At 60.8% G+C, this 57,671-nt stretch carries 48 protein-coding genes (2 of these 48 running past the window's edge); 36 read left to right on the top strand and 12 right to left on the bottom strand.

Going from position 1 to position 57,671, the window contains the following annotated elements; genetic code table 11:
* Together PH605_RS15695 and PH605_RS15690 are read left to right on the top strand one after the other, a co-directional pair.
* Positions 1-1,037, top strand: the 3' portion of a protein-coding gene (locus PH605_RS15695) for a sugar phosphate isomerase/epimerase family protein (protein ID WP_142845384.1). Its footprint begins 94 nt before the window's first position; the window shows 1,037 of its 1,131 coding nt (coding positions 95-1,131); its start codon lies beyond the left edge, outside the window; it ends in the stop codon at positions 1,035-1,037.
* 154 nt (positions 1,038-1,191) lie between these two features.
* Positions 1,192-1,941, top strand: a complete 750-nt coding sequence (locus PH605_RS15690) for a GntR family transcriptional regulator (RefSeq protein WP_065656697.1) — start codon at positions 1,192-1,194, stop codon at positions 1,939-1,941.
* A gap of 271 nt (positions 1,942-2,212) precedes the next feature.
* On the opposite strand, the gene soxG is transcribed toward PH605_RS15690, so the two are convergent.
* The 4 genes from soxG to PH605_RS15670 all read right to left on the bottom strand — a co-directional run bounded on the left by soxG (position 2,213) and on the right by PH605_RS15670 (position 7,317).
* Positions 2,213-2,761: a sarcosine oxidase subunit gamma family protein gene (gene soxG / locus PH605_RS15685; protein ID WP_078052090.1), complete on the bottom strand. Its 549-nt coding sequence runs from the start codon at positions 2,759-2,761 to the stop codon at positions 2,213-2,215.
* A complete protein-coding gene (locus PH605_RS15680) occupies positions 2,754-5,717 on the bottom strand; it encodes a sarcosine oxidase subunit alpha (RefSeq protein ID WP_142845383.1) in 2,964 nt (987 codons plus the stop codon). The genes soxG and PH605_RS15680 overlap by 8 nt, the downstream gene beginning before the upstream one ends.
* Positions 5,714-5,989 carry a sarcosine oxidase subunit delta gene (locus PH605_RS15675; RefSeq protein ID WP_142845382.1) on the bottom strand — a complete coding sequence of 92 codons (276 nt, stop codon included), beginning with the start codon at positions 5,987-5,989 and terminating at the stop codon, positions 5,714-5,716. The genes PH605_RS15680 and PH605_RS15675 overlap by 4 nt, the downstream gene beginning before the upstream one ends.
* Before the next feature lie 77 nt (positions 5,990-6,066).
* Positions 6,067-7,317, bottom strand: a complete 1,251-nt coding sequence (locus PH605_RS15670; RefSeq protein ID WP_065656563.1) for a sarcosine oxidase subunit beta family protein — start codon at positions 7,315-7,317, stop codon at positions 6,067-6,069.
* 89 nt (positions 7,318-7,406) lie between these two features.
* Between PH605_RS15670 and PH605_RS15665 the strand changes: the two genes are divergently transcribed.
* The 8 genes from PH605_RS15665 (at position 7,407) to PH605_RS15630 (ending at position 15,476) form a co-directional block, all read left to right on the top strand.
* Positions 7,407-8,381, top strand: a complete 975-nt coding sequence (locus PH605_RS15665; RefSeq protein WP_104679762.1) for a GlxA family transcriptional regulator — start codon at positions 7,407-7,409, stop codon at positions 8,379-8,381.
* A 34-nt stretch (positions 8,382-8,415) separates the two neighbouring features.
* Positions 8,416-9,096 carry a helix-turn-helix domain-containing protein gene (locus tag PH605_RS15660; RefSeq protein ID WP_161987914.1) on the top strand — a complete coding sequence of 227 codons (681 nt, stop codon included), beginning with the start codon at positions 8,416-8,418 and terminating at the stop codon, positions 9,094-9,096.
* Between the two features lie 96 nt (positions 9,097-9,192).
* Positions 9,193-10,098: a class II glutamine amidotransferase gene (locus tag PH605_RS15655; protein ID WP_142845381.1), complete on the top strand. Its 906-nt coding sequence runs from the start codon at positions 9,193-9,195 to the stop codon at positions 10,096-10,098.
* Positions 10,099-10,134: 36 nt separating this feature from the next.
* Positions 10,135-10,821, top strand: a complete 687-nt coding sequence (locus PH605_RS15650) for a GXGXG domain-containing protein (protein ID WP_142845380.1) — start codon at positions 10,135-10,137, stop codon at positions 10,819-10,821.
* A 16-nt stretch (positions 10,822-10,837) separates the two neighbouring features.
* Entirely contained in the window at positions 10,838-12,166 is a 1,329-nt protein-coding gene (locus tag PH605_RS15645; RefSeq protein WP_078052083.1) for an FMN-binding glutamate synthase family protein, read from the top strand.
* An 86-nt stretch (positions 12,167-12,252) separates the two neighbouring features.
* On the top strand, positions 12,253-13,560 hold the full coding sequence (glnT, locus tag PH605_RS15640; RefSeq protein ID WP_078052224.1) for a type III glutamate--ammonia ligase: 1,308 nt from the start codon (positions 12,253-12,255) through the stop codon (positions 13,558-13,560).
* Between the two features lie 189 nt (positions 13,561-13,749).
* Positions 13,750-14,634 (top strand): formyltetrahydrofolate deformylase, encoded by an 885-nt coding sequence (gene purU, locus PH605_RS15635; protein WP_142845379.1) that lies wholly within the window; start codon positions 13,750-13,752, stop codon positions 14,632-14,634.
* Positions 14,635-14,777: 143 nt separating this feature from the next.
* Positions 14,778-15,476 carry a GntR family transcriptional regulator gene (locus tag PH605_RS15630; RefSeq protein ID WP_059757796.1) on the top strand — a complete coding sequence of 233 codons (699 nt, stop codon included), beginning with the start codon at positions 14,778-14,780 and terminating at the stop codon, positions 15,474-15,476.
* A gap of 42 nt (positions 15,477-15,518) precedes the next feature.
* On the opposite strand, the gene PH605_RS15625 is transcribed toward PH605_RS15630, so the two are convergent.
* From PH605_RS15625 to PH605_RS15605, 5 genes are all read right to left on the bottom strand, one after another.
* Entirely contained in the window at positions 15,519-17,027 is a 1,509-nt protein-coding gene (locus tag PH605_RS15625; protein ID WP_142845378.1) for an HAL/PAL/TAL family ammonia-lyase, read from the bottom strand.
* Positions 17,020-17,850, bottom strand: coding sequence for a quaternary amine ABC transporter ATP-binding protein (locus PH605_RS15620; RefSeq protein WP_003519594.1), 831 nt, complete (start codon positions 17,848-17,850; stop codon positions 17,020-17,022). Before PH605_RS15620 ends, PH605_RS15625 begins: the two co-directional genes overlap by 8 nt.
* On the bottom strand, positions 17,843-18,700 hold the full coding sequence (locus PH605_RS15615) for an ABC transporter permease (RefSeq protein ID WP_137453595.1): 858 nt from the start codon (positions 18,698-18,700) through the stop codon (positions 17,843-17,845). Before PH605_RS15615 ends, PH605_RS15620 begins: the two co-directional genes overlap by 8 nt.
* A 95-nt stretch (positions 18,701-18,795) precedes the next feature.
* Positions 18,796-19,833 carry an ABC transporter substrate-binding protein gene (locus tag PH605_RS15610; protein WP_142845377.1) on the bottom strand — a complete coding sequence of 346 codons (1,038 nt, stop codon included), beginning with the start codon at positions 19,831-19,833 and terminating at the stop codon, positions 18,796-18,798.
* 101 nt (positions 19,834-19,934) lie between these two features.
* Positions 19,935-20,276 (bottom strand): hypothetical protein, encoded by a 342-nt coding sequence (locus tag PH605_RS15605; RefSeq protein ID WP_142845400.1) that lies wholly within the window; start codon positions 20,274-20,276, stop codon positions 19,935-19,937.
* Between the two features lie 130 nt (positions 20,277-20,406).
* On the opposite strand from PH605_RS15605, the gene hutC reads away from it, so the two are divergent.
* The 12 genes from hutC to PH605_RS15545 all read left to right on the top strand — a co-directional run bounded on the left by hutC (position 20,407) and on the right by PH605_RS15545 (position 31,998).
* Complete coding sequence (gene hutC, locus PH605_RS15600) at positions 20,407-21,147, top strand: histidine utilization repressor (RefSeq protein ID WP_065656553.1); 741 nt, start codon at positions 20,407-20,409, stop codon at positions 21,145-21,147.
* 278 nt (positions 21,148-21,425) lie between these two features.
* Positions 21,426-22,028: an amino acid synthesis family protein gene (locus tag PH605_RS15595; RefSeq protein WP_080857506.1), complete on the top strand. Its 603-nt coding sequence runs from the start codon at positions 21,426-21,428 to the stop codon at positions 22,026-22,028.
* An 11-nt stretch (positions 22,029-22,039) separates the two neighbouring features.
* Positions 22,040-22,885, top strand: coding sequence for an alpha/beta fold hydrolase (locus PH605_RS15590; RefSeq protein WP_142845376.1), 846 nt, complete (start codon positions 22,040-22,042; stop codon positions 22,883-22,885).
* Positions 22,882-23,820: a flavin reductase family protein gene (locus tag PH605_RS15585; RefSeq protein ID WP_142845375.1), complete on the top strand. Its 939-nt coding sequence runs from the start codon at positions 22,882-22,884 to the stop codon at positions 23,818-23,820. The genes PH605_RS15590 and PH605_RS15585 overlap by 4 nt, the downstream gene beginning before the upstream one ends.
* The gene (locus PH605_RS15580; protein ID WP_142845374.1) at positions 23,817-24,857 is read left to right on the top strand and encodes an LLM class flavin-dependent oxidoreductase; all 1,041 of its coding nucleotides are present in this window, start codon (positions 23,817-23,819) and stop codon (positions 24,855-24,857) included. Before PH605_RS15585 ends, PH605_RS15580 begins: the two co-directional genes overlap by 4 nt.
* Positions 24,858-24,861: 4 nt before the next feature.
* Entirely contained in the window at positions 24,862-26,328 is a 1,467-nt protein-coding gene (locus PH605_RS15575) for an aldehyde dehydrogenase (protein WP_142845373.1), read from the top strand.
* 5 nt (positions 26,329-26,333) lie between these two features.
* Positions 26,334-26,648: an NIPSNAP family protein gene (locus tag PH605_RS15570; RefSeq protein WP_020813480.1), complete on the top strand. Its 315-nt coding sequence runs from the start codon at positions 26,334-26,336 to the stop codon at positions 26,646-26,648.
* A 57-nt stretch (positions 26,649-26,705) separates the two neighbouring features.
* On the top strand, positions 26,706-27,716 hold the full coding sequence (locus tag PH605_RS15565) for an ABC transporter substrate-binding protein (protein WP_078052073.1): 1,011 nt from the start codon (positions 26,706-26,708) through the stop codon (positions 27,714-27,716).
* Positions 27,717-27,824: 108 nt separating this feature from the next.
* Positions 27,825-28,652, top strand: a complete 828-nt coding sequence (locus PH605_RS15560; protein WP_425292602.1) for an ABC transporter permease — start codon at positions 27,825-27,827, stop codon at positions 28,650-28,652.
* Position 28,653: 1 nt separating this feature from the next.
* Positions 28,654-29,454, top strand: a complete 801-nt coding sequence (locus tag PH605_RS15555) for an ABC transporter permease (RefSeq protein ID WP_080857499.1) — start codon at positions 28,654-28,656, stop codon at positions 29,452-29,454.
* Positions 29,451-30,533 carry an ABC transporter ATP-binding protein gene (locus tag PH605_RS15550; protein WP_065656543.1) on the top strand — a complete coding sequence of 361 codons (1,083 nt, stop codon included), beginning with the start codon at positions 29,451-29,453 and terminating at the stop codon, positions 30,531-30,533. The genes PH605_RS15555 and PH605_RS15550 overlap by 4 nt, the downstream gene beginning before the upstream one ends.
* Positions 30,534-30,543: 10 nt before the next feature.
* Complete coding sequence (locus tag PH605_RS15545) at positions 30,544-31,998, top strand: NAD-dependent succinate-semialdehyde dehydrogenase (RefSeq protein WP_142845371.1); 1,455 nt, start codon at positions 30,544-30,546, stop codon at positions 31,996-31,998.
* A gap of 23 nt (positions 31,999-32,021) precedes the next feature.
* Here the strand turns inward: PH605_RS15545 and PH605_RS15540 are convergent, their stop codons facing one another.
* Positions 32,022-32,636, bottom strand: a complete 615-nt coding sequence (locus PH605_RS15540) for a TetR/AcrR family transcriptional regulator (RefSeq protein ID WP_078052068.1) — start codon at positions 32,634-32,636, stop codon at positions 32,022-32,024.
* Between the two features lie 303 nt (positions 32,637-32,939).
* On the opposite strand from PH605_RS15540, the gene PH605_RS15535 reads away from it, so the two are divergent.
* From PH605_RS15535 to PH605_RS15520, 4 genes are all read left to right on the top strand, one after another.
* On the top strand, positions 32,940-34,016 hold the full coding sequence (locus tag PH605_RS15535; protein WP_125144977.1) for an efflux RND transporter periplasmic adaptor subunit: 1,077 nt from the start codon (positions 32,940-32,942) through the stop codon (positions 34,014-34,016).
* Complete coding sequence (locus tag PH605_RS15530) at positions 34,016-35,101, top strand: efflux RND transporter periplasmic adaptor subunit (RefSeq protein WP_142845370.1); 1,086 nt, start codon at positions 34,016-34,018, stop codon at positions 35,099-35,101. The genes PH605_RS15535 and PH605_RS15530 overlap by 1 nt, the downstream gene beginning before the upstream one ends.
* On the top strand, positions 35,098-38,169 hold the full coding sequence (locus PH605_RS15525) for an efflux RND transporter permease subunit (RefSeq protein ID WP_142845369.1): 3,072 nt from the start codon (positions 35,098-35,100) through the stop codon (positions 38,167-38,169). The genes PH605_RS15530 and PH605_RS15525 overlap by 4 nt, the downstream gene beginning before the upstream one ends.
* 198 nt (positions 38,170-38,367) lie before the next feature.
* Complete coding sequence (locus tag PH605_RS15520) at positions 38,368-39,084, top strand: FadR/GntR family transcriptional regulator (RefSeq protein ID WP_065656538.1); 717 nt, start codon at positions 38,368-38,370, stop codon at positions 39,082-39,084.
* Here PH605_RS15520 and PH605_RS15515 read toward each other — a convergent pair.
* Positions 39,053-40,480, bottom strand: a complete 1,428-nt coding sequence (locus PH605_RS15515; protein WP_237680927.1) for an aspartate ammonia-lyase — start codon at positions 40,478-40,480, stop codon at positions 39,053-39,055. The genes PH605_RS15520 and PH605_RS15515 overlap by 32 nt on opposite strands.
* Before the next feature lie 272 nt (positions 40,481-40,752).
* Here PH605_RS15515 and PH605_RS15510 point away from each other — a divergent pair, with 272 nt between their 5' ends.
* The 9 genes from PH605_RS15510 (at position 40,753) to PH605_RS15470 (ending at position 51,833) form a co-directional block, all read left to right on the top strand.
* A complete protein-coding gene (locus PH605_RS15510; protein ID WP_078052064.1) occupies positions 40,753-42,204 on the top strand; it encodes an amino acid permease in 1,452 nt (483 codons plus the stop codon).
* A complete protein-coding gene (locus PH605_RS15505; RefSeq protein ID WP_142845367.1) occupies positions 42,201-43,154 on the top strand; it encodes an asparaginase in 954 nt (317 codons plus the stop codon). Before PH605_RS15510 ends, PH605_RS15505 begins: the two co-directional genes overlap by 4 nt.
* A 375-nt stretch (positions 43,155-43,529) precedes the next feature.
* Positions 43,530-43,619: a K(+)-transporting ATPase subunit F gene (kdpF, locus tag PH605_RS15500; RefSeq protein WP_003506089.1), complete on the top strand. Its 90-nt coding sequence runs from the start codon at positions 43,530-43,532 to the stop codon at positions 43,617-43,619.
* Between the two features lie 135 nt (positions 43,620-43,754).
* Complete coding sequence (gene kdpA, locus PH605_RS15495) at positions 43,755-45,458, top strand: potassium-transporting ATPase subunit KdpA (RefSeq protein WP_142845366.1); 1,704 nt, start codon at positions 43,755-43,757, stop codon at positions 45,456-45,458.
* A gap of 9 nt (positions 45,459-45,467) precedes the next feature.
* Positions 45,468-45,629, top strand: coding sequence for a hypothetical protein (locus PH605_RS15490; protein WP_162856846.1), 162 nt, complete (start codon positions 45,468-45,470; stop codon positions 45,627-45,629).
* Positions 45,630-45,673: 44 nt separating this feature from the next.
* Positions 45,674-47,758 (top strand): potassium-transporting ATPase subunit KdpB, encoded by a 2,085-nt coding sequence (gene kdpB, locus PH605_RS15485; RefSeq protein WP_142845365.1) that lies wholly within the window; start codon positions 45,674-45,676, stop codon positions 47,756-47,758.
* 12 nt (positions 47,759-47,770) lie between these two features.
* Positions 47,771-48,337 (top strand): potassium-transporting ATPase subunit KdpC, encoded by a 567-nt coding sequence (kdpC, locus tag PH605_RS15480; protein ID WP_142845364.1) that lies wholly within the window; start codon positions 47,771-47,773, stop codon positions 48,335-48,337.
* Positions 48,338-48,392: 55 nt separating this feature from the next.
* Positions 48,393-51,095: a sensor histidine kinase gene (locus tag PH605_RS15475; RefSeq protein WP_142845363.1), complete on the top strand. Its 2,703-nt coding sequence runs from the start codon at positions 48,393-48,395 to the stop codon at positions 51,093-51,095.
* Between the two features lie 48 nt (positions 51,096-51,143).
* Positions 51,144-51,833: a response regulator transcription factor gene (locus PH605_RS15470; protein ID WP_078052059.1), complete on the top strand. Its 690-nt coding sequence runs from the start codon at positions 51,144-51,146 to the stop codon at positions 51,831-51,833.
* Positions 51,834-51,863: 30 nt separating this feature from the next.
* Here the strand turns inward: PH605_RS15470 and PH605_RS15465 are convergent, their stop codons facing one another.
* Positions 51,864-52,916 carry a threonine aldolase family protein gene (locus PH605_RS15465; protein WP_142845362.1) on the bottom strand — a complete coding sequence of 351 codons (1,053 nt, stop codon included), beginning with the start codon at positions 52,914-52,916 and terminating at the stop codon, positions 51,864-51,866.
* 373 nt (positions 52,917-53,289) lie between these two features.
* Between PH605_RS15465 and gltB the strand changes: the two genes are divergently transcribed.
* A protein-coding gene (gene gltB, locus PH605_RS15460; RefSeq protein ID WP_142845361.1) for a glutamate synthase large subunit crosses the window boundary here: on the top strand, positions 53,290-57,671 show its 5' portion. It continues 364 nt past the right edge of the window; the window shows 4,382 of its 4,746 coding nt (coding positions 1-4,382); the start codon lies at positions 53,290-53,292; its stop codon lies off the right edge, out of view.

Here is a 57,671-nt window from a genome sequence, read left to right as displayed (position 1 = left end):
GCCTGTTCTTCCCGACAGTTCTCGACATGAGCCCGACGCTCGACAAGGGAGCACTTCGCGACATCCGCGAGAAAGCCGATGAACTGGGGCTCTACCTCGAAAGTGGCGTCGGCAAGATCAATCCCTATTGCAGCGCCGAGGCTCCGGAGTTCCGGGCGATCGGCGATGGCGACGTCATTCTGGGCTTTACCCGAATGATCGAGGCAAGTGCTTCCATCGGCTGCCGCGAACTATGGATCTCGCCGGGCAATTTCAAATCGGAGTATCGTGGCAGGCTGGCAAATGACCGCTTCCGCACCGACGTCACCTGGGAAGAGCAGTTGCTGGCAATCGAGAAGGTCTTGCTGAAGCTTGCTCCCGTAGCGCGCGCCAATGGTGTCCATCTCAATATGGAAACCCATGACGAGATTACGTCCTTCGAAATCCTCAGGCTGATCGAAAAGGTCGGTGAGGATTGCATGGGCGTTGTCTTCGACACGGCGAACGGCCTGCAGCGCGGGGAACATCCGGTTTACGCCGCAAAACGTGTCGCGCCATACGTTCGCCAGACCCATATCAAGGACGCCTATGTGGGCCGCGCAACCGGCGGCCTCGATTTCCAGACCCGCCCCGTCGGTTGGGGGATCGTGGATTTTGCCACGATCATTCCAATCCTGGCAGCGGCGAACCCGAATCTCAATCTCTCATTGGAAGTTGCCGCCTCCGTTGAAGACAAGCCGCGCAAGGCCAATCCGCGTCAGTGCATCGAGATCGACGACCCAGCGTGGCGCGCTGCGCACCCGGACCTCGATGCCGAAGAGCTCGACGCCTATCTTTCCCTCATCAGCACCTTTGAAAAGCGTGTTGCAGCCGGCGAGATTCCGGATTGGGAGACCTATGAGGCGACCAACTACGGCTACCCGTCCTATGAAAAGCAGGCCTATGGCTTCGACGCGGCTATCATCTTCATTCGCAATTCGGCCAGGCATATCGAGACGATCTGCGCCGATAATGGCATCGATCTTTCCCCATCCGTGGCGAAACGGCAGGCGGCCTGATTTCGACTTACGCGATGACGGTGGAGATCTCTGCCGTCATCGTGCAAAACCCAAGATCAAGTGGATTTCCAGCGCGTATCAATGTACGCAACAATATGTGTATGGATGTGATCAGATCGAGCGACCGGCCGCTCGAATGCATGCGGAGCAGGACATGAAGAAGACTCGTCGGCAGACCCCAAAATCCGCCCCCAAGGCGCCGAGCGCAGCCGAAGCGGCAGAAAATGCCAATGACGACGTCTCTGAGCGCATTCGCACGACCCTTGCCACTGCCATCGGCGAAGGCGCGCTGAAACCCGGCACCAAAATCCTCGAAGATGCCATTGCCGACCATTTCGGCGTCAGCCGCACCGTTGTCCGTGGCGCTCTCGGCGTGCTGGAAAGCGACCATCTGCTCGAGCGCAAGCGCAACCGCGGCACCTTCGTCGCAGAGCCGGGCATCGAAGAAGCCAAGGCTTTGTTCGAGGCGCGCCGCAAGATCGAACATGCGATCCTCGACCTCGTAATGTCCCGTGCCACCACCGAACAACTGGATGCGCTGGAAAAGCTGACCGACGAGGAAGAGCACATCCACCACCACGGCGACGAAAAGTCGAAGACGGTGCTTTCCGGAAAATTCCATATCGTTCTGGCGGAGCTTGGCGGCAATGCCGTCATGACCGAAATGCTATCCAAGATCGTCGCGCGCCTTTCCCTCGTCATGGCGCTCTATGAAGAAGACAAGAAGGACGACTGTGGCGCCGACCACCACCGCCTGATCGTTACGGCGCTGAAGGCGAAAGACCTGGCGAAGGCACAGGAGTTGATGGACCACCATCTCGCCGACATCGAGGGGCGCGTTAGGCTGACTGAAGGACAGGGCGATCGGCACACGTTCCTCGCCGTGTTGGAGAACTTTTCATGATGCGCCCAGATAAGAACAAGCCATAGGTATTTCGTTGCGCCCGCCGTGCGACGCGGCGTCAGAAGAGCGGAAATAATTTCCTGCGTGCAGGTGCAGCTCTCTCCGGAAGAGTGAGACGCTGGCTCTCGGGTAAACAAAAGCGTTTCCTGCCGAGAAGGCGTCATAAAAGCGATTCAGTTGCAAACGCCGTTTGCATAAGTTTGGTAATCAGGCACAGCAGATGACGCCATCTGTTTTAGTGGCACCATCGAGCAACGCCTGACCGACGCGATCACTGGAATTCGAGGCTCATCCGGGCAAGGTCGTCCCACAGGCTTTCGGCAAAGCCCCGCAGCACGATGACTTCGAAGACCTGTCCGTCGACGCGGGTGAGGTGGGCTGCGATGTGGCCGATCAGCGTCGCGGCGGAATGTCCCACCGGGAATGCTGCGAAAGACAGGTCGACCGCCGTGCCTTTGGCCAGAACCCGCTCGGCCATCTTGCCTTCGATGCGGATGCGAACGCGTCCCTGGCTCTGGTCGACACCCGTTGCCAAAGGCTCGAGCGCTGCAAGAAGCGCCTTCATATCAGCGTGAGACAGGGGGTGTTCACCGACGATGAACAATTGGCCCGGTGAGACCGCGCGTATATCGCCTGTGGCAAGGTCGCGAAGGCGGGCTTCCAAATCTGCTGCGCCGGGTGCGGCCAGAACGTGGATGATCGTGCCTTCCGGCAGGGGAGAGAGCTTGATGGCGGTGGAGGCAATCGCTCGCTTTGCGCCCAGCACCGGGCGGAGCGTCGGCCGGAAGTCAGACTGGAGATCAGACTTGAAATCAGACATGGAGTTTCTCGTTTTGAGGATCGACAAAAACCGGGTTGCAAAGGCGGGCTTGGGTAAATTCGTTGCGCAGACCGTTCCAGACCATGATTTCCTCGCCATGCCGCGCAGGGCCATTCTTGACGAGGGCGAGACCGATGGTCGAACCCAGATGCGGTGAGAAGGCGCTGGAGGTCACATAACCCTGATCGTTCTCCAGCGTTGCCGTGGCATTCTTCGCAAGAATATGCGAGCCGGTGCGGAAGGACTGTTTTGGATCAAGCGGCACGACGCCGACGAGGCTCGGGCGGTCGGTGTCGGAAAGCCCCTCGCGCTCCAGCATCCGTCGGCCAATGAAATCGGTCTTCGTGGTGGAGACCATTTTGCCGAAGCCGAGATCGGCGGGCACCACCGTGCCGTTGATTTCATTGTGAGTGACGTGGCCCTTTTCGATGCGCAGCACGCCAAGCGCCTCGACGCCATAGGGCATGATATTCTCCGGCTCGCCGGCTTCCATCAGCGCATCGGCGACGCTTTCACCGTAACCGGCCGGGACGGCAAGCTCGTAGGCCAGTTCGCCGGAGAAGGAAATCCGGAACAGGCGTCCATGCAGTTGCCCGCCAAACAAGGAGACTTCCCGGGCTGCAACGAAGGGAAAGGCCTCGTCGGAAATATCTTCATCGACGATCCTCTGAAGAATGGCGCGCGCCTTCGGCCCGGCAATCGCCATCTGCGCCCATTGATCGGTGACGGAGGCAAGCCGCACGTCGAGATCCGGCCAGAGCGCCTGCGCGCAGAATTCAAGATGGTTCATGACGCCCGCCGCATAGGCGGTGGTGGTCGTCATGAAGAAGCGGTTTTCCTCCAGCCGGCTGGTGGTGCCGTCGTCGTAGATCATGCCGTCCTCACGCAGCATCAGGCCATAACGCGCCTTGCGGACCGGCAGTTTGAGGAAAGCGTTGCAATAAACCCGGTTCAGGAATTCGGCGGCGTCGCGGCCGCAAATCTCGATCTTGCCGAGCATCGACACATCGCAGAGCCCGGCATACTTGCGCACATTCAGAACCTCACGGTCGACGCTTTCCCGCCAGCCCCTTTCGCCTTCGCGCGGAAACCAGGAGGAGCGATACCAAAGCCCGGTTTCGACGAAGACGGCCCCGTTTTTCTCGGCCCAACCATGCAGCGGCGATTTGCGCACCGGTTGGAAATGCTGGCCATGATAGGCCCCAGTCAACGCGCCGAAGGAGACGGGCGTATAAAACGGCCGGAACGTCGTGGTGCCGACATCCGCCGGGGAGACGCCGCGCGCTTCGGCCAACAGCCCGATGGCGTTGACATTCGAAAGCTTGCCCTGATCCGTCGCCATGCCGTTCGTGGTGTAGCGTTTGGCGAGTTCGACATGGCCATAACCTTCACGGATGGCGAGGCCGAGATCCTTGCGGTGAACGTCGTTCTGATAATCGACAAAGGCTTTCGCCTTGATGCCGGGGATGGACCATAGCGGTTTTGCAGGCGGGGCTACGATATCGTTTTCCACCGCGCCGAATGTCGGTGCAGCTGATGCAAAGCCGAGCTCTTGCGCCAAGGCCGCGCCCTTCCGCGCGCCATCCTCAAGGCAGGCGGCGATACCGTTTATTGCGGAAACCGCGCCGGCGAGTTCCAGCCCCTTGAGATTGCCGGGCGCCAGGAAAGCGGCATCGTCTTCCGACCAGACCGGCTTGCCGCCGCGATGGCAGGCGAGATGGATGATGGGGCTGAAGCCGCCCGACATGGCCAGCGCATCGACATTCAGGTTCTCAGCCTGGCCATTCGCATAAATCTCGATGGCGGAAAGCGACTTGCCGCCCTTGGCATTGGAGACGACACCACCTTTGATGACGCGCGCTTTGCCTTCGTAGCCCGGATTGCCCTGCTCACGGCTGTCGATGATGGCGGCCAGAGCGACGCCCTGCGCCTCCAGATCGCGGGCGAGCGCATAACCGCTGTCATTGGTGGTGAAAATTGCCGTCGCCGTGCCGGGGCTGACGGCATATCGATTGAGATAGCTGCGCATGGCGCCCGCCATCATCACGCCGGGAACATCGTTGCCGCCGAAGACCAGCGGTCGTTCTTCCGCGCCAGTGGCAAGCAGCGCCCGCTTGGCGACGATGCGCCACAGGCGCTCCACGGGCACATGGGCTTTCGGATCTGGCAGATGTTTCTGCACCCGCTCCACCGCGCCGAAGACATTGCCGTCATACCAGCCGAAAGCCGTGGTTCGCGTCAGCACCGTCACATTCGGCAGGGTTTCGAGCTCGGCAACGCATTGCGCTGCGAAATCCGGAGCGCTCTTGCCGCCGATGGCTGCCGTTTCGGAAAGAAGCCCACCGCCCGCCACGGAATGTTCATCGACAATGATGACGCGCGCGCCGGCGCGTCCTGCGGCAAGCGCTGCCGCCAGACCCGCCGCGCCGGAGCCGATCACCAGCAGGTCGCAATGCGCCCAGCATTTGTCATAGGCATCCGGATCCGCCTCGTAGCTCGCCTTGCCGAGGCCGGCGGCTTTGCGGATGAAGGGCTCATAAACCTTTTCCCAGAAGGCGGCAGGCCACATGAAAGTCTTGTAGTAGAACCCCGCACCGAGGAAGGGAGACAGAAGGCCGGTCAAGGCGCCGATATCGAAATCGAGAGAGGGCCAGCGGTTCTGGCTGTTGGCTTCCAGCCCGGCATAAAGCTCCTGCATGGTGGCGCGGGTGTTCGGCTCCGTGCGCCCGCCGCGGCCAATGGTTATCAGCGCGTTCGGCTCGGCTGCACCCGCCGTCAATATGCCGCGCGGGCGGTGGTATTTGAAACTGCGACCGACGAGTTTCTGGCCGTTGGCGAGCAGGGCGGAGGCGAGGCTGTCGCCTTCAAAGCCTGACATCGGCTTGCCGTCGAAGGTGAAGGAAAGCGGTTTGGAACGGTCGATCAGACCGCCGGTCTTCAGGCGGTTGGCACTCATGCGTTTGTCACTTTCGTCTTGTCGGCGGCGTCGCGGCAGGCGGATATCTCATGGGTGGCGGTATCGCGGGCGATGACCAGCCAGCGGCGGCAGCCGGATGTGTGATGCCAATATTCCTCATAGGCTCCGCGCGGATTGTCGCGCAGATATACATAATCGAACCATTCCTCCGCGCCGGCATCGGCGGCGGGCCTTTGAAGGGCTGCGCCCTTGATGATGAATTCTTCCCTGGGTCTTGGCCCGCAATGCGGGCAGGGCACGAGACTTGCCATTTCAGATGTCCTTGATCCGCCAGATAGCGGGATGGCGAAAACTGTGAGCGGTTTTCGCCTGAAATCCCGCTACAGATTTAGTGAAGGTTAGGCTGGGCGCCCTGGCCCTTTTCATCGATGAGATAACCGCGCCGGAAGCGATCCAGCCGGAAGGCCGTTGCCGTTTCCTGCGGTGCGCCGCGCGCCAGAAGATGGGCGAAGCAGAAACCGGAAGCGGGCGTCGCCTTGAAGCCGCCATAACACCAGCCGGCATTCAGGTAGAGATTGTCGATCGGGGTCTGGTCGATGATCGGCGAACCATCCATCGACATATCCATGATGCCGCCCCAGGACCGCAGCACCCGGACGCGCGAGAGCGCTGGTATCATCGCCTTGCCTGCCTCCGCGACATGTTCGACCGTCGCCAGATTGCCGCGCTGGGCATAGGAGTTGTAACCGTCTATGTCGCCGCCGAAGACGAGGCCACCCTTGTCCGATTGCGAGACGTAAAAATGGCCGGCCCCGAAGGTGACGACGCCATCGATGAAGGGCTTCAGCCCTTCAGACACGAAAGCCTGCAACACATGGCTTTCGATCGGCAGTTTCAGCCCGGCCATGGCGGCCATCTGCGAGGAATTGCCTGCTGCCGCGAGCGCCAGCTTGCCGCAGCCGATGAAGCCCTTGGCGGTCTCCACACCCACGACCCTGCCGTTTTCGCGGCGAATGCCGGTTACCTCGCAGCCCTGAATGATATCGACGCCGCGGCTGTCTGCGCCGCGCGCATAACCCCAGGCGACGGCATCGTGACGCACAGTGCCGCCGCGTCTTTGCAGCAGGCCGCCCTGCACCGGAAAGCGGGCATTGTCGAAATCGAGAAACGGCAGCATGGCCTTCACTGCGGCGCGGTCCAGCAATTCGGCATCTACGCCGTGCAGCCGCATGGCGTTGCCGCGCCTTGTATAGGCATCGCGCTGTGCGTCCGAATGATAGAGGTTCAGCACGCCGCGCTGGGAAACCATGGCGTTGAAATTGAAATCCTGCTCCAGGCCTTCCCACAGCTTCATCGAAAGTTCGTAGAAGGGATTGTTACCCGGCAGCAGATAATTGGAGCGAATGATCGTGGTGTTGCGACCGACATTGCCGGAGCCGATGTAGTTTTTTTCCAGCACCGCGACATTGGTGATGCCGAATTCTTTCGCGAGATAATAGGCCGTCGCCAGCCCGTGTCCGCCGCCGCCAACGATGATGACGTCATAATGCGGTTTCGGAGACACCTCCCGCCAGGCGGGTTTCCACGCCTTGTTGCCGAAAAGGCCGTTCTTGAAAATGGAAAAGGCGGAATAGCGCATCTGCGTACCTCGAACGATATCGCGCAAGCTTACCGGCGTCGTTCGAAAGGGAATTGCAAATAAGGGACATGATGATTTAAAAAAGAGACATGACGACCATCGAGCAGAAGAATGTCCAGCGTATTGGTTTCATCCTGGTTCCGAATTTCGCGCTGATGTCTTACGCCTCGGCGGCGGAGCCATTGCGCGCCGCCAATCTGATCGCCGGAACCGATCTTTACGATGTGGTTCCGCTTTCTTTCGATGGCGAGGCCGTCAGAAGTTCTTCCGGCATCACTGTCGGCTGCGAGGCACTCGCCACCGCAGGCGAGAGATGCCACACGATCTTCGTCTGCGCAGGGGGCGGGCCGCAGGACTGGATCGTTGCGGAAAATTCCTACGGCACGTTAAGGCGGCTGGCGCGGCAGGGTGTCCGGATCGGGGGCATTTCCAGCGGCGCTTATGTGCTGGCGGCGGCGGGATTGCTGGAAAACCGCGATTTCACCATTCACTGGGAGCATGCGCCGGTGCTGAAAGAGGCCTTCGACCATCTCACGCCCCGGCAGGCGCGGTTTGTTTTCGACGGGGACCGCATCACCTGCGCCGGCGGCGTCGCGCCCCTCGACATGATGCATGCGATGATTTCCCAGAGAATGGGCGCTCATTTCGCACGGCGTGTCAGCGACTGGTATCTGCACACGGCCGTGGCCGAACCCGGCGCGCCGCAAAGGGGTTCCGCCGCCGAGCGCCATGGCACCAACCATCCGGCCCTGCTGGCCGTGCTGGAAAAAATGGAAACGACCATTGAAAGCCCGCTCGACCGGCAGACCATGGCGAAACTGGCGGGAACCAGCGCGCGCCACCTCGACCGGCTTTTCGCAACCCATCTGAAAACGACATTTCTGGAAACATACCGCGCGATCCGTCTCGATCACGCCCGGCGGCTGCTGGAGCAAAGCCCGCTCTCCATTGCCGAAGTGGCCTTCGCCACCGGCTTCTCAAGCGCCGGGCATTTTTCGGGAAGCTTCAAGGCCCGGTTCGGCCATACCCCAAATACAATGCGGCAAAGATTTCCTCTGAATTAAAATAGTTTTCCTGTAAGGAAGGGAAAACACGATAATGCCGGAGGACATCATGGCGAAGGATACCACCAAAACCGAAACTGCGCAGTTCCTGTCGCAGGATCCGCATGCCATCCGCGAGCCAAGGGTCAACAATCTGGAAATGGCGATTGGCCATGAGGTGCGCGCCTATCGCAAGAAACTCGGCATCACGGTCACCGATCTTGCATCGGCCACCGGCGTTTCCGTGGGCATGCTTTCCAAGATCGAAAACGGCAATATCTCGCCGTCGCTCACGACGCTGCAGACGCTCTCAAAGGCGCTGGGCGTGCCGATCACGGCCTTCTTTCGCGGTTTCGAGGAGCCGCGCAGCGCCACCTTCGTCAAAGCGGGGCAGGGCGTGAATATCGAGCGCAGGGGCACTCGCGCCGGTCATCAATACAGCCTGCTCGGCCATATCGACAACAATACCAGCGGCGTCACCGTCGAGCCCTATCTCATCACGCTGACCAAGGATTCGGACGTGTTCCCGACCTTCCAGCATGAGGGAATGGAGTTTCTCTACATGCTGGAAGGCGAGGTGGTTTACCGCCACGGCGAGCAGCTTTTCACCATGCAGGCCGGCGACAGCCTGTTTTTCGACGCCGATGCGCCGCATGGGCCGGAGGAATTGGTGAAGCTTCCCGCGCGTTATCTGTCGATCATTTCCTATCCGCAAAGGCGACTGGGCAATGACTGAGAATTTGCCTTAGAAGAAAAAAATATTCCTGATAGTTGACGGAATGGAATTCCATATGTTAGCCCTTCATTCAGAAACGAATGGAGGTGCTTGTTGATGTGCGGCATTGTTGGACTATTCCTGAAAGACAAAACCCTTGAACCGCAGCTGGGTCAGCTGCTTTCGGACATGCTCGTCACCATGACCGATCGCGGCCCGGATTCGGCCGGTATCGCGATCTACGGAAGCGCTGCCGACGGCCGCGCGAAAGTGACGATCCAGTCGGCCGATCCGGCCGCCGATTTTTCCGGCCTTGCCGAAACGCTGAAGGAAAGCGGCGTCGATGCCGTGGTCACGGTGAAAAGCACTCATGCTGTTCTCGATATTCCCGCCGAAAAACTGGATGGTATCCGTCCGGTTCTTTCCGCAATCCGCCCGAATGTGCGCGTGATGGGTTCCGGCGACAGCGTGGAAATCTACAAGGAAACCGGTCTTCCGAAGGATGTCGTCACCCGTTTTGACGTGCGTTCCATGGCCGGCACCCATGGCATCGGCCACACCCGTATGGCGACGGAATCGGCGGTGACGACGCTTGGCGCGCATCCCTTCTCCACCGGTGCAGACCAGTGCCTGGTGCATAATGGATCGCTTTCCAACCATAATAATCTGCGCCGCGAACTGGTGCGTGAAGGCATGACGTTCGAGACCCAGAACGACTCGGAAGTCGCCGCCGCCTATCTCACGGCGGAAATGGCCAAGGGCAAGGATCTGGGCGAGGCGCTGACCGGCGCGCTCGACGATCTCGATGGTTTCTTCACTTTCGTCGTCGGCACCAAATCCGGTTTCGGCGTGGTGCGTGATCCCATCGCCTGCAAGCCTGCTGTCATGGCCGAGACCGACCAATATGTCGCTTTCGGCTCTGAGTATCGCGCTCTGGTCAATCTCCCCGGCATTGAAAATGCCCGCGTCTGGGAGCCGGAACCGGCGACCGTCTATTTCTGGGACCATGAAAAGGCCGCCTGAGACCCGTGATCGGCGCCTGTTTTGAAAGTCATATCCATGCCAGTTTTCGATCTCTCCCACACGCCGCTGCGTGAACTCAACAAGGCGCTCCACGGTCTTTCCTCGGGCGCGAACGACACCGAATTCGAAGTCGTCAATCCGCGCGGCCACCATGCCGTGGCGGTCGGCATCGACAGCCCCGTCACCGTCGATGTGCACGGTTCGGTCGGTTATTATTGCGCCGGCATGAATGATGGCGGCACCGTCACCGTGCACGGCTCGGCCGGGCCGGGTGTCGCTGAGAACATGATGTCCGGCACGGTCGTCATCGAGGGCGACGCCTCGCAATATGCCGGCGCCACCGGCCGCGGCGGGCTTCTGGTCATCAAGGGCAATGCCGCATCCCGCTGCGGCATTTCCATGAAGGGCATCGATATCGTCGTGAAGGGCAATATCGGCCACATGTCGGCCTTCATGGGCCAGTCCGGCCACCTCGTCGTCTGCGGCGATGCGGGCGATGCGCTTGGCGATTCCCTTTATGAGGCGAAGCTTTTCGTGCGCGGTTCGGTGAAGAGCCTGGGTGCCGATTGCATCGAGAAGGAGATGCGGCCCGAACATCGCGAAAAGCTCGCTGAACTTCTCGACAAAGCCGGTGTCACGGATGTCGGCCCCGGTGAGTTCAAGCGCTACGGCTCGGCACGCACGCTCTACAATTTCAACATCGACAACGCCGACGCGTATTGAGGCGAGGGACATTCCGATGAGCTATCACAACCCCTTCACCCCGCCGCGCAAATCCGCAACTTTCGATGACCATACACTGGCGGAAATCCGCCGCGCGGCTGCGACCGGCATCTATGATATTCGCGGCGCGGGCACCAAGCGCAAGGTGCCGCATTTCGACGATCTCCTGTTTCTCGGCGCGTCCATCTCGCGTTATCCGCTCGAAGGTTATCGCGAGAAATGCGATACGACAGTTACGCTCGGTACGCGCTTCGCGAAGAAGCCGATCACGTTGAAAACGCCGATCACCATTGCCGGCATGAGCTTCGGCGCTCTGTCAGGCAACGCCAAGGAAGCGCTCGGCCGGGGCGCGACCATCGCCGGCACCTCAACCACGACCGGCGATGGCGGCATGACGGATGAGGAGCGCGGCCACAGCCAGACGCTGGTTTACCAGTACCTGCCCTCCCGTTACGGCATGAACCCGAAGGATCTGCGCCGTGCGGACGCCATCGAGGTCGTCGTCGGCCAGGGCGCGAAACCGGGCGGCGGCGGCATGTTGCTGGGCCAGAAGATTTCCGATCGCGTCGCCAATATGCGCAACCTTCCGAAGGGCATCGACCAGCGTTCCGCCTGCCGCCATCCCGATTGGACCGGCCCGGATGATCTCGAAATCAAGATCCTCGAACTGCGCGAAATTACCGACTGGGAAAAGCCGATCTATATCAAGGTTGGCGGCGCACGGCCCTATTACGACACGGCGCTGGCGGTGAAGGCCGGTGCGGATGTGGTGGTGCTGGACGGCATGCAGGGTGGCACGGCGGCCACGCAGGATGTCTTCATCGAAAATGTCGGCATGCCAACGCTCGCCTGCATTCGCCCCGCCGTGCAGGCGCTTCAGGATCTCGGCATGCACCGCAAGGTGCAGCTCATCGTCTCCGGCGGTATCCGTTCGGGTGCGGATGTCGCCAAGGCGCTGGCGCTGGGTGCCGATGCGGTCGCTATAGGCACTGCGGCGCTGGTGGCGCTGGGCGACAATGATCCGAAATGGGAAGACGAATACCAGAAACTCGGCACCACGGCTGGCGCTTACGATGACTGGCACGAGGGCAAAGACCCCGCCGGCATCACCACGCAGGATCCGGAGCTTGCCGCTCGCCTCGATCCCGTGGCCGCCGGCCGCCGTCTTGCCAATTACCTGAAGGTCATGACGCTCGAGGCGCAGACCATCGCGCGTGCCTGCGGCAAGAACCATCTCCACAATCTGGAGCCGGAAGATCTGGTGGCGCTGACGATGGAGGCTGCCGCCATGGCGCAGGTTCCGCTGGCGGGAACGAACTGGTTCCCCGGGAAAGGCAGCTTTTAAGCCATAAAGAACGGACGGGCGCATTTGGGAGGATGTGCCCGTCTTTTTTCGATGAAGTGTCTGATATTCAAAAAAAGGGGAATGACGTGACACTGGACCTCTCCAAATTTGCTGCCGAAAAGGGCATCAAATATTTCATGATCAGTTATACCGATCTGTTCGGCGGCCAGCGCGCCAAGCTGGTTCCTGCAGAAGCGATTGCCGATATGCAGAAGGATGGCGCAGGTTTTGCGGGCTTCGCCACCTGGTTCGATCTGACGCCCGCCCATCCCGATCTTTTTGCCGTGCCCGACGCTTCCTCGGTCATCCAGCTTCCGTGGAAAAAGGATGTCGCCTGGGTCGCTGCCGATTGCGTGATGGAAGGCCAGCCGGTGGAGCAGGCGCCGCGCGTGGTGCTGAAAAAGCTCATCGCTGAGGCGGCGAGCGAAGGGCTCAGGGTCAAGACCGGCGTGGAGCCGGAATTTTTCCTGATTTCGCCTGATGGTGCGAAAATCTCCGACGAATACGACACGGCGGAAAAGCCCTGCTACGACCAGCAGGCGGTGATGCGCCGTTATGATGTCATTGCCGAGATTTGCGATTACATGCTGGAGCTGGGCTGGAAGCCCTACCAGAATGACCATGAGGACGCGAACGGCCAGTTCGAGATGAACTGGGAATATGACGATGCGCTGCAGACCGCAGACAAACATTCCTTCTTCAAATTCATGGTCAAATCCGTCGCCGAAAAGCACGGGCTGCGCGCCACCTTCATGCCGAAGCCGTTCAAGGGCCTGACCGGCAATGGCTGCCATGCCCATATTTCGGTCTGGGACCTCGACGGCAAGGTCAATGCCTTTGCCGACAGGGAAATGCCGTTCGGTCTGTCGGCCAAGGGCAAGACGTTTCTCGGCGGCATCATGAAACATGCGTCGGCGCTTGCGGCCGTCACCAATCCGACGGTCAATTCCTATAAACGTATCAACGCGCCGCGCACCATTTCCGGCGCGACCTGGGCGCCGAATACGGTGACCTGGACCGGCAATAACCGCACCCATATGGTGCGCGTGCCCGGGCCGGGGCGGTTCGAACTGCGCCTGCCGGATGGCGCCGTGAACCCCTATCTGCTGCAGGCCATCATCATCGCCGCCGGCCTTTCCGGTGTCCGCTCCAAGGCCGATCCCGGTCCGCACTACGATATCGATATGTATCGCGAGGGCCACAAGGTCACGGACGCACCGAAGCTGCCGCTCAACCTTCTCGATGCGCTGCGCGAATATGAGAAGGATGCGGAATTGCAGCAGGCTCTCGGCACTGAATTCTCCAAGGCCTATCTGAAGCTCAAGCAGGGTGAGTGGAACAGCTATTGCTCGCAATTCACCGCCTGGGAGCATCAGACCACCCTCGACGTCTGAGCCCGATTTTCCCCGCCGCCCTTGCGGCTTTTCCCCGCGCTGATCAAGAGCGCGGGGTTTTTCACTAAAGCGCGTCGCGTCCAATCTGCTTCATGCCACGCGCTTTTGATCTTTGTTTTTAATCATGTCTCCCAAAACCGCTGCACACTTTTGGGAGACATGCTTTATCGATGACAGAAAGAGTGCCAGATGACGAACTTCGTCCTGACCGTGACATGCAAATCCACCCGCGGCATCGTCGCCGCCCTTTCAGGCTTTCTCGCTGAGAAGGGGTGCAACATCGTCGACAGTTCGCAATTCGACGATCTCGGCACCGGTCGTTTTTTCATACGTGTGGGTTTCATTTCCGAGGAGGGTGCGACACGCGACGCCTTGATGGCCGGGCTTGCTCCGATCTCGGAAAAGTTCGGCATGGAGGTGGCGCTGCACGACCAGGCAGAGCGGATGAAGGTTCTTTTGATGGTGTCGCGCTTCGGCCATTGCCTCAATGACCTGCTCTACCGCTGGCGCATCGGGGCGCTGCCGATCGATATTGTCGGCGTCGTCTCGAACCATTTCGATTATCAGAAGGTCGTCGTCAATCACGACATTCCGTTCCACCACATTCCGGTGACGAAAGAGAACAAACCGCAGGCCGAAGCCCGGATCATGGAGATCGTGGAAAGCTCGGCTACGGAACTCATCGTGCTGGCGCGTTACATGCAGGTGCTTTCCGACAGGATGTGCGAGGCGATGTCAGGCAGGATCATCAATATCCACCACTCCTTCCTGCCGTCCTTCAAGGGGGCCAACCCTTACAAGCAGGCCTATCAGCGCGGTGTGAAGCTGATCGGCGCGACGGCGCATTATGTGACTGCCGATCTGGATGAGGGACCGATCATCGAGCAGGATACCGTGCGCATCACCCATGCCCAGTCGGCCGAGGATTACGTGTCGCTTGGCCGCGACGTGGAGGCGCAGGTGCTGGCGCGTGCCATACACGCCCATATTCACCGTCGCGTATTCCTGAACGGCAGCCGAACCGTTGTGTTTCCCCCAGGTCCCGGCTCTTACGCTTCGGAAAGAATGGGATGAGCATTCTGCGTGAGCCGTGCTGATGTTGCCATAAAGAGAGCACGGCGCTAAATAAGTTGGTACGCCATAATACAAAAGCCATTTCTCGCTCTTGTTCGTAACCGCGTTGCGACGAAACGGGAGGTGTCAAACGAGGTGATACCATGACAGATGCTTCCCACGGAACTGCCATTCGCGTTGAGCGCCCGACAAAGACGCTGAGGGAACTCGCGCTCGACAAGGTCCGTGACGCCATCGTGAACGGTTATTTCCGCCCGGGCGACCGTCTGGTGGAGCGCGATCTCTGCGCCCAGCTCGGCGTTTCCCGCACCATCGTTCGTGAGGTCCTGCGGCATCTGGAATCCGAGGGGCTGGTGGCGAATTTGCCGAACAAGGGCCCGATGGTCGCAATGCTCGATCTCGATGAGGCGAAGCAGATTTATGAAATTCGCGGTGCGCTGGAGGGAATGGCGGCACGCCTTTGTGCGGAGCGCCGCGATCCTGCCATCGTGGAAGCGCTCGAAGCTTCGCTCAGTCATATCCGCGAAAGCTATGTCGAAAGGGATATGCCGGGCGTTCTGGCGCATACCTCGTCCTTTTATCAGACGCTGTTCAGCAAGATCGACCGGCATGTCGCCTGGGGCGTCGTCAACCTGCTGACGGTGCGGATCAACCATCTTCGTTCGATGACGATCAAGACGAAAAGCCGCGATACCGAAGGTCCGGCGCAAATGGAAAAGATCGTCGAGGCCATCCGGCAGGGGGATGGAGACGCCGCTTACAAGGCGGCTCTGGACCATGTCGCGAGCGCAAGCGCGATTGCGGAAGCTGTTCTCATCGCCCAGAAGACCGGCAAAGAGTAACCTCTTCCGCCTCGTGTGCGGCTAAAATTTCCGGCGCAGTATCTAGTCTGCGTCGGCAACTATCCCCGCAAGCGTGGTTTGCAGCATTTCCCGAACGGCAGCTACCGGATCGTTGAGCGGCTGGTCGTCGCGGTAAAATGGCACCGCCGTCCGGACACGCCGGTAAAGCGTATCGGTGCCGGGCGCACGGCCGCCTTCGTCTGGCTGCATGTCGTAAGCCTGCGCGGCGCTCATGATCTCGATTGCGAGAATGGTTTCCAGATTGCCGATAATCGAAAGCGTCTTATCGGCGGCGGCGGTAGCATGTGTCAGTATATCCTCCTGCAAGGCGGAGGTGATGCCGCCATCGAGGCTGGCGGGGGCGGCGAGGCGGCGGTTTTCCGCGGCAAGTGCTGCGGCCGTGTACTGGATGATCATGAAACCGGAACAGACACCATCGTTTTCCGCCAGAAAGGCGGGCAGCCCGCTGACAAGCGGGTTGACGAGCCGGTCGATACGCCGCTCGGAAATCGCCGCAAGTTCGGCCGCGGCCGTCGCCAGCCCATCCATGGCAAGCCCGAGCGCCGCACCGACGGCATGGGCCTGGGAATGGACCTCGGGCGCTTGCGGCGTGCCGCCGACGACCGGGTTGTCCGTAACACTCGCGAGCTCGCGGTCTACGACGTCCGCGATCTGCGCGACGCTGTCGCGAACGGCGCCGTGCACCTGCGGCACGGCGCGCAGGCTGAGCGGATCCTGCGTGCGCGATCCGGCCGACCGGGCAAGAAGCGGGCTTGCCGCCAGAAGCTGGCGCAGGTTTGCGCCGACGGTCTGGATGCCGGGTGAGCTGCGCAGTGCCAGCGGCCCTGCGGCGAAGGGATCGGCCTGCGCACCAAGGTTTTCATAGCTCATCGCCGCTGCCGCATCGGCCCAGCCAAGGAGCGAAGTCGTGCGGGCGAGCGCGAGGCTGGCGAGGCCGGTGGCGCAGGGTGTGCCGTTGACGAGGCTCAGCCCCTCCTTCGCCTGCAGAACCATGGGTTCGAGGCCGAGCTTTTCGAGACCCTGCCTGCCGCTGATGAGTTCGCCGCCGTGGCGGGCCCGGCCTTCGCCGATCAGCACCAGCCCTATCGCCGCGGCATGGGTGAGGTAACCCACCGAGCCCTTTGACGGAATGACAGGAAGAATATCGGCATTCAGCAGGGCCAGCAGCGCTTCGACCGTTTTGACCTGCACGCCGGAATAACCATGCGCGAAGTTGTTGATCTGGGCGGCCATGATGGCGCGCGTTTCTTCGCGCCCGAGCGGTTCTCCGACGCCGCAGGAGTGGCTGAGCAGGATGTTGCGGGAGAGGGCCTGCTGCTGCGGGATGTCGACGATCACATCGCAGAGCGCGCCGACACCGGTATTGATGCCGTAACCGCGCACCCGTTTTTCGACGAGTGCATCGACGATGGCGCGGGCTTCGGCAATGCGCCGCCACGCTTTGTCCGACAGGGAAAGCGTCGCGCCCTTTGCAACAGCGGCGATCTCTTGCCAGGTGAGGGCACGATCGATGGTGATCGTATCAGCCATGCTGGCCTTCTCCCGCACCCGTGCGGCGCTCCACGAAACGGGCGACATAGTCGTTTGCGGGGCTGTTGAGGATCTGGTCCGGCGTTCCCACCTGCACCAGCTTGCCGTCCTTCAGGATCGCGATCTGCGCGCCGATACGGAGCGCCTCGTCGAGATCGTGGGTGATGAAAACAATGGTCTTGTGCAGGTTCTTTTCGAGCTGCAGCAACTGGTCCTGCATATCAGCGCGGATCAGCGGATCGAGCGCCGAAAAGGCCTCGTCCATCAGGATGACGTCAGTATCGGCGGCCAGCGCGCGGGCGAGGCCGACACGCTGCTTCATACCGCCGGAAAGCTGGTGCGGAAACTTGTCCTCATAGCCAGAAAGGCCGACGGTCTCGATCCATTTCATGCCGATGGGCCGCGCATCGGCCTTGGTCAGCCCGCGCACACGCTGGCCATAAACGACGTTCTGCAACACGGTGCGGTGCGGCATCAGGCCGAAATTCTGGAACACCATGCTGACGCGCCGGTTGCGGAAGTCGCGCAGGTCCTTCGGTTTCAGCGCAAGAACATTGTCGTCGCCGACAAGAATCTCGCCGCTTGTCGGTTCGATAAGGCGGTTGATGTGGCGCACCAGCGTCGACTTACCGGAACCGGAGAGGCCCATGATCACGAAAATGCGGCCGCCCGCTATATCGAGGCTGACATTGTCGAGCCCGACGCTGCATCCCGTCTTTGCCAGGATGTCACTTTTCTCCGCGCCCTGCTGCGCCATGGCGAGCGCGGCCTTCCAGTTGCCGCCGAAGATCTTGGACACGTTGCGGATATGGATATCAGTCATTGCCCATTTCCTTCCGGCTGGATCGGCCAAAACCCTGGGTGATACGATCGAGCACGATTGCGAGAATAACGATGCCGAGGCCCGCTTCGAGGCCCTTGCCGACATCGAGCGTCTGGATGCCGTTCAGCACCTGCTCACCAAGGCCGCGCGCGCCGATCATCGAGGCGACGACGACCATGGAGAGCGCCATCATGATCGTCTGGTTGAGGCCGGCCATGATCGTGGGCGTGGCGAGCGGCAATTCGACGCCGAAGAGGATTTGTCGCGGGCTGCCGCCAAATGCGGTTGCCGCCTCCACCACTTCGCGGTCCACCTGCCGAATGCCGAGATCGGTCAGGCGGATCAGCGGCGGCACGGCGTAAACGATGGTGGCAAGCACGGCCGGGACCTTGCCGAGGCCGAAAAGCATGATGGCGGGAATGAGATAGACGAAGCTCGGCATGGTCTGCATGACGTCGAGCACCGGCAGGGTGATGCGCCTTGCCCATTCGCTTTTGGCAAGCAGGATGCCCATGGGCACGCCGATGACGATTGAGATGAGGCTGGCAATCAGCATCAGCGCCAGCGTCTGCATCGTCAGGTCCCAGAGACCGAGTGCGCCGACGATGAAAAGCATCACCGCCACCATGAGGACGAGCGAAATCTTCTTCGCCGCGAACCAGGCGAGCACCAGGAAGACTAGAAAAATGACCCACCACGGCAGACCGCGCAGCACCCATTCCACGAAAAGGATCGCCTGCAGGATCGTCTGCGAGATCGCCTTGAAAACGGAGCCGTAATTCACCACCAGCGAACGCACGATCTCATTAATCGGGCCTCGGATGGAAATATGAAAAACTTCGGGAAACATTGGTGTCGTCCTCGCGCCTGCCGACCCCATGTCCGGTAGCCGGCCCCTGTCCTGACGGGAAAATGCGCGCCGGAAGCCCGGCGCGCCTGCGATGTTTACTTGACGGCGGCTTCGATACGCGCCTTGGCGTCCGCAGAAACCCAGCTACCCCAGATATCGGCCTTGGTCTGAAGGAAGGTTTTGGCAGCGGCTGTCGCGTCGACCTGCTTGTCGGTCATATAGGCAAGGCTGGAGTTGATCTCCGCCAGCGGGAATGTCGCCTTTTCAAGGATCGCGATAATTTCCGGCGCTTCCTTCGCAAAGGTGCTGTTCACGCCATAGGCCACCTCAACGGAAGGGAAGGCGCAACCGGCGTCGCGCTTTCCATCGGCGCTCGTCAGTTCCTTCCAGCAGGCGTCGCTATAGGCCGGCTCCTGCAGCTGGACCAGCTTGTATTTGCCCATGATTGCCGTTGGGCTCCAGTAATAGAACAGCATCGGCTCGCCCTGGAGATAGGCGGCGGCAATTGCGGCGTCGAGAGCGGTGCCTGTGCCGGGGCGGAAGTTCACATAGTTTGCTTCCAGCTTGTAGGCCTGCAGCTTGGCGGTGTTGACGCCTTCGCAGGTCCAGCCCGAGGGGCAATTGAGGAAGCGGCCCTTGGTCGGCTCTTCCGGATCCTTGAACAGTTCGACGATCTTCGGGTCGGAAAGCTGGTCGACGCTCTTCAGGTCCGGCGCCTTGGCTTCGATGCCTTTTGCCGGGTCGCCCTTGACCAGATATTCCGGCACGAACCAGCCTTCGGCGGCGCCGACGAAGGTCTTGCCGACCGATGTTACCTGACCGGCTTCCGCGGCCTTGTTCCAGACGTCGGAGCGGCCGATCCATTCTTCAGCGAAGATCTGCACATCGTTATTGGCGGTCGCCTGTTCCAGCGTCACGGAGTTGCCGGGAATGGAATCGACCTTGCAATCATAGCCCTTGGAGAGGATTTCCTTCATGACTTCGGTGATGAAAGCGCCGCTTTCCCAGTCGATGCCGGCGAAGGTGATGGTCTTTCCAGCGGCGCAATAGCCTTCCGCTTTCGCGGACCCGGCATAGGCTCCCATGATGAGCGCGGTGGTGGCCAGCGCGATTTTCAGCTTTGAATTCAGCATTGCATTCCCCTTTTGGTTTGATGATTGGCAAGTTGCTGGCATGCGTTTTGTGGCTTCAGCCGGGCGTGCCCTGGGCAGATGTCCACCCCTCAGCCCGGCGGTCATTGGTGCATTTCATGTCCCGTCGAAATCGGCGGGCGGGCGCTCGTCGAATCAATATGGAATTCGATGTTCACCTTGGAGCGGCGTGTCGGAAGTTCACTATACAACTTTGAGAAATTCATATGCTTCCCGCGCATTGGCCATTCCGAGTCGAAGGCGTATGCGGTTGGCGGGTTCTGGCAAGGGCGGTCTTTCAGCGCATATTGCGCGACCGAGCCGTCGAGCATAGCTTCGGCATCGGTATGGCAGCTCCTGCCGTTGCGCTGGGCGGGCATTCGAATATCGCCCCGACTATCGGCGGGAGACTTGCGGCCGCTGGAGATTGAGTCTTCGCTTGCCATTATTTTCCCCTCAAGTTGTATATGTAACTTCACATATTTGCGAAAGACAAGCAAGATAGGATGTGATAATTTTGTGCTTGCGCGGATTCTGGCTGCGTTTTGTGCAGTCGCCCGATTTTTAGGAGTTTCAATGCTGCCCGTCACCGAAAACGAGTTTCCTGTCTCGGGCGATCGCTCCTCCCTGCCGCTGTATGAGCGGGTGAAAGAACAGATCAAGGAAAAGATCGCCAGCGGTGAGTGGTTGACCAACCACAGGATACCCTCCGAAAACGAGATCGTCGACATGCTGGGTATCAGTCGCATGACGGCAAACCGCGCCCTGAGGGAGCTGGCAACCGAGGGGGTAATCGTTCGCGTGCAGGGGCGCGGGTCTTTTGTTGCCCCGAAAAAGCGAAGCGCCGGCATGATGGGCGTGCGCAACATCGCCGACGAGATCAAGGAGCGCGGTTCGACGCATCGGCCTAGCCTGATCCTCGCCCAGACGGAAGTTTGTGGTCCCGATCTCGCAACCGCGCTGGAGATCGCCGTGGGAGCGAAGGTTTTTCACTCCATCATCGTGCATCACGAAGACGATGTGCCGATCCAGCTTGAAGATCGCTTCGTCAATGCGGAGATCGCTCCCGATTATCTGATGCAGGATTTCAATACGCTTACCCCGAATGCCTATCTGACGGCGGCGGCGCCGATTTCGCGGACCGAGCAATTCATCGAGGCCGCATCGCCCCAGCCCTGGGAATGCAAATTGATGGCCATCAGCCGAAACGAGCCGTGCCTTCTCGTGCGCCGCAGAACCTGGTCATCGAGCCGCGCCGTCACGTCCGTGCGGCTGCTCTATCCGGGTTCCCGATATCGGCTTGAAAGTCAGGAATAGAGGCGGCCAGCCTCGGCTGCCCTGATCTTCCGGAACATTATCGCAGTATAAGGCGGCCACTTGCGCATCTAGCCCGGCTGATGACGCCCCGGTCAAATCTGCCCCATTTTCCCGCCTCCAATCGTTGCTTGCCAAGTGCAATTGGTTGCCCACAGCGCTCGACTTGTCGGCGACGACAATCCCCCAGAATTCCACTGCTCGCCCTTGCGGGATTACGGTACTTGACAGTCATATATTATGGCATACCATAAGCCATCATATTTACGGAGAGAGCGCTGATGTCCATCCAGATCCGCAAGACCCTGCTGCAGGTCGAAACGACGTTGATTGAGGGGGGCAAGGCTGCCGCAGCGCCGTTGAAGCTGTTCGCCGCCATTGCGGTCGTTAAGAATCCTTGGGCGGGCAAAGGTTTCGTGGTCGATCTGAAGCCGGAAATTCACGCAGGCGCGCCGGTACTTGGTGAATTGCTGACGAAGATGATCCTTGACGCTGTCGGTTCCGGCGAGGCGGTGGAGGCCTATGGCAAGGCGGCCGTCGTGGGGCTGGATGGTGAGATCGAACATGCTTCCGCGCTCATCCATACGCTGCGCTTCGGCAATCACTATCGTCAGGCGGTTGGCGCCAAATCCTATCTCGCTTTCTGCAATACGCGCGGCCCCGGCAATGCGCCGATCATGATCCCGCTGATGGACAAGAATGATGAGGGCCGCCGTTCGCATTATCTGACGATCCAGACGGCCATTCCCGATGCCCCGGCTGCGGACGAGATCGTGGTCGCGCTCGGTGCTTCCGTTGGCGGCCGTCCGCATCATCGCATCGGCGACCGTTATCAGGATCTCAAGGATCTCGGCCAGGATGTCGCCAATCCGGCCGGCGTTTGAGGCGAACGCCAATGCAAAGGGTCGCCGACACGTCACGGGTCAACGGTGCAAAGACAGGCGCCGCCACGCTCCCCCGGAAAACGACCGGAGGCGGGGCCGCCTATTTCGAAGCCGGCGCGGGCGAGAATCTGATCCTCATCCACGGTGTTGGAATGCGGCTCGAAGCCTGGACGCCGCAGATCGAGGTGTTTTCGAGGACGCACCGCGTCATCGCGGTCGACATGCCCGGCCACGGCGGCAGCGAACGTCTTGCGGCCGGCAGCACTCTTGAGGATTTCGTCGGCTGGTTCGGCCGGTTTCTCGACGACATGCGGATAGAGCGCGCCAATGTCGCCGGGCATTCCATGGGTGCGCTGATTTCCGGCGGGGCAGCCGCGACGCTTGGAGATCGCATAGCGCGTGTCGGGTATCTGAACGGTGTTTATCGCCGCGATCCCGTTGCGAAGGCGGCGGTGCTTGCGCGTGCGGCGGCGATCCGCACCACGGGCGTGGACAAGGAAGGTCCCTTGCTGCGCTGGTTTGGCGATGATCTGAAAAGCCAGCACGCCCGGGAATTGACGCGAGGCTGGCTGGAAATGGTCGATCCGGAAGGTTACGCGGTCGCCTATACCGCCTTTGCGGGCGGGGACGAGACCTATGCCGACCGCTGGCCTTCGGTCACCTGCCCGGCGCTTTTTCTGACCGGTTCGGACGATCCGAACTCCACGCCCCTGATGGCGGAGCAGATGGCGGCGATCACGCCGCGCGGTTATGCCCGCATCGTCGAGGCGCACCGGCATATGGTCAATCTGACCGCACCCGAAACCGTCAATGCATTGATGGCCGAATGGCTGGCTTTAGAGGAGGAGCCGCAATGACCGTTGCAACCCTTGACCCGCGCGCCCTGCGCGACGCATTCGGCGCCTTCGTGACGGGGGTGACGATCGTTACCACCCGCGACGAAGCCGGAAAGCCGGTGGGTTTCACCGCAAATTCCTTCACCTCCGTCTCGCTCGATCCGCCACTGCTGCTGATCTGCCTTGCCCGCACCTCGCGCAATTTCGCGACGATGACGGGTGCGAAAAATTTCGCCGTCAATATTCTGTCGGAAGGCCAGAAGGACCTGTCCAATACGTTCGCCCGGCCGGTTGAAGATCGTTTTGCTGCCGCCACCTGGTCGGATGCGCCGGCAGGCTCACCGGTCTTTGCCGATGTTGCAGCCTGGTTCGAATGTTCGATGAAGGAGGTTATCGAGGCCGGAGACCACGTCATTCTGCTCGGTCGTATCGACGCTTTCGAGAATAGCGGTCTGAACGGTCTCGGTTATGCGCGGGGCGGTTACTTCACGCCGATGCTGGCAGCGAAGGCGCTTTCGGCTGCGGCGGAGGGTGAAATCGCTGTCGGCGCGGTTCTTGAGCGGCGCGGCGAGATTTACCTCGTCGGGGAGGATATGCTGTCGCTGCCCGGCTGCGTCGTGACGGGCGGCGATCCGGTGGCGGCGCTGACGGCGCGGCTGGAAGAGCTCACCGGACTGCCGGTCAGGACGGGCTTTCTTTACTCGGTTTATGAAAACAAGGCGGATGGGCGTCAGCACATCGTCTACCACGCGCTGGCAGATGGGGACGACGCGCCGCGCCAGGGCCGTTTTCTGTTGCCCGGCGCGCTGGCTTCGGCAAAGTTCGACTCCGGCGCGACGGCGGACATTGTCAACCGGTTCGCGCTGGAAAGTTCAATCGGCAATTTCGGTGTCTATGTCGGTAACGAGACTGCCGGCAGGGTCCATCCCATCTCGATGAAGGCGGCAAACCCATGAAATTCTCCCTCTTTGTCCATATGGAACGGCTGGACGCCTCGCAGAATCACAAGACGCTCTACGAGGAGTTCGTAACGCTTTGCGAAATCGCCGATCGCGGCGGCATGCATGCCATCTGGACCGGTGAACATCACGGCATGGATTTCACCATCGCCCCGAACCCCTTCGTGACGATCGCCGATCTGGCGCGGCGCACCAGGACGGCGCGTCTCGGCACGGGCACGGTGATCGCGCCCTTCTGGCATCCGATCAAGCTTGCCGGCGAAGCCGCGATGACCGACCTCATCTGCGATGGCCGTCTCGATATCGGCATTGCGCGCGGTGCTTACTCGTTTGAATATGAGCGATTGCTTCCGGGCCTCGATGCCTGGGGCGCCGGCCAGCGTATGCGCGAGCTGATCCCGGCCGTCAAAGGTGTGTGGGCGGGCGACTATGCCCATGACGGCGAGTTCTACAAATTTCCGGCCACCACCTCTGCTCCCAAGCCATTGCAGCAGCCCTTCCCGCCGATCTGGGTGGCGGCGCGTGATCCGAATTCGCATGAATTCGCCGTCGCCAATGATTGCAACGTGCAGGTGACGCCACTCTGGCAGGGCGATGACGAAGTGGAAACCCTGATGGGCCGTTTCAACGATGCCTGCGCCAAGAACCCGGAAAAACAGCGGCCGAAAATCATGCTGCTTCGCCACACCTATGTCGGTTCCGATGAAGCCGATATCGCCCAGGCGGCGCATGAGATGAGCGTCTATTACAATTATTTCTTCGCCTGGTTCAAAAACGAAAAACCGATCCATCAGGGTCTGATCGAGCGTATTGCGCCCGAAGACATCGCCGCCAACGCGATGCTTTCCACCGATGTCATGCGAAAGAACAACGTCGTGGGCAATGCCGATGAGGTGATTAGCCGGCTTAAAGCTTACGAGGCTATGGGCTATGACGAATATTCCTTCTGGATCGATACGGGCATGAGCTTCGAGCGTAAGAAGGCCTCGCTGGAGCGCTTCCTTTCCGATGTCATGCCGGCTTTCGGGGAGTAACGCGATGCGCAGTTTCCAGTGCTATATCGACGGACGTTTCGAAGATGGTGAGGCGCGTTTCGCAAGTCTCGATCCCGCAAGCGGCACTGCATGGGCCGAAATGCCGGAAAGCCGCGAGGCCGATGTCGGCCGTGCGGTCGAGGCCGCGCATCGGGCGCTTTACGAAGATGCAGGCTGGTCGAAACTGACGGCGACACAGCGTGGGAAGCTGCTCTACCGGCTCGCCGATCTGGTCACTGAGAATGCGAAGACGCTCGCCGAACTCGAAACCCGCGATACCGGCAAGATCATCCGTGAGACCTCCGCGCAGATTGCCTATGTCGCGGATTATTATCGTTATTATGCGGGTCTGGCCGACAAGATCGAGGGCGCCTATCTGCCGATCGACAAGCCGGATATGGATGTCTGGCTGCGGCGCGAACCCGTGGGCGTCGTGGCGGCCATCGTGCCGTGGAACAGCCAGCTGTTTCTCGCCGCCGTCAAGATCGGCCCGGCACTCGCGGCCGGCTGCACCCTTGTCGTCAAGGCCTCGGAAGATGGGCCTGCACCCCTTCTGGAATTCGCCCGGCTGGTGCATGAGGCCGGTTTTCCCGCCGGTGTGGTCAATATCGTCTCCGGCTTCGGCGCGTCCTGCGGCACGGCGCTCACCACCCATCCGAAGGTGGCTCATATCGCCTTTACCGGCGGTCCGGAAACGGCGCGTCATATCGTGCGCAATTCGGCTGAAAACCTCGCTTCCACCTCGCTGGAACTCGGCGGCAAGTCGCCGATACTCGTTTTTGCCGACGCCGATCTCGAGAGCGCCGCCAATGCGCAGGTTGCGGGAATTTTCGCCGCGACCGGCCAGAGCTGCGTCGCCGGCTCGCGGCTGATCGTCGAAAGAAGCGTCAAGGATCGGTTCCTCGAGATTCTGAAGGCGAAGGCTGAGGCGATCCGCATCGGCTCGCCGCTGGATATGGCGACGGAAGTAGGCCCGCTGGCGACGGAGCGCCAGAGGAAGCACATCGTTTCTCTGGTTTCCGCCTCCGTGGACGCGGGCGCCAAGGTTGTCACAGGCGGTGCGGTTGTAGACGGCGACGGTTATTTCTATCCGCCAACCATTCTCGATTGCGACGGCATTCGTTCGCCATCGATGGAGAAAGAGTTCTTCGGTCCCGTTCTCTCGGTCGTTTCGTTTGAAACCGAAGCGGAAGCCATCGCGCTGGCCAATGACACGGTCTACGGGCTTGCCTCAGGTGTCTTCACGCAGAATCTGACCCGCGCTCACCGCCTGATGAAGGCGATCCGTGCCGGCATCGTCTGGGTGAATACCTACCGTGCGGTCTCGCCGATTGCGCCTTTCGGCGGATTCGGCCTGTCGGGCGACGGACGCGAGGGCGGGCTTGCGGCGGCGCTCGATTACACGCGCACCAAGACCATATGGCTGCGAACCTCCGATGATCCGATCCCCGATCCCTTCGTGATGCGGTGAAGCCCATGTTTTACGAAATCCGCACTTACCGGCTGAAGAACGGCGCCATCCCCGCCTACCTCAAGGTGGTCGAGGAAGAGGGCATCGAAATCCAGAAGAGCCATCTCGGCGAGCTGGTGGGTTACTTCTTCTCCGAGATCGGCCCGATCAATGAGATCGTCCATATCTGGGCCTTTTCGAGCCTGGATGACCGCGAGGAAAGGCGCGCACGGCTGATGGCCGATCCGCGCTGGTTGTCCTTCCTTCCGAAAATCCGCGACCTCATCGAAGTCGCCGAAAACAAGATCATGAAACCGGCGCGGTTTTCACCGCTGGGGTGAAATGCGCCGGTCGCGACGTGCATACCAACAAGAAGCTCTAAAACGGAGTAAGGGAACATGAAATTGAAACTGGTATTGACGACATGCGCCGCTCTTTTTGCCCTTGGTGCATCCGCCGAGGCGAATGATCTGGTTTTCTCCAGCTGGGGAGGAACCACGCAGGACGCCCAGAAGGCGGCCTGGGCTGAAAAATTCATGGTGTCGACCGGCATTAACGTGGTGCAGGACGGCCCGACGGACTACGGCAAATTGAAAGCCATGGTCGAGGCGAACGGCGTGACCTGGGATGTGGTCGATGTCGAGGGCGATTATGCCGCGCAGGCCGGCCCGAAAGGCCTGTTGGAGAAGCTCGATTTTACCGTCATCGACAAGACCAAGCTCGATCCGCGCTTCGTGACGGACTACTCCGTCGGCAGCTTTTATTATTCCTTCGTCATCGGCTGCAATGTCGATGCCGTGGCCGCCTGCCCGAAGAGCTGGGCGGATCTGTTCGACACTGCGAAATTTCCCGGTAAACGAACCTTCTATAAATGGTCGGCACCGGGCGTGATCGAAGCCGCCCTTCTGGCCGATGGTGTGGCCGCCGACAAGCTTTATCCGCTCGATCTCGACCGCGCTTTCAAGAAGCTCGATACGATCAAATCCGATATCATCTGGTGGTCCGGCGGTGCGCAGTCGCAGCAGTTGATTGCATCTGCGGAAGCGCCCTTCGGCAGCGTCTGGAACGGCCGCATGACGGCGCTTGAAAAAAGCGGCGTGAAGGTGGAAACCTCCTGGGAGCAGAACATCACCGCGGCGGATTCCCTCGTCGTTCCCAAGGGAACGAAAAACAGGGATGCGGCGATGAAGTTCATCGCGCTCGCCACTTCTGCGCAGGCGCAGGCGGATATGGCGACCGCGACGGGTTATGCGCCGGTCAATATCGAATCCGCCAAGCTGATGGATCCGGAAACCGCCAAGACCCTGCCGGACCAGCAGACGGCAAGCCAGGTCAACGCCGATATGAACTACTGGGCGCAGCATCGCGACGAGATCGGCGAGCGCTGGTACGCCTGGCAGGCGAAGTAAGATAACGGCGCGGGCCGCGACAGGCGCCCGCGCGATTTTCCACGTCCGGGAGGTTTGGGCATGGTCTCGCTTACCGATGAAACAGTCAGCCCGAAAGCGAAGGTGCGGATGCCTTTCCGGCCCGGCAATTTTACGGCTACCCTGCCGGCGCTTATCCTGCTTGTCCTGTTCTTCGTGGTTCCGGTTCTGATCCTGCTGTCGCGCAGCGTCACCGAACCCGTTTTCGGATTGGGCAACTATGCCGCCCTGCTGGGAAGCTCCACCTATCTGAAGATATTCTTCAATACCTTCGCGGTGTCGGCGCTGGTAACTGTCGTGTCGCTGGCGATCGGCTTTCCCGTCGCCTGGGCGCTCGCCATCATGCCGGCGCGGCTCGCTTCCATCGTCTTTGCCATATTGCTCCTGTCGATGTGGACCAATCTTCTGGCGCGCACCTATGCGTGGATGGTGCTGTTGCAGCGCACGGGCGTGGTGAACAAGACGCTGATGGGGCTGGGCATCATCGATCAGCCTCTGGCGCTGGTCAATAATCTTACCGGGGTAACGATAGGCATGACCTATATCATGCTGCCCTTCATCATCATTCCGCTCTATGGCGTCATCCGCAAGATCGATCCGGCCATTCTTCAGGCGGCGGCCTTGTGCGGGGCGACACGCTTTCAGGCGCTGACCCGCATCCTCATTCCGCTGGCAGCGCCCGGCATGATTTCCGGCGCGCTGATGGTCTTCGTCATGTCGCTCGGTTATTTCGTTACCCCGGCGCTGCTCGGCGGTACGGCGAACATGATGCTGGCCGAACTCATAGCGCAATTCGTCCAGTCGCTCGTCAACTGGGGCATGGGCGGGGCGGCCGCACTGGTGCTGTTGGTGGCGACGCTGACGCTTTACGCCATCCAGCTCAAATTTTTCGGCGCGGCCGGGGCAGGGGGGCGCTGACATGCTTTTGAACTATAACAGCCTCGGCCTCTGGAAATGGCTGCTCCTCCTGATCACGGTGCTGACGACGGCATTTCTCATCCTGCCCATCGTTTTCATCGCAGCGCTGTCTTTCGGCTCGTCGCAATGGCTGATCTTTCCGCCGCCCGGCTGGACATTGAAATGGTATGCGGATTTCTTCGCCGATCCGCGATGGCTGGAGGCCGCCTGGACGAGCCTGCGCATCGCCCTCATGGTCACGGTGCTGTCCGTGCTGATCGGTCTTGTCGCTTCCTTCGGGCTGGTGCGCGGCCGTTTCATTGGGCGTAACACGCTTCGCGCGCTGTTCATGACGCCGATGATCCTGCCCGTCGTGGTGCTGGCGGTGGCGCTTTACGCCTTTTTCCTGAAACTTGGCCTTGCCGGCACGACCGCCGGTTTCGTTATTGCCCATCTCGTCGTGGCGCTGCCTTTTTCCATTCTGGCGTTGACCGGCGCGCTCGAGGGTTTCGACAAATCGATTGAGGATGCGGCGGTGCTGTGCGGCGCAAGCCCGTTGCAGGCGAAAATCCGCATCACGCTTCCCGCCATCAGCCACGGCCTGTTTTCGGCGGCGATCTTCTCCTTCCTAACCTCGTGGGATGAGGTGGTGCTGGCGATCTTCATGGCAAGCCCGACATTGCAGACGCTGCCGGTGAAGATTTGGGCAACGCTGCGTCAGGATTTGACGCCGGTGATCGCGGCCGCCTCCACGCTTCTCATCGCGGTGACCATCATTCTCATGCTGCTTGTCGCGGCTGTGCGAAAAGGACTGAAAACATGACCAAACCGCTCCTGCAGATTCGCGGCATCCGCAAGCAATACGGACCGGTCGTCGCCGTTCAGGACGTCAATCTCGACGTGCAGCCGGGCGAGTTCATGACATTTCTCGGGCCGTCCGGTTCGGGCAAGAGCACGACGCTTTATATCCTTGCCGGTTTCGAGCAGCCGACATCGGGCGATATTCTGCTGAACGGCGAAAGCCTGCTGTCGACGCCGTCGCACAAGCGCAATATCGGCATGGTCTTCCAGCGCTACACCCTGTTTCCGCATCTGTCGGTTGGCGAGAACATCGCCTTTCCGCTGAAGGTCCGCCGTAAGAGCAAGGCGGAAATCGATGCGAAGGTGAAGGAAATGCTGCGGCTTGTCCGTCTCGAAGGTTTCGAAGACAGAAAACCGGGGCAAATGTCGGGCGGCCAGCAGCAACGTGTGGCGTTGGCGAGGGCGCTTGCCTATGACCCACCGGTGCTCTTGATGGATGAGCCGTTGTCGGCGCTCGACAAGAAGCTGCGCGAAGAAATCCAGTTCGAAATCCGCCGTATTCACCAGCAGACGGAAGTGACGATCCTCTACGTTACCCATGATCAGGAAGAGGCCTTGCGTCTTTCCGATCGGATCGCCGTGTTTTCCAAGGGGGTAATCGACCAGATCGGCACGGGACCGGAGCTTTACGCCCACCCGGCGACCCGTTTCGTGGCTGAATTCATCGGCGACAGCGACTTCATCGCCTGCGATCTCCTCGCCGCTTCGGGCGGCAGGGCGACGGTGTCGCTCGGTCGGGATATCGTTTTCGATCACATTCCGGTGCATGGCGAAGCCGCGCCGGGAAAGAAAGCGGCGCTGATGCTGCGCCCGGAGCGGCTGCAGCTCAGCCGTAACCGGCCGGTCGCCGCTGCCGGTTTCCAGGCCACGGTCAGCGACATCACTTTCCTCGGCAACAATGTCCATGTGGTGGCCCATACCGGCTCGGGTGAGCCGCTTGCGGTTCGCCTGCCTTTCGGCCATGAGGCGATTTCTGGCCTCAGCCGTGGCGACCTCGTGCATCTCGCCTTCGATCCGGCCTCGGCGCAGGTCTTCTGTTGAGGGATGGGCCATGAATCTGAATGATCCCACACTCTTCGGCGAGAAAGTGCCGGTGGCTGGCCGCTGGGTTGGTTGCGATGGCCGTGAAACGGCGGCAATCCTCAATCCCGCGACCGGTGAGATCGTTGGGCGGGTTCCAGAACTCGGTGCGAAGGAAACGAGAGAAGCAATCGCTTCCGCCGTGATCGCCCAGAAGGAATGGGCCCGCCGCACCGCCGGCGAGCGTGCGAATATCCTGAAGGAATGGTTCCGGCTCGTCATGGAAAACCGTGACGATCTCGGCATGATACTGACGCTGGAACAGGGTAAGCCGCTCGCGGAAGCCAAAGGTGAGATCGCCTATGGCGCAAGCTTCATCGAATGGTTTGCCGAGGAGGCGCGGCGAATCCATGGCGAGACAGTGCCCGGCCACCAGCCGGATAAACGCATTCTGGTTCTTCGCCAGCCCGTGGGCGTGGTTGCGGCCATCACGCCATGGAATTTCCCCAATGCCATGATCACTCGCAAGGTCGGCCCGGCGCTGGCCGCCGGCTGTGCAGTGGTGCTGAAACCGGCGCCGCAAACACCGTTTTCTGCCATTGCCCTTGCCATCCTTGCAGAGCGCGCCGGCCTGCCGCTTGCGCTTTTCAGCATTTTGACGGGGCCAGCCGCAGAGATAGGCGGGGAGATGACGGCAAGCCCGGATATCCGCCTTCTGACCTTTACCGGCTCGACGCGTACGGGCGAACATCTTTACCGGCAATGTGCGCCGACGATCAAGAAACTGGGGCTGGAACTCGGCGGCAATGCACCCTTCATCGTCTTCGATGACGCCGATCTCGATGCCGCTGTCGAGGGCGCGATCCTCGCCAAATTCCGCAACAATGGTCAGACCTGCGTTTGCGCCAACCGTTTTTATGTGCAGAGCGGCGTCTATGATGCTTTCGCTGAAAAATTCGCAGGGGCCGTCGCGCAATTGAAGGTCGGTAACGGGTTGGAGGAGGCAAGCATTCTTGGGCCTCTCATCGACGCAAACGCCGTTGCCAAAGTGGAGGCCCATATTGCCGATGCGCTTTCGAAAGGCGCCGAGATCGCCACGGGCGGCAGAAGACACGCGTTGGGCGGCAATTTTTTCGAGCCGACGATCCTGCGCAATGTCGATGCCGGCATGCAGGTGGCGCGCGAGGAAACCTTCGGGCCGCTTGCGCCGCTCTTCCGCTTCGAGGATGAGGCGGATGTCATTGCGCAGGCGAACAATACCGATTTCGGCCTCGCATCCTATTTTTATGCGCGCGATCTGTCGCGGGTCTTCCGCGTTGCGGAGGCGCTGGAATATGGCATGGTCGGCGTCAATACGGGGGCTATTTCCACCGCCGAGGCGCCTTTCGGTGGTGTCAAGATGTCTGGTCTCGGCCGGGAAGGGTCACGTCACGGCATCGAGGAATATACCGAGCTCAAATATGTCTGCATCGGTGGCGTCGGCTGAGGCCGGGCCGCGAAGAATGATGCCTATGCCAGCAGCCCACGCATGATCAGATCGAGATGAATTTTCAGGACAGCCTGTCTGTCCAGAATGCGCCGGTCGTTGAAAATCAGCCGAAACACCAATGTTCCGACCATGGGTGACATCACCACTTTGGCGAGTTCGGGAGGATTGGCCCTGAACCTTTTTTTCGCCACGCCCTCCTCGAGGACCGTATCGATGCGCGTAAAGACAGGCGCCATCAACGTGTCATGGTGCTGGTCGATGAGATCGGGAAATTTTGCGCCTTCCGCAAGGATCAGGCGGAACAGTTCCCGCATCTTCTTGTTGTCGACGAGGGAATCGAACAGGAACTCCAGCAGCAGACGAAGCTCCTCGACCGGGTCGTCGGATGTATGCGTATAGGCATTGAACGCCTCCTGGAATGGCAGGGAGGCGTGCTTGACCATCGCTTCGAAGAGCGCCTCCTTGGTTTCGAAATAGACGTAGACCGTCCCTTTCGTCACCCCCACCCGTTCCGCGATGTCTTCCACCCGCGTCGCGGTAAATCCCCTTTTGGTGAATTCCTCGAATGCGGCATCGAGAATTTGCAACGGACGTTGTATCTTCTGTTCAGCACGTGTCAGTTTTGCTTTCGCCATGGCCCCGGATCCTTCTTTATTTTCGACGCGTGCCCTTCTGTCCGTCGCGATTGGCGGAAATGAGAGATGGGTTTGCCTATAGCACCGGCGCAAAAACCGGAACGATTTTTGTGAAGGCGCGCGCATGCTTCACTATGCCGGAACATTGCCAATGCGCCCGCAGGTATGAGCCGGACGACGAGAATGATCATTCGGGAACCCGTGCCGATACTCCGGACAGCTCCCCGATCAGCGGCATAAGAATTTCATTGACTATTCAGTCAGTCAAATATTATAGGATGAGGCGAAGATCAAGAGGTCACCATGAGAACTATTCTTATCGCGGCGGCGCTTGGCGGTATTTTCGCCCTGTCGTCCTGCAGCAATGAAGAGCCGCCCGCCGAAAAGCCGCTCCGCACCGTCGATGTGGTCGCGGCTGAGAAAAAACCCGTTGATCGCGGTAGCGTCATCACGGGCGAAGTAAAGGCGCGGGTCCAGACGGACCTGTCCTTCCGGGTCAGCGGCAAGATCACCGAGCGGCTGGTGGATGTGGGCGCGCGGGTGAAGACCGGGCAATTGCTTGCCCGCATGGATCCCGAAGAGCAGAAGGCCGATCTCGATGTCGCCCTGGCCAACCTGCAATCAGCGGAAGCGCAGCAGACGCAGGCGCAATTGACGTTCGACCGTCAGCAAAGTCTTTTCAAGACGCAGGTGACCTCGCGTTCGGCGGTAGACAAGGCTCAGGAAACCCTTCTCACGACGCAAGGGGCGGTGAGATCGGCGCAGGCGCAGCTCGATACGGCGCGCGATGCCCTGTCCTATACGGAACTCAGGGCGGATGCGGATGGCGTTATCACCGCGCGCAATGTCGAAGTCGGCCAGGTGGCGCAGGCCGCCCAGCTCGTCTTCACGCTGGCGCATGACGGGCCGCGCGATGCGGTTTTTGATGTTTATGAATCCCTGTTCCTCGAGCGTGATATCGACAATCTTGTCAATGTCAGCCTCCTGTCGGACCCCGCCCGCAGCGTTGCGGCGCCGGTGCGGGAGATTTCTCCGACGATCGACCCGGACAATGGAACGATCAGGGTCAAGGTCGGCCTGAACGGCGATATGACCATGCCGCTCGGCGCGCCCGTATCCGGCCATTTCCGCTTCAAACAGGTCGATGCGATTGAGCTTCCGTGGTCGGCGATGACGTCGCAGGACGGCTTCCCCGCCGTCTGGGTGGTCGATCCGCAATCCTCGGAAATCGCCATGCGGCGCATCGAGGTCGTCGATTACGAGACCGGTCAATTCGTCATCACGCAGGGGCTTAATTCCGGCGATCTCGTCGTCACCGTCGGCACCAAATTTCTCCGCGCCGGTGAAAAGGTCGCCTATGAAAAGGGGCAGGCACAATAATGTCCAGTTTATACAAAAGCTTGTTTTTGGTGGCTGTGGCGATTGCGGTTTCCTCCTGCGAGGACAAGCAGGAAGCCGCCGCCGAGGCGCCGCGTCCCGTGCTTTCCGTCGTCGTGGAAGAGAAGCCGGCCGATGCCCTGCGGCTGACCGGCACGGTGGAATCGCGCATTCAGACCGATCTCGGCTTTCGCGTGCTCGGGCGCATCATCGCCCGCAATGTCGATGTCGCCGATCTGGTGAAGAAGGGCGACGTAGTTGCGTCAATCGATCCGCTCGCGCTCGAGCTTGCGGTGAAGAGCGCGCAATCCGACCTCTCCAATGCGGAAGCGCAGCTGGCCAATGCAGTGACGACCGAGCAGCGCCAGCGCGTGCTGGCCGAAGCCCGCAGCGGCACGGAAGCGGCGCTGGAAGAGGCCGAGCAGGCCACCCGCACCGCCAATGCGTCCGTCGCCAAGGCCCGCGCCAATCTGGACAAGGCCGAGGAACAGCTGGGTTATGCGCAGCTTCATGCGGAATTTGACGGTGTGGTGACGGCAACTTCGGGCGAAATCGGTCAGGTCGTCTCGGCCGGGCAAACGGTCGTGACGATTGCCCGCCCGGAAGTGCGCGATGTGGTGGTCGACGTTCCGCAATTTGCGGCGCAGCGTCTGGAGATCGGCTCCGCCTTCGAGATCGCCCTGCAGCTCGATCCGAAAATTCGCACCACCGGCGTGGTCCGCGAGATTGCTCCGGAAGCCGAAACGGCGACGCGCACGCGCCGCACGAAGATCAGCCTCCAGGATGCGCCGCCAACATTCCGGCTGGGGTCCGTTGTCACGGCCTCGGTGCTTGCGGCATCCGAACCGCAGATCATGCTTCCGTCATCTGCCCTGCTGAAAACGGACAATGGATGGGGCGTCTGGATCGTCAATGCCGATACGGCAACGGTAACGCTCCGCCCGGTCACGATAGAGGGTGAGCCTGCCGAAGGCGGCAGCGTGCGCATCACCGGCGGCGTCAAGCCCGGCGAACGTGTTGCCAGCGCCGGCGTTCACAAGCTTAGGGATGGACAGGCCATCAGGATCGATCAGGAGGTCCGTCAGTGAAGAAATTCAATCTCTCCGACTGGGCGCTCGAACACCGTTCGCTCGTCTGGTACTTCATGCTGGTTTTCGTTCTTGCCGGCGTTTTCTCCTATCTCAACCTCGGCCGCGAGGAAGATCCGAACTTCACCATCAAGACGATGGTGATCAGCGCGCAATGGCCCGGCGCTTCCGCCGAAGAAGTGGCGCGGCAGGTGACCGACAGGATCGAGAAGAAGCTCGAGGAACTCGACAATCTCGATCATCTGCGCAGCCAGACTGTCGCCGGTCGCACGACGATCTTCGTGGAGCTGGTGCCGGAAACCAAGGCGCGCAACGTCGAGCCGACCTGGGTGCGGGTGCGCAACATGATCGGCGACATCAAGGGCGATTTCCCCTCGGGCGTTGTCGGTCCCTTCTTCAACGACCGCTTCGGCGATGTTTATGGCAATATCTACGCTTTCACCAGCGACGGTCTCAGCCAGCGACAATTGCGCGATCTGGTGGAAGATGCCCGTGCGAAGGTGCTGACCGTCGACAATATCGGCAAGGTCGATGTCATCGGCGCGCAGGACGAGACGATCTATCTGGAGTTCTCCACGCGGCAGATCGCGGCGCTCGGCATCGACCAGCAGTCGATCATCAAGACGCTGCAAGCCCAGAACGCCGTCACGCAATCCGGCTTCGTCAATGCCGGGCCTGAGCGCGTCGCGCTGCGCGTCAGCGGCCAGTTCACCTCGGAAGACAGCCTGCGGTCCATCAATCTGCGGGTCAACAACCGGTTTTTCCCGCTGACGGAAGTGGCGACGATCCGGCGCGGTTATGTCGATCCGCCATCCTCGCTGTTCCGCTTTAACGGCCAGCCGGCCATCGGCCTTGCGATCGGCATGAAAACCGGCGCGAACCTGCTGCACTTCGGCGAGGCGCTGGATGCGCAGATGAAGCGGGTGGTTGCGGACCTGCCTGTTGGCGTCGATGTGCATCGTGTGTCCGATCAGCCGGCCGTGGTCGATGAGGCAGTCTCGGGCTTCACCTCGGCGCTGTTCGAGGCCATCGCCATCGTTCTCGTCATCAGCTTCATCAGCCTTGGCCTCAGGGCCGGCATGGTGGTTGCCGTTTCCATTCCGCTCGTGCTGGCGATTACCTTCGTCTACATGGAATATACCGGCATTTCCTTGCAGCGTATCTCTCTGGGCGCCCTCATCATCGCGCTCGGGCTTCTCGTCGACGATGCGATGATCGCCGTTGAGATGATGGTTGCGCGGCTTGAGGTCGGAGACGATCTCAGGAAAGCGGCGACCTATGTTTACACCTCGACCGCTTTCCCGATGCTGACCGGTACGCTGGTCACCGTTGCCGGCTTCATTCCGGTCGGTCTCAACAACAGCGCGGCGGGTGAATTCACCTTCACGCTTTTTGTGGTGATCGCCGTTTCGCTGATCGTGTCATGGATCGTCGCGGTCCTGTTCACGCCGCTGCTCGGCGTGACGATCCTGCCGAAGACGATGAAATCGCACCACGAGAAAAAGGGCCGTTTTGCCTCCGCCTTTTCGTGGCTTCTTGGCCGGGCGCTGCGCTGGCGCTGGGTGACGATTATCCTCACCATTGCGCTGTTCGGCCTTTCTGTCGGCGGCATGAGCCTTGTGCAGCAGCAGTTCTTCCCGTCATCCGACCGTGTGGAGCTGATCGTTGACTGGAACCTGCCGCAGAACAGTTCCATCGCCGAAACCAACCGGCAGATGGCGCAGTTCGAGCAGGAAATGCTCTCCAAGAATCCGGATATCGACCATTGGACAACCTATGTCGGCGAAGGCGCGCCGCGTTTCATCCTGTCCTTCGACGTGCAGACGCCGGATGTCACCTTCGGCCAGACGGTCATCGTCACCAAGGGGCTGGATGTGCGTGACAAGGTGCGCGCCGAGCTGCAGGACTATCTGAACAAGACTTTTATCGGCACCGACGCCTTCGTGAAACTGCTCGATATCGGTCCGCCGGTCGGAAAGCCGGTGCAATATCGCCTCAGCGGTCCGGATATCCAGAAGGTGCGCGAGCTCGGGCAGCAATTGTCGGGCATCGTCGGCGAACACCGGCTGCTGTCCAACATGGTCATGGACTGGAACGAGCCGACGCGCGTGGTGAAAGTGGATGTTCTGCAGGACAAGGCCCGCCAACTCGGCGTCTCGTCGGAAGACATCGCTAATGCCATGAACAGCATTGTCGAAGGCTCCACCGTCACGCAGGTGAGGGACGATATCTACCTCGTTAACGTGGTGGCGCGGGCGCAGCTTTCGGAGCGCGGCTCCATCGAGACCTTGCAGAACCTGCAATTGCCGGCAACCAACGGCAAGGCCGTGCCGCTCTCGGCAATCGCCAATTTCCGTTATGAGCTGGAGCAGCCGACCATCTGGCGTCGCGACCGGATCCCCACTGTCACCGTCAAGGCTGCCATTATCGGTCCAACGCAGCCAGCAACGATTGTGGAGCAGCTGAAGCCGAACATCGAGGCGTTCCAGAAAACGCTTCCCGTCGGCTATACGCTGGAGACGGGCGGCTCGGTGGAATCCAGCGCGGATTCGCAAGCGCCGATCGTCGCTGTCGTCCCCATGATGCTGTTTGCGATGGCGACGATCCTGATGATCCAGTTGCAGAGTTTCAGCCGGCTGTTCCTGGTCTTTGCCGTGGCGCCGACAGCCCTGATCGGCGTCGTGGTGGCGCTGCTCTTCTCCAATGCGCCGATGGGTTTCGTCGCCATTCTCGGCGTGCTGGCGCTGATCGGTATCCTGATCCGCAACTCGGTCATCCTCGTCGTGCAGATCGAGCATCTGAGAAGCGAAGGGGTCTCGGCATGGCGTGCCGTCATCGAGGCGACCGAACACCGCATGCGGCCGATCATGCTGACGGCGGCGGCGGCCACACTTGCCCTCATCCCCATCTCCCGGGAAATCTTCTGGGGTCCGATGGCCTATGCGATGATGGGCGGTATTGTGGTGGGTACGGCGCTTACCCTGCTCTTCCTGCCGGCGCTCTATGTCGCGTGGTTCCGCATCCCACGTGAGGATGACAAGCCGGAGGCAGCGGAAATCAAGGCGTAATATCTGACGCGGAGCGAGGGTGCGGCGATACTGCACCCTCGCTCCAACAAAAATATCCGCCGTCGTTGTTCCGGCGGGCAGGATAATGTTAGGAAGGTCGGCTTGGCCGCGAGAGCGGCGGCCGTCCTTTTGCGTTTGGACGGTTGTCTGGTTTTGCGTTGATATTGCGAACATATTGAGAGTGCGGAGGGTTTAAAGATGGGCGGGTTGTCGGATTGGCTGTCGGATGCGCAGCCGATCAATCGCAAGAATGCCGCAGAAGCGGTGTTCGATGATATCCGTTCCGCCATCACCTCGGGGCAGCTTGCGGTCGGCACCCGGCTGCCTTCCGAAGCCCATCTGGCCGCCCGATATGGCGTCAGCCGGCCGATCATTCGCGAGGCTTTGCGGTCGCTCCAGACCCTGGGGCTGACACAGACCCGCACCGGAAGCGGCACCTATGTGATGACGCCGACCCCGCCTTCCGAATTGAATTACGGCGCCTATTCCGCCCGCGATCTGATTGAGGCCCGCCCCTTCATCGAAGTTCCTGCGGCCGGTTGGGCGGCGTTGAGGCGAACGAATGCCCAGCTGGAAGTCCTGCTTGACCTCTGTGATCGGATGGAAGCCGAAGAAAGGCCGCATCCCTGGGTGCTGCTGGATGGGCAATTCCATTGCGCCATTGCGGAAGCTTCGGCCAACAGGCTGTTTGCCAAGGTGGTGGCCGATGCCCGTGAGGCGCTGTCCCAACAGTCAGAGATGGTCAACCTGATGGCCGGCCGACGCGTTGCCTCGAATTTCGAGCACCGCCGGATCGTCGAGGCGATCCGGCGGGGTTCAGCGCCTGAGGCGCGGGAGGCGATGGAGCTTCACCTTGGGCAGGTGAAGCAGGTGGTGACCACGATTATTGGCGAAGATCGGCTTCGCCAGCCGTGACGGCGGGCAAGTTGGCAAGGTGCCGCGGGCTCAGCGCCTGCTGCAATTGCGCATCGGTGAGATAACCGCGTTCCAGAACCACCTGCGGCACGGTGCGGCCGCTGGCAAGTGCTTCCTTCGCCACTTCGGTCGCCGCATAATAACCGATCAACGGGTTGAGCGCGGTGGCGAGACCGATGGATTCTTCCACGCGCTGCGCCATGATCGCCGGATTGGCGACGATGCCGTCGACGCAGCGTTCCGCCAGCGTGCGGCAGGCGGCGCTGAGCTGGCTGATGCTCTGTGAAAGCGCGCGCACGATGATTGGCTCGAAAGCGTTCAACTGCAACTGCCCGGCTTCAGCGGCCATGGTGATGGTGATGTCATTGCCGATCACCGCATAGGCCACCTGATTGACCACTTCCGGAATGACCGGATTGATCTTGCCTGGCATGATGCTGGAACCCGCCTGAACGGAGGGCAGGGTGATTTCGCCAATCCCGGCGCGCGGGCCGGAAGAGAGGAGGCGAAGATCGTTGCAGGTCTTCGACAGCTTCACGGCGACGCGTTTCAGCACACCGGAGAGATGCACGAAGGCGCCGGGGTCCTGGGTGGCTTCGATGAGGTCTGCCGCCGTCACCAGAGGTCGTCCGGTCAGTTCCGCCAGATGCTGGCAGGCAAGCTCGGCATAACCACGCGGTGCATTCAGCCCGGTACCGATGGCGGTGGCGCCGAGATTGATCTCGTGCAGAAGTGCTGCGGATTCGATGAGGCGCGCCTGATCTTCTCCCAGCATCACCACGAAGGTGCGGAATTCCTGGCCGAGCGTCATCGGCACGGCGTCCTGCAATTGCGTTCGCCCGATCTTGATGAAGCCGGCAAATTCCTGCGCCTTGCGGTCGAAGGCATCCTTCAGCACGCCCATGGAAGCCGCCAGATCGTCGATCGCCTCGATCAGGCCGACATTGATCGCGGTCGGATAGGCGTCGTTGGTCGACTGGCTGAGATTGACATGGTCATTGGGGTGAAGGCGGGCATAATCGCCTTTTTCGCGTCCGAGCAGTTCGAGCGCACGGTTGGCGATAACCTCATTGGCGTTCATGTTGGTGGAAGTGCCGGCTCCGCCCTGAATTTCATCCACCACGAACTGCTCATGCAGCGCGCCGGCGCGGATTTCGCGGCAGGCCTCGGCGATGGCTTCCATGCGTTCCGTGTCGAGAAGGCCGAGCTCGTGGTTTGCGCGTGCCGCCGCCTCCTTCACATAGGCCAGTCCCCGGACGAGATAGGGGTTGTGGCCGATGGTCACCCCGGTGATCTTGAAGTTTTCCACAGCGCGTGCCGTGTGCACGCCCCAATAGACATCCGCCGGAATTTCCTTGGTCCCGAGCAAATCATGCTCCTTGCGCGTCACGCTCACTTTTTCCTCCACTGGCTTTTAAGCGTTGCTATATCTGTAAAGCTGTCTTACAGATTTTTGACCTTAATTGGGGTGGAGGAGAAGGTCAATCATATCGAATACGCTTGACGAACGGCATTATCTGCCATTATGAGGGGCGAAAATCTGTCATGCAGCTTTACAGCGCGCATGAGCATGCATGCTGGCCATATTCCAGCGCGGACTGTGCCAGTTTCATTTTCATTTCCGGCTTATCGCCGACTGCAAGCACTTTATCGGGAGGATAAATATCCATGCATTCTGGGAAAACGGCGTCTGCCGATCGTGAGGTCTTCGTCGAAGAAGATCTCGGTTACCACAAGGCCCTCAAGCCGCGTCAGATTCAGATGATCGCCATTGGCGGCGCCATCGGCACCGGGCTTTTCCTCGGTGCGGGCGGGCGTCTGGCACAGGCAGGCCCGGCGCTGGTGTTTGTTTATGCGCTTTGCGGCTTCTTCGCTTTTCTGGTGCTGCGCGCGCTCGGCGAACTGATCATGCACCGTCCGAGCTCCGGTTCCTTCGTGTCCTATGCCCGTGAGTTCTACGGCGAGAAGATGGCCTTCGCGGCCGGCTGGATGTATTGGCTGAACTGGGCCATGACTTCTGTGGCGGATGTGACCGCCGTTGCCCTCTACATGAATTTCTTCAAGCAATATGTTCCGTGGCTTGCGGGTATCGACCAGTGGGTCTTCGCGATGACGGCGCTTCTGGTCGTGCTGGCCATGAACATGCTGTCGGTGAAGGTCTTTGGTGAGCTCGAATTCTGGTTCAGCCTCATCAAGGTGCTGGCGCTTGCGATCTTCCTCGTGGTCGGCATTTATTTCGTCATCTTCGGCACGCCCATTGAAGGCCATGTCACCGGTTTTAGCATCATCACCGATAATGGCGGTTTTTTCCCGAACGGTATTTTGCCAGCCTTCGTCATCATACAGGGTGTCGTCTTCGCTTATGCCTCCATCGAACTGATCGGCACGGCGGCAGGCGAGACGGAAGACCCGCGCAAGGTCATGCCCCGCGCCATCCGCGCCGTGGTCCTGCGTCTCGTGGTCTTTTATGTCGGTTCGGTGCTGCTGTTCGCGCTGCTTCTGCCCTATACCGCTTACAAGGCCGGCGAGAGCCCCTTCGTCACCTTCTTCGGTTCCATCGGCGTGCAGGGCGCTGACGTGATCATGAACCTCGTCGTTCTGACCGCCGTGCTGTCCTCGCTCAATGCCGGACTTTATTCCACCGGCCGCATCCTGCACTCGATGGCGGTTTCCGGCTCGGCGCCAGCAGCACTTGCGAAGATGAACAAGAACGGCGTGCCCTATGGCGGCATCGCGGTAACCGCCGTCGTCACCGTTCTCGGCGTGGCGTTGAACGCCGTCGTTCCCGCTTCGGCCTTCGAGATTGCGCTCAACCTCTCGGCGCTCGGCATCATCTGCGCATGGGCCGTCATCGTGCTCTGCCAGTTGAAGCTCTGGCAGCTTTCCAAGCGTGGTGAACTCGTGCGTCCGGATTTCCGCATGTTCGGCGCGCCGTACACCGGCATTCTCACGCTCATCTTCCTGTTCGGCGTGTTGGTGCTGATGGCCTTCGATTATCCTGTCGGCTCCTGGACCATCGCCTCGCTGCTGGTCATCATCCCGGCGCTCGTCATCGGCTGGTATCTCTTGCGTGACCGCATCTACCGTCTCGCGGACGAACGTGCGGGAGCATCACAGTGAGCGGGCAGGACGCAACGCCTCTGGTGGCGGTCATCGCCACCGGCGGCACCATCGCCAGCCGGCGTGGTGCCGATGGCGTGAGCACGCCCAGCCTTTCGGGTGAGGACCTGCTGGCGCTGGTTCCGCAGATCAACGCCCGGCTGAAGCCGGTCGACCTGATGGCGAAGGATTCCTCCAGCCTGACACTGGCAGACATGCAGCGCATCAGCGATGCGGTGGGCGCCGAGCTCAATGATCCCGGCGTTGCCGGCATCGTGGTTTTGCATGGCACCGACGCCATGGAAGAATCCTCGCTGCTCGTGCATTTGCAGCGGGCCATCACAAAGCCGGTGGTCTTCACCGGCGCGCAGTTTACGGCAGACCATAAGGACGCGGATGGGCCGGCCAATCTGGCGCGGGCCATAGAAACAGCGCTCGATCAGGCGAATGCCGCAAAAGGCGTGCTCCTCTCCTTCGGCGGCCGCTGTCTGCCGGCCTGGGGGCTTTATAAGCTGAGCGCGGATGAGGCGGATGCCTTCCGCTCCGCCCGGCCGCTGGCTGCTGCCGCAATGCTGCGGCTTTCCGCCCCGGTAACCGATCAGCGCGTCGATATCGTCGCCATTCATCCCGGCTGTGACGCGACCCATATCGATGCAAGTCTGCAGGCGGGCGCGCAAGGCATCGTTCTTGCCGCACTCGGTTCCGGCAACGCCAATCCGCGTATCGCCGAAGCCGTGAAGCGCTGCGCCGAACGCGGCGTTCCCGTCATCGTTTCCAGCCGCGTGCCGGAAGGGCGGCTGGTGGCGACTTATGGCGGCGGCGGCGGCGGGCATGATCTTGTCGCGGCGGGCGCCGTGCATTCATCCACGCTTCGCCCGGGCCAGGCCCGCATTTTGCTGGCAGCGCTGCTGGCCGGTAAAAGCCCGGCGGAAACCATCGTTTCCGCTTTCGGTGATAGCCCGCTCTCTTAGAGCACTTCCAGAAAAAGTGGACCCCGGTTTTCCGTCCGGAAATGCGTCAAAACTCTAAGTAGCGGCAGCGATGCCCGCGACCGGCGGGCATCGAAATTCCTATAAGATTCCTATTTTATTGCCTCTGTGGCCGTCTCGAACCTTTATGCGGTTCGGGTGCATTCTTCTGTGCGTGAAGGGATGGTGTTCCCTTCTCAGCCAGAAAGAGTGAAAAGCGACGTCCCACATGACGGCGCTTTTCTTCCTGTCCGGCTCCTCGAATAAAAAGGAGTCCCATCGATGATGGATGTTGTTCTGATCGGCGCAGCCACGGTGTTTTTCGCCCTCTGCTTTGCCTATACGCGCGCCTGCGACCGGCTTTAGACGGAGGCTGCGATGACATTCGACTATATCTTGAGCGGCGCCGTCACGGTCTTTATCGCCGCCTATCTCACCTATGCTCTCATTCGCCCCGAACGTTTCTGATCGGGAAGCGGCGGTTCGCGCGGCGGAGAGAAAAATGGAATCGGATCCGCCGCTCTCTCTTTCTGTCCGAGCATCGGATTTTCCGAAAACCGCATGACACTTTTCGGTCCGATGCTTTATTGAAAGTTCAATACCATGACCCTCACTGGATGGTTTCAGATTCTGCTTTTTTGCGGGATCATTTTTGCGCTGGTGAAGCCGCTCGGCTTCTATATGGCGCGTGTCTTTAATGGCGAGCGCACCCTGCTGTCGCCGGTTCTCGCACCCGTCGAGCGCGGCCTTTATGCCCTTGCCGGGACAAGCGAACGTGAGGAGCAGCACTGGACGACCTATGCGTTCTCCATGCTTCTCTTCAACCTGCTTGGTTTTGCCCTGCTTTATGCCCTGATGCGCTTTCAGGCGGTGCTGCCCTATAATCCGCAGGCAATGGCGGCCGTGGGACCGGAATTGTCCTTCAATACGGCGGTCAGCTTCGTCACCAACACCAACTGGCAGAATTATGGCGGCGAAAGCACCCTGTCCTATCTGACCCAGATGGCGGGTCTCACCGTGCAGAACTTCGTCTCCGCCGCAACAGGCATGGCCATCGCCATCGGCCTGATCCGCGCATTTTCCCGCGCTTCCGGCAAGGCGATCGGCAATTTCTGGGTGGATATGGTTCGCTCGACCCTCTACGTGCTTTTACCCCTCTGCATCGTGCTGACCCTCGTTTACGTCTGGCTCGGCGTGCCGCAGACGCTCGGCGCCTATGTGAATGCGCAGACGCTGGAAGGCGCGCAGCAGACGATTGCCGTCGGCCCCGTCGCGTCACAGCTGGCAATCAAGATGCTGGGCACCAATGGCGGCGGTTTCTTCAACGCCAATTCGGCGCATCCCTTCGAGAACCCGGATGCCATTTCCAACATGATCCAGATGGTGTCGATCTTCGCCATTGGCGCCGCCTTTACCAACGTCTTCGGCCGCATGGTCGGTAACCAGCGCCAGGGTTGGGCGATCCTCGCCGCCATGGGCGTGCTGTTCATCGCCGGCGTCGCCGTCACCTATTGGGCGGAAGCGGCCGGAAACCCGCTGATGCACAGCTTCGGTCTTGCCGGCGGCAATATGGAGGGCAAGGAGGTCCGTTTCGGCGTGGCGCTCTCGTCGCTCTTTGCGGTCATCACCACCGCCGCCTCCTGCGGCGCGGTCAATGCCATGCATGGCAGCTTCACGGCGCTGGGTGGTCTTATCCCACTCATTAACATGCAGCTGGGCGAGGTGATCGTCGGCGGTGTCGGCGCGGGTTTTTACGGCATTCTGCTCTTCATCGTCATCGCCATCTTTGTGGCGGGGCTGATGGTCGGGCGCACGCCGGAATATCTCGGCAAGAAGATCGAGGCCAAGGAAATGAAGATGGCGGTTCTGGCCATTCTCTGCCTCCCGCTCGCCATGCTCGTCTTCACGGCAACGGCCACCGTGCTGCCCTCGGCGGTCGCATCGATCGGCACCGCGGGGCCGCACGGCTTCTCCGAAATCCTCTATGCCTATACCTCGGCGGCCGCCAATAACGGCTCCGCCTTCGGCGGCCTCACAGGCAACACCACCTGGTACAACATCACGCTTGGCTTTGGCATGCTGATGGGCCGTTTTCTGGTCATCATTCCGGCACTCGCCATTGCCGGTTCGCTGGTCACCAAGAAGACCGTTCCGGCCTCGGCTGGCACCTTCCCGACGGATGGCCCGCTTTTCGTCGGCCTGCTTGTCGGCACGATCCTGATTGTCGGCGGCCTTACCTTCCTGCCTGCACTGGCGCTCGGCCCCGTTGCCGAACATCTGGTGATGGCGGCAGGCCAGCTCTTCTGAGGTGACACCATGAACGACAAGTCCCGAAATAACTGCATCGTCTCCGCTCGCAAAGGTGCTCCCGTCAAAGGCAGCGCCACGCCCGGCGGCTGGTGCGCTTCCAATCTCATTCTCGCGATGATGGCGACTCTCGTCGCCGCCGTTGTCGCTCTCGAAGTTATCACGGGCTGATCGACCTTTATCGGTCGCCCCGTTTCAAACGCTGGAGCCTCTTCATGAGCCAGTCCAAACAAGCGAGCATCCTCGATTCTCGCATTCTCGTGCCGGCCATTGCCGCCGCATTCAAAAAGCTCAACCCACGCACGCTGGCGCGCAACCCGGTCATGTTCGTGGTCGCGACGGTGTCAGTGCTGACAACGGTGCTGTTCATCCGCGACCTCATCATGGGCGGCACCAATCTTGGTTTCTCCTTCCAGATCAATCTCTGGCTCTGGTTCACCGTATTGTTCGCCAATTTCGCGGAAGCCGTCGCCGAAGGGCGCGGCAAGGCCCAGGCGGATTCGCTGCGCCGGACCCGCACCGAAACCCAGGCGAAACTGCTCACCGGCGATGATCGCAGCCAGTATAAGATGGTGGCGGGCACCAGCCTGAAAGTGAACGATGTCGTTCTCGTCGAGGCGGGCGATATCATTCCCTCCGACGGCGAAGTCATCGAAGGTGTCGCCTCCGTCAACGAGGCGGCAATCACCGGCGAATCCGCCCCCGTCATCCGCGAATCCGGCGGCGACCGCTCGGCCGTGACGGGCGGCACGCAGGTGCTGTCGGACTGGATCAGGGTTCGCATCACCGCCGCTGCCGGCTCCACCTTCCTCGACCGGATGATTTCGCTGGTCGAAGGCGCTGAACGCCAGAAGACGCCGAACGAGATCGCGCTCAACATTCTGCTCGCGGGCATGACGCTGATCTTCGTGCTGGCTACGGCGACCATTCCGAGCTTCGCGGCCTATGCCGGCGGTTCGATCCCGATCATCGTGCTGGTGGCGCTGTTCGTGACGCTCATCCCGACTACCATCGGCGCGCTTCTGTCCGCCATCGGCATTGCCGGCATGGACAGACTGGTTCGTTTCAACGTGCTGGCCATGTCCGGCCGCGCCGTCGAGGCTGCCGGCGATGTCGATACGCTGCTGCTCGACAAGACCGGCACCATCACCCTCGGCAACCGGCAGGCGACCGAGTTTCGTCCCGTTGCCGGCGTTTCCGAGCAGGAACTGGCCGATGCGGCGCAGCTTGCCTCCCTGGCCGACGAAACGCCGGAAGGCCGTTCCATCGTGGTTCTCGCCAAGGAAAAATACGGCATCCGCGCCCGCGACATGCAGAAACTGCACGCGAATTTCGTACCATTCACCGCCCAGACCCGCATGAGCGGTGTCGATTTCGAAGGTTCCTCCATTCGCAAGGGTGCTGTCGACGCCGTTCTAGCCTACGTTAACGGTGGCGCTCCGCAACAGGGCAATGTGGCGCTTGCCGTCAAAACCGAAACGGACGCCGCACGCGGCATCCGGACAATTGCGGAAGAGATCGCCAAGACCGGCGGCACGCCGCTCGCCGTCGTGCGCGATGGCAAGCTGCTCGGCGTCGTGCAGCTGAAGGACATCGTCAAGGGCGGCATTCGCGAGCGTTTCGCAGAGCTTCGCCGCATGGGCATCCGCACGGTGATGATCACCGGCGACAACCCGATGACGGCGGCAGCGATTGCGGCCGAAGCCGGCGTCGATGATTTCCTTGCCCAGGCGACACCGGAAAACAAGCTGGAGCTTATCCGCGAGGAACAGGCCAAGGGCAAGCTTGTCGCCATGTGCGGCGATGGCACCAACGACGCGCCGGCGCTGGCGCAGGCCGATGTCGGCGTTGCCATGAACACCGGCACGGTGGCGGCACGCGAGGCGGGCAATATGGTCGATCTCGACAGCGATCCGACCAAGCTCATAGAGATCGTGGAAATCGGCAAGCAATTGCTGATGACGCGCGGCGCGCTGACGACGTTCTCCATCGCCAACGATATCGCCAAATATTTCGCCATCATCCCGGCAATGTTCCTGGTGCTCTATCCGCAGCTTGGCGTTCTGAACGTGATGGGGCTTTCGACACCGCAGAGCGCAATCCTGTCGGCCATCATCTTCAACGCGCTCATCATCATCGCGCTCATCCCGCTCTCGCTGAAGGGCGTCAAATATCGGCCGATCGGCGCGGGTGCGCTGCTGTCGCGCAATCTGGTCATCTATGGCCTCGGCGGCATCATCGTTCCTTTCATCGGCATCAAGGTCATCGACCTCGCCGTCACGGCGCTCGGTCTCGCCTGAGGAGTAAAGACAATGTTCAAACAGCTTCGTCCCGCACTGGTGCTCATCCTCGCCACCACCGCCATCACCGGCCTTGCCTATCCTCTGGGCATGACGGGTCTCGCGCAGGCGATCTTCCCTTTTCAGGCCAATGGCAGCCTCATCGAAAAGAATGGTGCTGTTGCAGGTTCGCAATTGATCGGGCAGGCCTTTGCCAGTGAGAAATATTTCCATGGCAGGCCATCGGCTGCCGGCGATGGTTACAATGCCGCTTCGTCGTCCGGATCCAATCTCGGTCCGACGAGCGCCAAGCTCATCGACCGGGTGAAACAGGATTACGAGGCCGCAAAAGCCGAAAATCCGGCGGCCGAGGTTCCGGCAGATCTGGTGACGGCCTCGGGCAGCGGCCTTGATCCGCATGTTTCGCCGGAGGCTGCTTATTTTCAGGTTCCCCGTGTCGCCAAAGCAAGGGGCATGGATGAGGCATCCCTGCGTGCCATCGTCGAGCGCCATGTCGAAGGACCGGAACTCGGATTCATGGGAGAGCCGGTCGTGAATGTGCTGGCGCTCAACATGGCTCTTGACGCAGCCGGCTCATGAACTGAAATGGCTATGGCTTGTTCGCAAGCCATAGCCTCGACCACTGGTGGGTTAAATGCCTGACGACAATCGCGATATGCCGAGCCGACCGTCGCCCGATGCGCTGCTGGAAAACGCCCGGCGCGAGACGCGTGGCCGGCTGAAGATATTTTTAGGGGCGGCACCGGGCGTCGGCAAGACCTATGAAATGCTGATGTCCGGCCGAGCGAAGCTGGCGGATGGGGTGGATGCCGTCATCGGCGTCGTGGAAACCCATGGCCGCCGGGAAACCGAAACGCTGGTGCAGGGTTTCGAGATCATCGCGCGCCGGCGTATCGATTATCGCGGTCAGGTGCTGGAAGAGATGGATCTCGATGCCATTCTCGCCCGTCGTCCCGCCTTGGTTCTGGTCGATGAACTGGCCCACACCAATGCCGCCGGCAGCCGCCACCCCAAGCGCTACATGGACGTTCAGGAAATTCTGGCGCAGGGTATCGACGTCTATACGACGCTGAACATCCAGCATGTCGAAAGCCTGAACGACGTCGTTGCGCAGATCACCCGCATCCGTGTCCGCGAAACGGTGCCCGACAGCATTATCGACCGGGCCGACGATGTCGAAATCATCGATATTACGCCAGACGATCTGATCAAGCGGCTGCAGGATGGCAAGGTTTACCTGCCCCGCACCGCCCGGCGCGCCATCGAGAATTATTTCTCGCGCGGCAATCTGACGGCGTTGCGAGAGCTTGCGCTGCGGCGCACCGCGCAACGGGTGGATGAGCAATTGCTCAACCACATGCAGTCCCATGCCATTTCCGGCCCATGGGCGGCGGGCGACAGGGTGCTGGTTTGCCTGGACCACGGCGGCAACGGTCCGGGGCTGGTGCGTTATGCCCGCCGGCAGGCGGATCGCCTGCGGGCGCCCTGGACGGCGCTGCATCTCGATACGCCGCGTTCGCAGCAATTGTCGGAGGCGGAGAAGGACCGGCTGGCCGGCACGATGCGGCTTGCCCAGCAGCTTGGCGGCGAGACGGTGACCCTGCCGGCGCTCGATCTGACGCGGGAGATCATCTCCTACGCCAACGCCAATAATTTCACCCACATCATCATCGGCCGCCCGCGAAAATCCTGGTGGCAGCGGATTTTTCAGCGCTCGCTGACGCATGATCTGATCGACCATGCGGGCGATATCAGCGTTCACGTCATTTCCGGCGACAAAAAAGAAGAGAAGCTGGGCCAGACCGCAAAGCCAGCCTCGGCGCAATCGCATGGTTCCATACGGCCTTATCTTAACAGCACCCTGTTCGTCGGCCTCGCGATCGTGGCCGGCATCGTGCTCGACCAGACGCTCGATGTTCGAAATCTGGCGCTGGTGTTCCTGATGGCGGTTCTGGCCGCCGCCGTGCGCGGCGGGCTGGGGCCAGCGCTTTATGCTTCCCTGCTCGGCGCTTTTGCATTCAATTTTTTCTTCCTTGAGCCGCGTTACACCCTGACCGTTCGCGATCCGGAAAGTGTCGTGGCGCTGCTGTTTTATCTCGGTGTGGCGCTTGTCGCGTCCAATCTTACCGCGGCCGTGCAACGGCAGGCTGCCGCCGCGCGGGCAAGGGCGCGAACGACGGAAGATTTATATCTGTTCTCGAAGAAGCTTTCGGTGACGGGAACGCTGGACGATGTGCTGTGGGCGGCCGCTTTCCAGATGGCCTCGATGCTGAAGGTGCGGATCGTTCTGCTTTTACCTGAAAATAATACGATCACGGTCAAGGCGGGATATCCGCCGGACGATACGCTGGTGGATGCCGATATTGCCGCCGCGCAATGGGCCTGGGAACATAACAAGGCGGCGGGCAGGGGCGCGGATACCCTTCCCGGCGCCAAACGGCTTTATCTGCCCCTGCGCACCGGCAGCGGCGCCGTCGGCGTGGTGGGGCTGGACGATGACCGGCTCGGCCCGCTTCTGACGCCCGAACAGCAGCGACTGTTCGATGCCCTGGCCGATCAGGCAGCACTTGCCATCGAGCGAATCCAGCTCGTCTCGGATGTCGACCGGGCAAGGCTTGCGGCGGAAACCGACCGGCTGCGCACCGCGCTGCTGACATCCATTTCCCATGATCTCAAGACGCCGCTTGCGGCCATTCTGGGCTCGGCGGGAACGTTGAAGGATTTCGCCGACGACATCCCGCCGGATGCGCGCGCCGAACTGCTTTCGACGATCATCGAGGAATCCGAGCGGCTGAACCGGTTCATCTCCAATCTTCTTGATATGACGCGGATCGGGTCGGGAGCGATGGAGCCAAATTACGGTCTGCATTTCGTGGGCGATATGGTCGGAACCGCACTTTCGCGCGCAGCGAAAATCGTCGTCAGGCATGAGATCGTTCTGGATATTCCCTCCGACCTGCCGATGCTGAAGGTCGACCCCGTTCTTTTCGAACAGGTTCTGTTCAATCTCATCGACAATGCCGCCAAATACGCTCCCGAACATACCGCTATCGAGATTCGCGGCTGGCGGCAGGGCAAAAATATCTTCCTCTCCGTGGCCGATGCGGGGCCGGGTATTCCGCCCGACGATACGGAGAGAGTGTTTGACAGTTTTTACCGGGTGCGCAAGGCGGATCATGTGCAGGCCGGAACGGGCCTGGGGCTATCCATCTGCAAGGGGTTTATCGAGGCCATGGGCGGTTCGATCCGCGCGGAAAACAGGTCGGGCCGCACCGGTGCGCAGTTTACCGTCAGTCTGCCGGTTCCCGCCGATGCGCCGGTGATAGACCATGATTAAGGCGCGATTGCCGGCGATAAGCAGCTATGCCGCTGAGGGAGATCGAGAATGACCAATTCCGCCGTTCGTATTCTGATCGTCGACGACGAACCGCCGATCCGCAAGCTTTTGCGTGTCGGGCTGTCGACCCAAGAATATGCGGTGAGCGAGGCGATGAATGCGAAGGTCGCCATGCAGCTGGTCAGTGAGGACAAGCCCGATCTCGTCGTTCTCGATCTCGGCCTGCCGGATATGTCGGGTCATGATCTTCTGGCGAAATGGCGCGGCGAAGGGCTGGCGCTGCCGGTCATCATCCTCTCCAGCCGCACGGATGAGGCGGGCATCGTCAGGGCGCTGGAACTGGGGGCGGATGACTATATCACCAAGCCTTTCGGCATGAACGAACTCGTCGCCCGCATCCGCGTCGCCCTGCGCCATCGTCTGCAAAGCCAGGGGGAGAGGCCGGTGTTCCAGACCGGAGATCTTTCCGTCGATCTGGTCCGGCGCATCGTCAAGGTGGAGGATCGGGAAGTGAAGCTCTCGCCCAAGGAGTATGACATCCTGCGGGTTCTGGTGCAGCATGCCGGCAAGGTGCTGACGCACCGTTTTCTGCTGGAGCATGTATGGGACGAACTGACCGACGTGCAATATTTGCGGGTCTATGTGCGCCAGCTTCGCCAGAAGATCGAAAAAATCCCGGATCAGCCGCGCTATATTCTGACGGAAACCGGGGTCGGTTACCGGCTGCAGGAGGTATGAGGGCGCCGCAAGGCGACGCCCTCCGATAGTTTAAACGGCAGCGCAGATCGACAGGAATTCGTCGACATCGGCCTCGGTTGTCGCAAAGCTGGTGACCATACGGATCAGCACTTCGTCCTTGCCGACCTTTTCCGGCATGTCGCGCGGCTCCAGCCAGCCATAGAACTTCGCACCCTTTGCCGTGGCGGCTTCTGCGGCAGCCTTCGGCAGAATGGCGAAAACTTCATTGGCCTGGGTCGGCCAAGCGAGGCGGGCGCTGTTCAGCGAGCCGAAGCCGGCGCGCAGCCGGTTGGCCATGGCATTGGCATGGCTTGCGAGACCGAGCCACAGGTCGTCCTGCAAATAGGCCTCGAACTGCGCGGCGATGAAACGCGATTTCGAGAAAAGTTGAGCGGTGCGCTTGCGCAGGAAGGAGAAATCCCGGGCGAGCGAAGGATCGAAAAACACGATTGCTTCCGCACACCAGCAGCCATTTTTCGTGCCGCCGAAAGACAGCACGTCGACGCCGCGTTTCCAGGTCATTTCGGCGGGCGTGGTGCCGAGGGCGGCCAGCGCATTGGCGAAACGCGCGCCATCCATATGCAGCGGCAGGCCGTTGGCTTTTGCGATTTTGGCGATGGTGTCGATTTCATCGAGGGTGTAGACGGTGCCGGCCTCGGTCGCCTGCGTCACGGTGATGGCTGCGGCGCGACCGTGATGCACGGCATCCTGCGGATAACGCGCAATGCGCTCGATGAGGTTCTCCGGCAGCATCTTGCCGTTCGGTCCCTCGACGGCGACCATGCGCATGCCGGAAAAGAAATCCGGCGCGCCGCACTCGTCCTCGATCACATGCGCTTCGGAGTGACAGAAGGTCAGGCCGCCGGCGCGGGCGATGCTGGCCAGCGAAAGCGAATTGGCAGCCGTGCCGGTGGCGACGAAAAACACCGCGACCTCGCGCTCGAAAATCTCGTTGAAGCGCTTTTCGATGGAGAGATCGAGTTCGCTGGTGCCGTAGGCGGCGGCAAAGCGCGTGGATTCCCGCGAAAGCCGTTCGTTGACGGCAGGGTGGGCGCCGGCCCAATTGTCTGAAGCAAAAAACATCTCTGAAGGCTTTCCGATGGCTGGGGTTCTGGTTTGGGAATGCGTGGCGCGATGAACGGCAAAGTTCTATGGCCTAAGATTGCGATTGGCAAATCCGGCAATGAAAGCAATGGCTCCGCGGGTCTTGCGATAAGAAAGTTTCGCGCAATAGGTCAGTATCGAAACTTCGCTGCAAAATGGGGCTTTCACTAATTGGATTCGCACCCTTGCTAAATTCGCCTGTTTCTGCCAAAATCCTCTTGAATTGAGACAGCTTTGCTGTCCTAAATTTGGTCGAGCCGGATTGAATGCGGATTTTGCGGGAAGCGAAAATTCGTGGTCGAGCCGGATCTTCGCATGAAACCATGCAAGTAATTTTGCAGGAGGGACAAAAATGACGAACAAGCCGCAGGCGGAAATCGCCGCCGCCACCCTGACCACAGACTGTCCCACCGCGGCTGCGGCCGCACCCGTTTCTGCGAAAGCGCGTTTCGCGGGCGGTTTGCCGGAAAGGCAGGGTCTTTACGATCCGGCCAATGAACATGATGCCTGCGGCGTCGGCTTCGTTGCCCATATGAAGGGCGCCAAGTCGCACCAGATCGTCAAGGACGGCCTGTTCATCCTTGAAAACCTGACGCATCGCGGCGCCGTCGGCGCAGATCCGCTGATGGGCGATGGTGCTGGCATTCTCGTGCAGATTCCCGACCGCTTCTTCCGCGAGGAAATGGCCGCGCAGGGCGTTACCCTGCCGAAGGCCGGCGAATATGCCGTCGGCCACATCTTTATGCCGCGCGATCCTTCCCGCATCGAGCACTACAAGAAGGTCATCGTCGACGTCATCGGCGAAGAGGGGCAGCAGTTCCTTGGCTTCCGCGATGTGCCGGTCGACAATTCCTCGCTCTCCAAGGCGCCGGATATCGCAGCGACCGAACCGCACCACGTGCAGGTCTTCATCGGCGCCGGCCGCGATGCCGCGAGCAATGCCGATTTCGAGCGCAAGCTGTTCCTGATCCGCAAGGTACTGTCCAACCGCATCTATGACGAAGGCGGCGGCAAGGAAACGCAGGATTTCTATCCCGTTTCGCTGTCGTCTTCGACCATCGTCTACAAGGGCATGTTCCTCGCCTATCAGGTGGGCGCCTATTACAAGGATCTGGCCGATCCGCGCTTCGAATCCGCCGTCGCCCTCGTGCATCAGCGTTTTTCCACCAACACCTTCCCGTCCTGGAAGCTGGCGCACCCCTACCGCATGGTTGCCCATAACGGCGAAATCAACACGCTGCGCGGCAACGTCAACTGGATGGCGGCGCGTCAGGCGTCGGTTTCCTCCGTGCTGTTCGGCGACGATATCTCCAAGCTCTGGCCGATCTCCTATGAGGGCCAGTCGGATACCGCCTGCTTCGACAACGCGCTCGAATTCCTCGTGCGCGGCGGCTACTCCATGGCCCATGCCGTGATGATGCTGATCCCGGAGGCCTGGGCCGGCAACCAGTCCATGTCGGCCGAACGCAAGGCGTTCTACGAATATCACGCAGCGCTGATGGAGCCGTGGGACGGCCCGGCCGCCGTCGCCTTCACCGATGGCAAGCAGATCGGCGCAACGCTCGACCGCAACGGCCTGCGCCCCGCGCGTTACCTTGTCACCGATGACGACCGTATCATCATGGCGTCGGAAGCAGGCACGCTGCCGGTGCCGGAAGAGCGCATCGTCAAGAAGTGGCGCTTGCAGCCCGGCAAGATGCTGCTGATCGACATGGAAAAGGGCTCCATCGTTTCCGACGAGGAAGTCAAGCACGAGCTTGCCGCCAAGCACCCCTATCGCACCTGGCTCGACCGCACGCAGCTCATCCTCGAAGAGCTGAAGCCGGTTGAACCGCGCGCGCTGCGCCGCGACGTGTCGCTGCTCGACCGCCAGCAGGCCTTCGGCTACACCAGCGAAGATACCAAGCTCCTGATGTCGCCGATGGCGACGACCGGTCAGGAAGCCATTGGTTCCATGGGCACCGATACGCCGATTTCGGCCATGTCGGAAAAGTCGAAGCTGCTCTACACCTATTTCAAGCAGAACTTCGCGCAGGTCACCAACCCGCCGATCGATCCGATCCGCGAAGAGCTTGTCATGAGCCTCGTGTCCTTCATCGGTCCGCGCCCGAACATTCTCGACCATGAAGGTGCCGCCCGCGCCAAGCGTCTGGAAGTGCGCCAGCCGATCCTGACCAATGGCGATCTGGAAAAAATCCGCTCCATCGGCCACACGGAAGACCGTTTCGACACCAAGACGCTCGACTTCACCTACGATGTGGAGCGCGGTGCCGAAGGCATGCCTGAAATGCTCGACCGCCTGTGCGAGCGTGCGGAATCGGCCGTTCGCGGCGGTTACAACATCATCGTTCTTTCCGACCGCCAGCTCGGTCCGGACCGCATCGCGATCCCCGCCCTTCTGGCGACGGCCGCCGTGCACCATCACCTGATCCGCAAGGGTCTGCGCACCTCGGTCGGCCTCGTCGTCGAAACCGGTGAACCGCGCGAAATCCACCATTTCTGTCTGTTGGCCGGTTATGGTGCCGAGGCGATCAACCCTTATCTCGCCTTCGACACGCTGCTCGACATGCACAAGCACGGCGCCTTCCCGAAGGAAGTCTCCGACGATGAAGTGGTCTATCGCTACATCAAGGCGGTCGGTAAGGGCATCCTCAAGGTCATGTCCAAGATGGGCATTTCCACCTACCAGTCCTATTGCGGCGCGCAGATTTTCGACGCCATCGGCCTTTCCTCGGAATTCGTCGAGAAGTATTTCTTCGGCACCGCCACCTCCATCGAAGGTGTCGGCCTGACAGAGATTGCCGAAGAAACCGTGGCACGCCACACGGCGGCCTTTGGCAAGGACCCGATCCTCGCCAACACGCTCGATATTGGCGGCGAATACGCCTATCGCATGCGCGGCGAAAGCCATGCCTGGACGCCGGATGCCGTCGCCTCGCTGCAGCACGCCGTGCGTGGCAACAGCCAGGATCGCTACCGCGAATTCGCCGGCATGGTGAATGAGACGGCGCTGCGCATGAACACCATTCGCGGCCTGTTCAAGGTTAAGTCGGCGGAAGCGCTCGGCCGCAAGCCGGTTTCCATTGATGAGGTCGAGCCGGCAGCCGATATCGTCAAGCGGTTCTCCACTGGCGCCATGTCCTTCGGCTCGATCAGCCGCGAGGCGCATACCACGCTTGCGATTGCCATGAACCGCATCGGCGGCAAGTCCAACACGGGTGAGGGCGGCGAAGAATCCGACCGTTACATGCCGCTGTTGAACGGTAAGCCGAACCCGGAACGCTCCGCCATCAAGCAGATCGCTTCCGGACGCTTCGGCGTGACGACCGAATATCTCGTCAATGCCGATATGCTGCAGATCAAGGTGGCGCAGGGTGCCAAGCCCGGCGAAGGCGGCCAGCTGCCCGGCCATAAGGTGGATGCGACCGTTGCCAAAACCCGTCACTCCACCCCGGGCGTCGGCCTCATTTCGCCGCCGCCGCATCATGACATCTATTCCATCGAAGATCTGGCCCAGCTGATCTACGACCTGAAGAACGTCAACCCGGAAGCGGATGTTTCGGTGAAGCTGGTGTCGGAAGTCGGCGTCGGCACGGTTGCGGCCGGTGTCGCCAAGGCGCGCGCCGACCATATCACCGTTGCCGGTTTCGATGGCGGCACGGGCGCTTCGCCGCTCACCTCGCTGAAGCACGCCGGTTCCCCATGGGAAATCGGTCTTGCCGAAACCCAGCAGACGCTGGTGCTGAACGGTCTTCGCTCGCGCGTTGCCCTGCAGGTGGATGGCGGTCTGAAGACCGGCCGCGACGTCATCATCGGCGCGCTGCTCGGTGCGGATGAATTCGGCTTTGCCACCGCGCCGCTGATCGCGGCCGGCTGCATCATGATGCGCAAGTGCCATCTCAACACCTGCCCTGTCGGCGTTGCCACGCAGGACCCGGTTCTGCGCAAGCGCTTCAAGGGCACGCCGGAACACGTCATCAACTATTTCTTCTTCGTGGCCGAAGAAGTGCGCGAAATCCTCGCTTCGCTTGGCGTTACCAGGCTGGACGAGATCATCGGCGCTTCCGAGCTGCTGGAGAAGGATGAGATGCTGGCGCACTGGAAGGCCAAGGGGCTGGATTTCAGCCGCATCTTCCACAAGGTCGAAGCTCCGAAGGAAGCGACCTTCTGGACCGAGCGCCAGAAGCATCCGATCGATGACATTCTCGACCGCAAGCTGATCGAGAAGTCCCTGCCGTCGCTCGAAAACCGCGAGCCCGTGGTCTTCGAAGTGCCGATCAAGAACGTCGACCGTTCCGCCGGCGCCATGCTGTCGGGTGCGCTTGCCAAGCGCTGGGGTCACAAGGGCCTGAAAGACGACACGATCCACGTCACCCTCAAGGGAACGGCGGGCCAGTCCTTCGGCGCTTTCCTCGCACGCGGCATCACCTTCGATCTGGTGGGTGACGGCAACGACTATGTCGGCAAGGGTCTGTCGGGTGGCCGCATCATCGTGCGTCCGCCGGAAAACACCCGTATCGTCGCGGAAAAATCGATCATCGTCGGTAATACCGTTCTTTACGGTGCGATCACCGGCGAGTGTTATTTCCGTGGCGTGGCTGGCGAGCGTTTCGCGGTGCGTAACTCCGGCGCGGTCGCGGTTGTCGAAGGTGTCGGCGACCACGGTTGCGAATATATGACCGGCGGCATCGTCGTCGTTCTCGGTGAAACGGGCCGTAACTTCGCGGCCGGCAT

Source organism: Agrobacterium sp. CFBP 3001, assembly GCF_027871605.1.
GTDB lineage: Bacteria > Pseudomonadota > Alphaproteobacteria > Rhizobiales > Rhizobiaceae > Agrobacterium > Agrobacterium leguminum.
The sequence above is the reverse complement of the archived record's forward strand: the minus strand, read 5'-3'. Positions and strand labels throughout refer to the sequence as shown.

Coding starts and splice junctions, on each gene's coding strand:
- PH605_RS15690 (WP_065656697.1), top strand. CDS start 1,192: ATGAAGAAGACTCGTCGGCAGACCCCAAAATCCGCCCCCAAGGCGCCG.
- soxG (WP_078052090.1), bottom strand. CDS start 2,761: ATGTCTGATTTCAAGTCTGATCTCCAGTCTGACTTCCGGCCGACGCTC.
- PH605_RS15680 (WP_142845383.1), bottom strand. CDS start 5,717: ATGAGTGCCAACCGCCTGAAGACCGGCGGTCTGATCGACCGTTCCAAA.
- PH605_RS15675 (WP_142845382.1), bottom strand. CDS start 5,989: ATGGCAAGTCTCGTGCCCTGCCCGCATTGCGGGCCAAGACCCAGGGAA.
- PH605_RS15670 (WP_065656563.1), bottom strand. CDS start 7,317: ATGCGCTATTCCGCCTTTTCCATTTTCAAGAACGGCCTTTTCGGCAAC.
- PH605_RS15665 (WP_104679762.1), top strand. CDS start 7,407: ATGACGACCATCGAGCAGAAGAATGTCCAGCGTATTGGTTTCATCCTG.
- PH605_RS15660 (WP_161987914.1), top strand. CDS start 8,416: ATGCCGGAGGACATCATGGCGAAGGATACCACCAAAACCGAAACTGCG.
- PH605_RS15655 (WP_142845381.1), top strand. CDS start 9,193: ATGTGCGGCATTGTTGGACTATTCCTGAAAGACAAAACCCTTGAACCG.
- PH605_RS15650 (WP_142845380.1), top strand. CDS start 10,135: ATGCCAGTTTTCGATCTCTCCCACACGCCGCTGCGTGAACTCAACAAG.
- PH605_RS15645 (WP_078052083.1), top strand. CDS start 10,838: ATGAGCTATCACAACCCCTTCACCCCGCCGCGCAAATCCGCAACTTTC.
- purU (WP_142845379.1), top strand. CDS start 13,750: ATGACGAACTTCGTCCTGACCGTGACATGCAAATCCACCCGCGGCATC.
- PH605_RS15630 (WP_059757796.1), top strand. CDS start 14,778: ATGACAGATGCTTCCCACGGAACTGCCATTCGCGTTGAGCGCCCGACA.
- PH605_RS15625 (WP_142845378.1), bottom strand. CDS start 17,027: ATGGCTGATACGATCACCATCGATCGTGCCCTCACCTGGCAAGAGATC.
- PH605_RS15620 (WP_003519594.1), bottom strand. CDS start 17,850: ATGACTGATATCCATATCCGCAACGTGTCCAAGATCTTCGGCGGCAAC.
- PH605_RS15615 (WP_137453595.1), bottom strand. CDS start 18,700: ATGTTTCCCGAAGTTTTTCATATTTCCATCCGAGGCCCGATTAATGAG.
- PH605_RS15610 (WP_142845377.1), bottom strand. CDS start 19,833: ATGCTGAATTCAAAGCTGAAAATCGCGCTGGCCACCACCGCGCTCATC.
- PH605_RS15605 (WP_142845400.1), bottom strand. CDS start 20,276: ATGGCAAGCGAAGACTCAATCTCCAGCGGCCGCAAGTCTCCCGCCGAT.
- hutC (WP_065656553.1), top strand. CDS start 20,407: ATGCTGCCCGTCACCGAAAACGAGTTTCCTGTCTCGGGCGATCGCTCC.
- PH605_RS15595 (WP_080857506.1), top strand. CDS start 21,426: ATGTCCATCCAGATCCGCAAGACCCTGCTGCAGGTCGAAACGACGTTG.
- PH605_RS15590 (WP_142845376.1), top strand. CDS start 22,040: ATGCAAAGGGTCGCCGACACGTCACGGGTCAACGGTGCAAAGACAGGC.
- PH605_RS15585 (WP_142845375.1), top strand. CDS start 22,882: ATGACCGTTGCAACCCTTGACCCGCGCGCCCTGCGCGACGCATTCGGC.
- PH605_RS15580 (WP_142845374.1), top strand. CDS start 23,817: ATGAAATTCTCCCTCTTTGTCCATATGGAACGGCTGGACGCCTCGCAG.
- PH605_RS15575 (WP_142845373.1), top strand. CDS start 24,862: ATGCGCAGTTTCCAGTGCTATATCGACGGACGTTTCGAAGATGGTGAG.
- PH605_RS15570 (WP_020813480.1), top strand. CDS start 26,334: ATGTTTTACGAAATCCGCACTTACCGGCTGAAGAACGGCGCCATCCCC.
- PH605_RS15565 (WP_078052073.1), top strand. CDS start 26,706: ATGAAATTGAAACTGGTATTGACGACATGCGCCGCTCTTTTTGCCCTT.
- PH605_RS15560 (WP_425292602.1), top strand. CDS start 27,825: ATGCCTTTCCGGCCCGGCAATTTTACGGCTACCCTGCCGGCGCTTATC.
- PH605_RS15555 (WP_080857499.1), top strand. CDS start 28,654: ATGCTTTTGAACTATAACAGCCTCGGCCTCTGGAAATGGCTGCTCCTC.
- PH605_RS15550 (WP_065656543.1), top strand. CDS start 29,451: ATGACCAAACCGCTCCTGCAGATTCGCGGCATCCGCAAGCAATACGGA.
- PH605_RS15545 (WP_142845371.1), top strand. CDS start 30,544: ATGAATCTGAATGATCCCACACTCTTCGGCGAGAAAGTGCCGGTGGCT.
- PH605_RS15540 (WP_078052068.1), bottom strand. CDS start 32,636: ATGGCGAAAGCAAAACTGACACGTGCTGAACAGAAGATACAACGTCCG.
- PH605_RS15535 (WP_125144977.1), top strand. CDS start 32,940: ATGAGAACTATTCTTATCGCGGCGGCGCTTGGCGGTATTTTCGCCCTG.
- PH605_RS15530 (WP_142845370.1), top strand. CDS start 34,016: ATGTCCAGTTTATACAAAAGCTTGTTTTTGGTGGCTGTGGCGATTGCG.
- PH605_RS15520 (WP_065656538.1), top strand. CDS start 38,368: ATGGGCGGGTTGTCGGATTGGCTGTCGGATGCGCAGCCGATCAATCGC.
- PH605_RS15510 (WP_078052064.1), top strand. CDS start 40,753: ATGCATTCTGGGAAAACGGCGTCTGCCGATCGTGAGGTCTTCGTCGAA.
- kdpF (WP_003506089.1), top strand. CDS start 43,530: ATGACATTCGACTATATCTTGAGCGGCGCCGTCACGGTCTTTATCGCC.
- kdpA (WP_142845366.1), top strand. CDS start 43,755: ATGACCCTCACTGGATGGTTTCAGATTCTGCTTTTTTGCGGGATCATT.
- PH605_RS15490 (WP_162856846.1), top strand. CDS start 45,468: ATGAACGACAAGTCCCGAAATAACTGCATCGTCTCCGCTCGCAAAGGT.
- kdpB (WP_142845365.1), top strand. CDS start 45,674: ATGAGCCAGTCCAAACAAGCGAGCATCCTCGATTCTCGCATTCTCGTG.
- kdpC (WP_142845364.1), top strand. CDS start 47,771: ATGTTCAAACAGCTTCGTCCCGCACTGGTGCTCATCCTCGCCACCACC.
- PH605_RS15475 (WP_142845363.1), top strand. CDS start 48,393: ATGCCTGACGACAATCGCGATATGCCGAGCCGACCGTCGCCCGATGCG.
- PH605_RS15470 (WP_078052059.1), top strand. CDS start 51,144: ATGACCAATTCCGCCGTTCGTATTCTGATCGTCGACGACGAACCGCCG.
- PH605_RS15465 (WP_142845362.1), bottom strand. CDS start 52,916: ATGTTTTTTGCTTCAGACAATTGGGCCGGCGCCCACCCTGCCGTCAAC.